Source organism: Ensifer sp. (assembly GCF_035999135.1).
Taxonomy (GTDB): Bacteria; Pseudomonadota; Alphaproteobacteria; order Rhizobiales; family Rhizobiaceae; genus Ensifer.
This window is the reverse complement of the sequence record NZ_DASYGZ010000049.1, coordinates 1-57,671: the sequence shown is the minus strand read 5'-3', so window position 1 is coordinate 57,671 and position 57,671 is coordinate 1. Positions and strand designations below refer to the sequence as shown.

Annotated in this window: 40 protein-coding genes and 1 pseudogene (1 of these 41 running past the window's edge); 20 read left to right on the top strand and 21 right to left on the bottom strand. The window is 62.9% G+C overall.

What is annotated here, in order from left to right:
• Positions 1-1,292 carry the 3' end of a hypothetical protein gene (locus tag VGO12_RS05275; RefSeq protein ID WP_327511668.1) on the top strand. The gene continues 2,218 nt to the left of window position 1, outside the view, so the window shows 1,292 of its 3,510 coding nt (coding positions 2,219-3,510); its start codon lies beyond the left edge, outside the window; it ends in the stop codon at positions 1,290-1,292.
• Between the two features lie 101 nt (positions 1,293-1,393).
• The gene (locus tag VGO12_RS05270; protein ID WP_327511667.1) at positions 1,394-3,088 is read left to right on the top strand and encodes a pre-toxin TG domain-containing protein; all 1,695 of its coding nucleotides are present in this window, start codon (positions 1,394-1,396) and stop codon (positions 3,086-3,088) included.
• 281 nt (positions 3,089-3,369) lie between these two features.
• Here VGO12_RS05270 and VGO12_RS05265 read toward each other — a convergent pair whose 3' ends face one another.
• Positions 3,370-4,302 carry a LysR substrate-binding domain-containing protein gene (locus VGO12_RS05265; protein ID WP_327511666.1) on the bottom strand — a complete coding sequence of 311 codons (933 nt, stop codon included), beginning with the start codon at positions 4,300-4,302 and terminating at the stop codon, positions 3,370-3,372.
• An 87-nt stretch (positions 4,303-4,389) separates the two neighbouring features.
• Here VGO12_RS05265 and VGO12_RS05260 point away from each other — a divergent pair, with 87 nt between their 5' ends.
• The 4 genes and pseudogenes from VGO12_RS05260 to VGO12_RS05245 all read left to right on the top strand — a co-directional run.
• The gene (locus VGO12_RS05260) at positions 4,390-4,869 is read left to right on the top strand and encodes a RidA family protein (RefSeq protein ID WP_327511665.1); all 480 of its coding nucleotides are present in this window, start codon (positions 4,390-4,392) and stop codon (positions 4,867-4,869) included.
• Positions 4,863-6,059 (top strand): aminotransferase class V-fold PLP-dependent enzyme, encoded by a 1,197-nt coding sequence (locus VGO12_RS05255; RefSeq protein WP_327511664.1) that lies wholly within the window; start codon positions 4,863-4,865, stop codon positions 6,057-6,059. The genes VGO12_RS05260 and VGO12_RS05255 overlap by 7 nt, the downstream gene beginning before the upstream one ends.
• A 15-nt stretch (positions 6,060-6,074) precedes the next feature.
• The gene (locus tag VGO12_RS05250) at positions 6,075-6,857 is read left to right on the top strand and encodes an SDR family oxidoreductase (protein ID WP_327511663.1); all 783 of its coding nucleotides are present in this window, start codon (positions 6,075-6,077) and stop codon (positions 6,855-6,857) included.
• Positions 6,858-6,948: 91 nt separating this feature from the next.
• A pseudogene (locus VGO12_RS05245) lies at positions 6,949-7,068 on the top strand (LysR family transcriptional regulator); the annotation flags it as partial.
• A gap of 41 nt (positions 7,069-7,109) precedes the next feature.
• On the opposite strand, the gene VGO12_RS05240 reads toward VGO12_RS05245, so the two are convergent.
• Positions 7,110-7,313 carry a cold-shock protein gene (locus VGO12_RS05240; protein ID WP_327511687.1) on the bottom strand — a complete coding sequence of 68 codons (204 nt, stop codon included), beginning with the start codon at positions 7,311-7,313 and terminating at the stop codon, positions 7,110-7,112.
• 320 nt (positions 7,314-7,633) lie between these two features.
• On the opposite strand from VGO12_RS05240, the gene VGO12_RS05235 reads away from it, so the two are divergent.
• The 4 genes from VGO12_RS05235 (at position 7,634) to VGO12_RS05220 (ending at position 13,896) form a co-directional block, all read left to right on the top strand.
• Complete coding sequence (locus VGO12_RS05235) at positions 7,634-9,031, top strand: family 16 glycosylhydrolase (RefSeq protein WP_327511662.1); 1,398 nt, start codon at positions 7,634-7,636, stop codon at positions 9,029-9,031.
• A gap of 415 nt (positions 9,032-9,446) precedes the next feature.
• Entirely contained in the window at positions 9,447-9,764 is a 318-nt protein-coding gene (locus tag VGO12_RS05230; RefSeq protein ID WP_327511686.1) for a (2Fe-2S)-binding protein, read from the top strand.
• A complete protein-coding gene (locus VGO12_RS05225; protein WP_414650679.1) occupies positions 9,761-11,119 on the top strand; it encodes an alpha/beta fold hydrolase in 1,359 nt (452 codons plus the stop codon). Before VGO12_RS05230 ends, VGO12_RS05225 begins: the two co-directional genes overlap by 4 nt.
• A gap of 323 nt (positions 11,120-11,442) precedes the next feature.
• Entirely contained in the window at positions 11,443-13,896 is a 2,454-nt protein-coding gene (locus VGO12_RS05220; protein ID WP_327511661.1) for an MASE1 domain-containing protein, read from the top strand.
• Positions 13,897-13,972: 76 nt separating this feature from the next.
• Here the strand turns inward: VGO12_RS05220 and VGO12_RS05215 are convergent, their stop codons facing one another.
• A complete protein-coding gene (locus VGO12_RS05215) occupies positions 13,973-15,163 on the bottom strand; it encodes an MFS transporter (protein WP_327511660.1) in 1,191 nt (396 codons plus the stop codon).
• Between the two features lie 722 nt (positions 15,164-15,885).
• Between VGO12_RS05215 and VGO12_RS05210 the strand changes: the two genes are divergently transcribed.
• From VGO12_RS05210 to VGO12_RS05185, 6 genes are all read left to right on the top strand, one after another.
• Positions 15,886-16,935, top strand: coding sequence for an HlyD family secretion protein (locus VGO12_RS05210; RefSeq protein WP_327511683.1), 1,050 nt, complete (start codon positions 15,886-15,888; stop codon positions 16,933-16,935).
• Entirely contained in the window at positions 16,932-18,524 is a 1,593-nt protein-coding gene (locus VGO12_RS05205; RefSeq protein ID WP_327511659.1) for an MFS transporter, read from the top strand. The genes VGO12_RS05210 and VGO12_RS05205 overlap by 4 nt, the downstream gene beginning before the upstream one ends.
• Positions 18,525-18,748: 224 nt before the next feature.
• Positions 18,749-21,529 carry an MASE1 domain-containing protein gene (locus tag VGO12_RS05200; protein ID WP_327511658.1) on the top strand — a complete coding sequence of 927 codons (2,781 nt, stop codon included), beginning with the start codon at positions 18,749-18,751 and terminating at the stop codon, positions 21,527-21,529.
• The gene (locus tag VGO12_RS05195) at positions 21,526-22,170 is read left to right on the top strand and encodes a response regulator transcription factor (RefSeq protein ID WP_327511657.1); all 645 of its coding nucleotides are present in this window, start codon (positions 21,526-21,528) and stop codon (positions 22,168-22,170) included. Before VGO12_RS05200 ends, VGO12_RS05195 begins: the two co-directional genes overlap by 4 nt.
• A complete protein-coding gene (locus VGO12_RS05190) occupies positions 22,167-22,547 on the top strand; it encodes a response regulator (protein WP_327511656.1) in 381 nt (126 codons plus the stop codon). The genes VGO12_RS05195 and VGO12_RS05190 overlap by 4 nt, the downstream gene beginning before the upstream one ends.
• Positions 22,547-23,251: a response regulator transcription factor gene (locus VGO12_RS05185; protein WP_327511682.1), complete on the top strand. Its 705-nt coding sequence runs from the start codon at positions 22,547-22,549 to the stop codon at positions 23,249-23,251. Before VGO12_RS05190 ends, VGO12_RS05185 begins: the two co-directional genes overlap by 1 nt.
• Positions 23,252-23,440: 189 nt before the next feature.
• On the opposite strand, the gene VGO12_RS05180 is transcribed toward VGO12_RS05185, so the two are convergent.
• The 3 genes from VGO12_RS05180 to VGO12_RS05170 form a co-directional block, all read right to left on the bottom strand.
• Positions 23,441-24,277, bottom strand: a complete 837-nt coding sequence (locus VGO12_RS05180) for an alpha/beta hydrolase (protein ID WP_327511655.1) — start codon at positions 24,275-24,277, stop codon at positions 23,441-23,443.
• 291 nt (positions 24,278-24,568) lie between these two features.
• The gene (locus VGO12_RS05175; RefSeq protein WP_327511654.1) at positions 24,569-24,754 is read right to left on the bottom strand and encodes a hypothetical protein; all 186 of its coding nucleotides are present in this window, start codon (positions 24,752-24,754) and stop codon (positions 24,569-24,571) included.
• A gap of 345 nt (positions 24,755-25,099) precedes the next feature.
• Entirely contained in the window at positions 25,100-26,311 is a 1,212-nt protein-coding gene (locus VGO12_RS05170; protein WP_327511653.1) for an NAD(P)/FAD-dependent oxidoreductase, read from the bottom strand.
• Between the two features lie 545 nt (positions 26,312-26,856).
• Here VGO12_RS05170 and VGO12_RS05165 point away from each other — a divergent pair.
• Positions 26,857-27,786, top strand: coding sequence for an MBL fold metallo-hydrolase (locus tag VGO12_RS05165; RefSeq protein WP_327511652.1), 930 nt, complete (start codon positions 26,857-26,859; stop codon positions 27,784-27,786).
• 384 nt (positions 27,787-28,170) lie between these two features.
• On the opposite strand, the gene VGO12_RS05160 is transcribed toward VGO12_RS05165, so the two are convergent.
• From VGO12_RS05160 to VGO12_RS05135, 6 genes are all read right to left on the bottom strand, one after another.
• A complete protein-coding gene (locus VGO12_RS05160; protein WP_327511650.1) occupies positions 28,171-35,676 on the bottom strand; it encodes a putative Ig domain-containing protein in 7,506 nt (2,501 codons plus the stop codon).
• 435 nt (positions 35,677-36,111) lie between these two features.
• Positions 36,112-38,154 (bottom strand): hypothetical protein, encoded by a 2,043-nt coding sequence (locus tag VGO12_RS05155; RefSeq protein ID WP_327511649.1) that lies wholly within the window; start codon positions 38,152-38,154, stop codon positions 36,112-36,114.
• Positions 38,155-38,274: 120 nt separating this feature from the next.
• A complete protein-coding gene (locus VGO12_RS05150; protein ID WP_327511648.1) occupies positions 38,275-39,177 on the bottom strand; it encodes a hypothetical protein in 903 nt (300 codons plus the stop codon).
• A gap of 118 nt (positions 39,178-39,295) precedes the next feature.
• Positions 39,296-40,519 carry an N-acetylmuramidase domain-containing protein gene (locus tag VGO12_RS05145; RefSeq protein WP_327511647.1) on the bottom strand — a complete coding sequence of 408 codons (1,224 nt, stop codon included), beginning with the start codon at positions 40,517-40,519 and terminating at the stop codon, positions 39,296-39,298.
• Positions 40,520-40,523: 4 nt separating this feature from the next.
• A complete protein-coding gene (locus VGO12_RS05140; RefSeq protein ID WP_327511646.1) occupies positions 40,524-41,936 on the bottom strand; it encodes a peptidoglycan-binding protein in 1,413 nt (470 codons plus the stop codon).
• 267 nt (positions 41,937-42,203) lie between these two features.
• Positions 42,204-43,214 carry a substrate-binding domain-containing protein gene (locus VGO12_RS05135; RefSeq protein ID WP_327511645.1) on the bottom strand — a complete coding sequence of 337 codons (1,011 nt, stop codon included), beginning with the start codon at positions 43,212-43,214 and terminating at the stop codon, positions 42,204-42,206.
• Between the two features lie 135 nt (positions 43,215-43,349).
• Here VGO12_RS05135 and VGO12_RS05130 point away from each other — a divergent pair, with 135 nt between their 5' ends.
• The 3 genes from VGO12_RS05130 to VGO12_RS05120 are packed head-to-tail and all read left to right on the top strand — an operon-like array spanning position 43,350 to position 46,818.
• On the top strand, positions 43,350-44,717 hold the full coding sequence (locus VGO12_RS05130) for a uracil-xanthine permease family protein (RefSeq protein WP_327511644.1): 1,368 nt from the start codon (positions 43,350-43,352) through the stop codon (positions 44,715-44,717).
• Complete coding sequence (locus VGO12_RS05125; protein WP_327511643.1) at positions 44,714-46,114, top strand: amidohydrolase family protein; 1,401 nt, start codon at positions 44,714-44,716, stop codon at positions 46,112-46,114. Before VGO12_RS05130 ends, VGO12_RS05125 begins: the two co-directional genes overlap by 4 nt.
• Positions 46,111-46,818, top strand: a complete 708-nt coding sequence (locus tag VGO12_RS05120; RefSeq protein ID WP_327511642.1) for a sulfite exporter TauE/SafE family protein — start codon at positions 46,111-46,113, stop codon at positions 46,816-46,818. Before VGO12_RS05125 ends, VGO12_RS05120 begins: the two co-directional genes overlap by 4 nt.
• Before the next feature lie 56 nt (positions 46,819-46,874).
• Here the strand turns inward: VGO12_RS05120 and VGO12_RS05115 are convergent, their stop codons facing one another.
• The 9 genes from VGO12_RS05115 to VGO12_RS05075 all read right to left on the bottom strand — a co-directional run bounded on the left by VGO12_RS05115 (position 46,875) and on the right by VGO12_RS05075 (position 57,525).
• Positions 46,875-48,011: a DUF2325 domain-containing protein gene (locus VGO12_RS05115; protein WP_327511641.1), complete on the bottom strand. Its 1,137-nt coding sequence runs from the start codon at positions 48,009-48,011 to the stop codon at positions 46,875-46,877.
• A 410-nt stretch (positions 48,012-48,421) separates the two neighbouring features.
• Positions 48,422-49,318, bottom strand: a complete 897-nt coding sequence (locus VGO12_RS05110) for a LysR family transcriptional regulator (protein WP_327511640.1) — start codon at positions 49,316-49,318, stop codon at positions 48,422-48,424.
• 56 nt (positions 49,319-49,374) lie between these two features.
• Positions 49,375-50,907 (bottom strand): ABC transporter ATP-binding protein, encoded by a 1,533-nt coding sequence (locus tag VGO12_RS05105; RefSeq protein ID WP_327511639.1) that lies wholly within the window; start codon positions 50,905-50,907, stop codon positions 49,375-49,377.
• Positions 50,908-50,912: 5 nt separating this feature from the next.
• The gene (locus VGO12_RS05100; protein WP_327511638.1) at positions 50,913-51,845 is read right to left on the bottom strand and encodes an ABC transporter permease; all 933 of its coding nucleotides are present in this window, start codon (positions 51,843-51,845) and stop codon (positions 50,913-50,915) included.
• 79 nt (positions 51,846-51,924) lie between these two features.
• Entirely contained in the window at positions 51,925-53,019 is a 1,095-nt protein-coding gene (locus VGO12_RS05095) for an ABC transporter permease (RefSeq protein WP_327511637.1), read from the bottom strand.
• 70 nt (positions 53,020-53,089) lie between these two features.
• On the bottom strand, positions 53,090-54,073 hold the full coding sequence (locus tag VGO12_RS05090) for a BMP family protein (protein WP_327511681.1): 984 nt from the start codon (positions 54,071-54,073) through the stop codon (positions 53,090-53,092).
• Positions 54,074-54,134: 61 nt separating this feature from the next.
• Positions 54,135-55,430: an amidohydrolase family protein gene (locus VGO12_RS05085; RefSeq protein WP_327511636.1), complete on the bottom strand. Its 1,296-nt coding sequence runs from the start codon at positions 55,428-55,430 to the stop codon at positions 54,135-54,137.
• A gap of 221 nt (positions 55,431-55,651) precedes the next feature.
• The gene (locus VGO12_RS05080; RefSeq protein WP_327511635.1) at positions 55,652-56,440 is read right to left on the bottom strand and encodes an aldolase; all 789 of its coding nucleotides are present in this window, start codon (positions 56,438-56,440) and stop codon (positions 55,652-55,654) included.
• A gap of 188 nt (positions 56,441-56,628) precedes the next feature.
• Positions 56,629-57,525, bottom strand: coding sequence for a LysR substrate-binding domain-containing protein (locus tag VGO12_RS05075; RefSeq protein ID WP_327511634.1), 897 nt, complete (start codon positions 57,523-57,525; stop codon positions 56,629-56,631).
• Between the last annotated feature and the right edge of the window lie 146 nt (positions 57,526-57,671).

Genomic DNA, 57,671 nt, shown 5'->3' with positions numbered 1-57,671 from the left:
TGCCAAGGCCAGACGAGATCGATAACGATTGGCTGATGACCTACGACTGGATCCTGCGGCGCGTGCTTCTGGACGATTCGTTTCTCCCGGCTCTGGAATATCTGACCGAGAACATCGCGGGCGACGATGTGGCGCTCGCGCAAATGAAGCTCAGCCTGAAGGCACAGAACGAGAAGACGCAGTCGCTCCGAGCCATCCAGGAACGCCTCCAAATCAGAATGATGGCCCTGAAGGAGTATCTTCGGCTGCTGAAGACGTCGTCATTCCTGGATGAACTCGGCCATCCGTTGTTTTCGGAGTTTCGCAAGGACAAGGCTGCGGTCGAAGATGCCCTCCAGGGCGTCACGGACGATATCAATGACGTTGCCGGGCAGATCGGGAAGGAAACCGAAGCGCTGAATACGCTGGTCAGTGCCTATTCCGAGGCGTTCAGGGAGCATGTCAATCACCTGACCCAAATCGCCAGGCTGCGCATACATGTCAAACAGAACATCCTTTTCTATATGCAAGCTATATGGGGTCATGAGCCCCCGGATCAGCGCTTCTTCCGTCTGCACAACACGAAAACGCCGGTCTTGCGCAAAAGGCGCAAGTCTATCCGTGTCGACTTCAGCGCGCCGCGCGCGGACATGATGGCGGCGATGGCGCACAGGACGCTTCCAAGCTTCGGCCCATCTCCGGTGCGCACATACGAAGTCGAGACGAAGTATGAGCTGCACCCCGATTTCGATCAGCAACTGCACTATGTGGCGCTGTCTCAGGTCGCCGACCTGGAGGGACTTCTCGGGTTCAAGGGCAACTACGCCGTATTCCCATTGAAAGAATCCAATGCTTTGACCGATTTCATGATGGCGCCGTACATCGACCATGCCTTCAATGCCCTGGTGGATCCGGACGATCTCGGCAACTGGTCGCTCGAAGACTTTTCCGATTATGTTTGTTGCCTGCGCGATCAACTGGACGACGCCGAATTCAATCAGATCAAGGACCAGCTCCAGGCGCAGTTCAAGAGGCTGCTGACAGCCAGTCGACGCGCCGACGATATGGTCACGGTCCCGTCGGGGTCGCTGTTTATCGAAGCCCTCCCCGCGACACATTCGCTCATAGAGGAATTCAAGGCCCGTCACCGGGCGGTCGATGTGAAGCGGGCTCAGGCCGAGGTCCGGAAAATCGAGCTGGAGAATGTCCGGTACGCCGCCCGCGTGCTCGGCGGCGAGCTCGAGGATCCGGAGGTCGAGAAGAAAGTCGTCGTGGAAGGTCCGAGCGTCATACTTCCCACGGATGACAATTAGCGCATTTCGGCTGTGCCAAGGGATGGCACTTTGAACACTTGCGCAATTGTGCGTCGGATCGAAGCGACACGTGAAGGGACGGCAATCGGAGGAGCCCGGCGATGGGCGACGAGCTCAACGACAGAATGTGCTCAACTCCGCTCACGGAGGACCGCATGTGCCGTGCTCCGGGAGTGAGCAGGCCGTCGTCGGAACTGGAGAGGTTCAGGCAAGCGCTTCCCGAAGCGGGCAGACTTCATCGAGACGAGCAGCTTCGCGCCTTGCTTCCTTCCCAGCAATTGATTGAGGCAGAGCGGCGTAACCAGGAAGCGGCGTTCAAGAAACTGCTGCTGGATGCCGGCCTTACCAAAAAGGACTTCGAGATCGTCGTTGCCTATGCGCGTGAGCAGTTGGACAGCGGGGTCAACCTGTCCGAACAAGTCCTGGAGGATCGGCTAAGAGCGCTGAACCCGCCTCCGTCTCGTTTCCCCGGAACGATCGACACCCGCGGCTACAATGTGGGCATGATGCCCCGCACGCAGATCACGTTCGACTTCTTCCTCTCGGCTGCACAGGAATGCCTGAAACCTGAAAACTTCATCAACTGCTTTGGTACAGCGCTCAGCCTCGCCCTCGACTTCATGCCGGTGATTGGGAACATCAAGGGTCTCATAGAGGCCTATACGGGACGAGACCTCATAACCGGCGACAAAATTCCGGATTGGGCGCGGTGCCTCAACGTGGCACTGGCCGTGTTGCCTGGAGCCGGTGCCGCGTGGAAAGCAATCCGCGCGGGCCTCAGGGTCGCCCAACGCGGCAGCAAGGCTGCTGTCAAAGCATTACTTCCGATCGCCATGGTGGTTGCCGTCTCGAAGGCGGCCCCCGCTGAAGCGATCCAGATCATCAAGAATGTCGCAAGCCTCAATGAGACTGCCCTGCGAACCGCCGCAAAAGAGGCAGAAAAGGTGGGTAGCGGCGTTCTTTCTGCGAGCAAGGCGCAAGACAAGGCAGTTCAGGAACTGAGCCGTGTTCTTTCAGGCGACCAGATTGCAGACATCCAGAAGGCAATTTCGCAGAAAGCGGCAAAGGTGCAGGACGCCCCGACGATGGCGTCAAGGGCTGCAGGCAGCCCGGCGCCGGCAACGCCGAAGTCCCAGATCCCCAGTATGCCGGGAGCCGTCCCGGGCGCCGGAAGCGGCGGGGAGAGAGCGGGGCGGCGTCCAAAACCCAAGTCGAAGGGAGGTCCAGGTCCGAAAGGCCTGTCGGCAGCCGAGAAAACAAAAGCCTACAAGGAGGTTGGATTCACACGGAGGGAAATGGGACAGGGCGACCAGTACAAGCCCTGGGGCAAATACCAAGTCAAGAAAACCGGAAAGAATTACGAGCAGTCTGCCAAGCTAAAAGACGGCCGCGAGGTCAGGATCGATGATCTGGAGGTAAGCAAAGGCTCACCCGAGACCCTCAACCTCGTCGATTACAAACACTCGAAAGAGGTCACCGAGATCGCCGATATCTTGAAGAAATCGAAGAACCAATATGACGATGTCTTTTTCAAAGAGCTTGAGAAGTCCGGACACTGGCGCGGCTTCGCCGACAAGATCGATCAGTTCTTGCGTCAGGCTCAACTCGTTCTCGAGAATTCAACGAGTTTGGGTCACATCATCATCCGATGCAGCGATAGTCGTACCGCGCACATCTACGAACATATCGTCGGCAACCTCTATGGGAACATCTTCACGAAGATTGGTCGCAAATGGGTCAAGTCGGAAGGCTTGGAGAAGATCGTTGATGCGATCAAGATCGAAATCGTTCCTTGACTGTTCATGCCGCGAGGCAGCTCCCAGGTCAGCTGGGAAGAACGAATATGGTTATTCGGACAACCAGATCAGTGATTGGCTGGCGTCGGGCATTGCCTACTCCGACCAGGCAGTGTGAAAATCAACCGGCGTTCACCCTGGCGGCGTGGCAACTCCATTCCATGCCGCCGGGGTGAGGCGGCAGCTGCCCAGTCGCTGGCGGTGCGTCCATTCGTCTGCATCCGCCCGCCGATCTTGCAGGTGGGACGGCGATCGCATCGATCAAACCGACCGCACGTACTCTAGGCCGATAGGGCCATCTCGCTTTTCAACCAGCCGACAAACGCCTCTATCGCGGGACGTTTCTTCGAGAGCGGATCGAAGGCTGCCCAATACGCTGCTCTCTGTGACCTCACTGACGCTGACAAGGGCCTGACCAGCCGCCCGGCACGAATATGCTCCCGAACAAGAAGGCCGCGCCCCATGGCGACACCCTGACCATCGAGGGCCGCTTGCAACACGATGTTATAGTCAGTCAGTCGGGTCTGTTTGGCTTTCTCCAGCGGAAATCCGGCTGCCTGCGACCACAGCTGCCACTCGAGGCCGCTCTTGGCCTGCAGTATCTCATGGTCGAGAAGATCCAGGTGGGATTGAAACCGGGAGCCGTCTCCGTAAAGCGCGGGGCTCAACACCGGAGACAGATCTTCGTCCGCGAGGTGCAGGCAGGACTGTTTGCTCGCGCCAAAATCGCCAAAACGGATCGCGACATCCGCTTCTCCGCGCCCGACATCGACAATGCGCAGGGTCGGATCCAACTCGAGTTCGATCGCCGGGTGGCTCTTGAGAAACCCGCCAAGTCTGTTGATCAGCCAGTTCGCAGCGAAGGAAGGGAGCAGGCTCACACGCAGGCTGGTCTGCCCGGATCGCGAGCGCACCCTCGCGGTGCCCTCCGACAGCACAGCGAAGGCCTCGTCGACGGTGGCAAGAAACATCGTGCCGGCCTCGGTCAGCTCGATGCTCTTGCTCTTGCGTCGAAAGAGCGGAGTACCGAGAGCACTCTCGAGCTGCTTGATGTGGTGGCTCACCGCGCTTTGCGTAATGAGCAGCTCTTCGCCGGCCAATCGGAAGCTCCCTCGATTTGCCACCACCTGAAAGACCCTGGCCGCGGAGAGGGGTGGGAGGAATGGGGAGCTGCGCAACGTGCCGATGCCTCGCGGATGAATAACGGCTGACATTAACGAATTCGATCACAGGGCGCAAAGCTTTGAATTGGCGGGCTCCTCGGATTTCTTCCATGAAGCAAGAAAGAAAAGGAGAAAGCGATGACGATATCCATCCGCGACAAGCTGGCTGCTCTTGACCTGGAACTCCCCGCACCGACGTCTCCGGCGGCGAACTACATTTCGGTTGTCCGCACGGGCAACCTCCTGTTCATCTCCGGCCAGATCAGCAGGGCGCCGGATGGTGAGATCATTGCAGGCACCCTGGGTGCGGACATCTCTCCCGAGAAGGGGGTGCAAGCGGCGCGTATCGCCGCCCTCAACCTTCTCGGACAGATCGCCGCCCAAACGGACGGTTCGCTGTCGTCGGTCCGTCGCATCGTCAAGCTCGGCGTCTTCGTCGCGGCGACGAGCGCATTCAAGGATCAGTCGAAGATTGCAAACGGTGCCTCCGACCTGATGGTTGCGGTGTTCGGCGAAGCCGGGCAGCACACGAGGGCCGCCATCGGTGTCAGTTCGCTTCCCGCGGGGGCAGCCGTCGAGATCGATGCGGTTGTCGAACTGGAGGAAACCCGGTGCTGAGCGACGCAAAAATCGACAGCCTGCGCAACGACACGCCCGGCTGCGCCGAGCGGAGGCACTTCAATCACGCCGGAGCTTCGCTCCCGCCAAGGCGCGTCACCGAAGCCATTATCGACCACTTGATGCTGGAATCGAGGAGAGGTCCGATGGAAGCTGCCGCATTGGTTGCGGACGAGGTCGCGATGCTTCGTAGCAACGCTGCCAGATTGATCGGTGCCGAGGACGGCGAGGTTGCGTTCGGTGGATCGGGGTCTGCCCTATGGGGGAGCGTGTTCGCCGCCTTACCACCGCTGAGATCGGGCGACCGCATTCTCATTGGCCGACAGGAGTGGGGCGGCAATGTCGCCTCTATGCAGCGTGCGGCAGCCCATGCCGGGGCAAGCATCGAGACCATTCCCTGCAGCGAGGACGGCAGTGTCGATGCGAACGCCCTTTCCGCAATGATCGACGACAAGGTGCGCCTGATCTCGCTGACGTGGCTTCCTGCCAATGGGGGACTGATAAACGACGCCGAAGCCATCGGGCGGGTCGCCAACGCAGCTTGCATCCCGTACTTCGTGGACGCCGGGCAGGCACTTGGTCAGATCCCTGTCGATGTGTCGAGGATCGGTTGCGATGTCCTCAAGGCGGCGGGCAGGAAATACCTGAGAGGGCCGCGCGGAACGGCTCTCGCATATGTTCGCTCCAAGTTCCTTGAGACGCTCAATCCCGCTTTCGTGGATGTGAGCTCCGGCCCTCTCGTGAACGGTAAAGTCGAGCTGAGAAAAGACGCTCGCCTGTTCGAAACCTCCGAAGCGCCCATATCACTGCTCCTGGGGCTCGGCGAGGCGATCGCGCTGGCTTCAGAGTTGGGCGTCGAGGCAATCCAGGCCCGCATCGCCCTCCTCGCAACCCAGCTTCGGAAGGGGTTGAAACGCATTCCGGGGGTCGAGGTCCGCGACCTCGGCGCGAAACAGTCGGGCCTTGTTTCTTTCACCGTGGCGGGAATTCCGGCATCGGTTGTCAGAAGCAGGCTGGCCGAAAAGAGCTTCTCGATCGGTGCAAACGGCGTACCCTACACGCCCTTCGACATGACCGCGCGCGGACTACAGGAAATAGCACGAGCCTCGGTCAGCTACTTCAATACTGCGGGGGAGGTCGATGACCTCGTCGATGCGGTTGAACACATCGCAAAAGAAGCGATCCGATAGAGGGAGGGAACTGCCATGGATCTGGGAATAGGGGGCAAGCGCGCGATCGTCTGCGCGAGCTCGAAAGGGCTGGGCAAAGGCGTGGCGCAGAAGCTTGCGGAGGCTGGCGTGATCGTTACCCTGAACGGTCGTAGCCTTGAAACGCTGGAGTCCAGCGCAAGCGAGATTCGCAAGCTGACAGGTGCCGAGGTCCATGCCGTGGCAGCCGATGTGACGACCGTGGACGGACGGCAGAAGCTTCTGGAAGCGGAACCGAGAGCCGACATCCTCGTCACCAATGCAGGGGGACCGCCGCCTGGGCTATGGTCGGATTGGGAGACGGATGAATGGCTGAGCGCATTGAACGCCAACATGCTGACCCCGATCTTGCTGATGAAGGCGGTTCTGCCCGGGATGATGGATAGGGGCTGGGGGCGCGTGGTCAACATCACCTCCGCGTCGGTAAAGTCACCGATCCCGGAGCTGGGGCTGTCCAATGCGTCGCGCAGCGGGCTGACCGGCTTCGTCGCGGGGACGGCAAGGCAGGTCGCGAAACATGGCGTAACGATCAACAATCTCCTGCCGGGGTCGCATGAGACCGATCGTGTCGCCGTGCTTCTCCAGCGAAGGGTAGAGTTGCAGGGCATCTCCATCGATCAGGCGCGGCAGCAGGCTCATGCGGAAAATCCGACCGGGCGCTTCGGCACGATCGAGGAGTTCGGCGCTGCCGCAGCATTCCTTTGCAGCCAGTACGCGGGCTACATCGTCGGCCAGAACATCCTGCTCGACGGTGGCGCTTTCAGGTCAACGCTTGCATGAATTCCAACGTCTCGCGGCATGCAACGCTTCCGCGACGCCAACCGCAAACGATCCTTACAGAGGTCGTCCCCATGCGGTGTCCAGATGGCAGCCCGTGCGTGGTGTCGACCTGACGATCGGGCTTGGGGTTGCCTGGAACAAGGCGGATCCGACGGCGTCGCGCGACGGCATCATCGGAATTGCCCGGTCGCTGGCGCGACCGGGCAGGTGAGGAATGCACGAAGCGAATTCCCGAAAAGTAGGAGGCGACGCTCAGGCTGACCTGACGTTTTCGGCCTTCGATTTTCCGGTCTTGCGGTCCTGGCCAAGCTCGTAGCTGACCTTCTGGCCGTCGCGCAGTGAGGTTGCGCCGTCGAGGGCCGACACATGGACAAAGACGTCCGGTCCACCGCTATCGGGCGTGATGAAACCAAAACCCTTGTCCTGGTTGAAGAATTTAACAGTGCCGGTTGCCATGGTCGTCCTCGTCAGATGAGTGTTTTTGCGTTTACCGCGGAACCATATCCATCGCGGGCCTTGGCGGCAATCACGCATGTACCAGCCCGGTGATTTTCGACCGCCGAGGCGCGGCGCGCGGAACTGGCTCGGGCGCAGTGCCGTTGCATGCGCCGGCATTTGAGGAACCGTGACTTGCCGGCCTGCGTCGTTCAGCATCGTCATAGAGGAGGCCTGCGGGTGGCCAGAGCCCCCAATATCGTGTGGGCGACAGGCCACAGCCGGAAATGCTAAAGGGAGGTCATTGGGCAGGGGCGCTGACTCAAGAAGGAGACTTCTCGATGAGCAGAATGGCCATGAACGCCCTGGGACAACCCGTTTATTACAGCGGAAGCTCGACGGCATGGTTTTCCGCGACCGGATCCGGCCCGACCCTTCACGGTACGCCCGGCAACGATTCCCTCTGGGGTGACAGTTCCGTCGATGTGACGATGATCGGCGGCACGGGTGATGACATCTATTACCTCTATTCATCGACAAACCGGGTGGACGAGGCTCCCGGCGAAGGAATCGACACGATCAATACGTGGATGAGCTACACCCTTCCGGAAAACGTCGAGAACCTGTCCGTTACCGGAAGCGACCGGCACGCATTCGGCAACGGTGCCGACAATATCATGACCGGTGGTTCGGGCAGCCAGACAATCGATGGTCGTTCAGGCGATGACGTGCTGATCGGCGGCGGCGGTGCCGATACCTTTGCGTTCGAGCGTGGAAATGGCAGCGATCTCATCGCCGATTTCAGTTCGAATGACACCGTTCGCCTTCAAGGCTACGGGCTCTCCTCGTTCCAGCAGGTTCTCGCCAGCGCGGTTCAGGAGGGCGATGATCTCCGCCTCGATCTCGGCAACAGCGAAAGTCTCATGCTTGCCGATACCACGGCCGACGAGCTGCATCAGGACCAGTTCAAGTTGGGTCTCGACCGGTCCGGCTTGACGCGGACGTTCTCCGACGATTTCGACACGCTTCGGTTAACAGGCGGCGCTGGTGGCGCCTGGGACGCGAAATACTGGTGGGCTCCGGAAAAGGGGGCAACGCTGACCGGCAACGGCGAACTGCAGTGGTACATCAACCCGAGCTACCAACCGACGGCGTCCGCCAACCCGTTTTCAGTGGAAGACGGTGTGCTGACGATCACTGCAGAGCAGGCCTCGGGATCGGTCCAGGCGGAGATCAATGGCTATGATTACACATCCGGCATGCTGACGACCTATTCGTCGTTCGCCCAGACCTACGGATATTTCGAGATGCGGGCCGACATGCCGGACGATCAAGGTGCCTGGCCTGCCTTCTGGCTGCTGCCTGCGGACGGCTCCTGGCCACCGGAACTCGACGTCGTGGAAATGCGCGGTCAGGACGAAAACACCGTCATCACCACGGCCCACTCCAATGAAAACGGATCGCACACAATGAGCCGCGACGCGGTTGAGGTCGCAGATACCGAAGGGTTCCACGAATACGGCGTGCTTTGGACGCAAGACGAGATCGTCTGGTATTTCGACGATGCCGAGATCGCGCGCACAGACACGCCCGCTGACATGCATGAGCCGATGTACATGCTTGTCAATCTCGCCGTCGGTGGGATGGCCGGCACGCCGGATAGCGACTTCGTCGATGGGGCTGAGATGAAGATCGACTATATCGAGGCATACTCGCTGGACGCCGATTGGTACCTCTAGGCAGACGAAGCGTGCACGGGGATCGGCAGGGTTGCCGATCCTCTCGGATACGGAGCGCGGGGCGCGCCTCCGCTGACCGATCCTGGTTCTCGCCTCCCTGATCGCGCTTGCCGTCTCCCACAGCATGCGCTTGCCAGAACGCGGGGTGCCGCGCGACCTTGATGGCTTGAAGGTCACCATCGTATCGGCGCCATCAGACCTTGGCGGGAGATTGTCCATGCTCCTGACAGGGGGCTTCCTAAACCTTGGCATCGCTCGACCGACGCTTCCGTTCAGTACTCGGCTCGGTCGATCGGGCGCAATCTCCTCGGCGACCGCGACCGCTTCCTCTGGGTTCCAGGGCCCTGGGAGTACCGACCTTCGTTATCAGACTGAATTTGCCCCGGATGAGATCGCCTTCGAGAAGGAAGACGCCATGATCGTCTGTTCGTGCAATGTGTTGAGCGATCGGGACGTCCGCTCCGCCGTCGAGGCGGGGCAGCCGAGTTCGATCAGCCAAGTCTATGGTTGTCTCGGTTGTACCGCCAGGTGCGGCCGCTGCGCGAGAATGATCCGCCGCCTTGTCGACGAGACGCTGGCAATGGCCCGTGGCGGCGACTGCGCTCGATCTTACAACCTCGCCCACGATCCTTGCGGTCCCGCGGATACCGCGACGCAATCATCAAGCAACGATTGTCACCTGGGCAAAGCGGCGACAACGCCATCCGTTGCGTGCCGACTGGCCGCGTCGTGAGTGCAGCCTCTGCTCGCCGTGGGTACAAGGCCGAGTGGCAGACAAGCCGATTTTATCGCACAATCGGTGGGCTGCTCCTGCTTGGCATCCTCACCGGCTGTATCGCACAGCACGAGGTCGCGACCGATCGCGCTCTAGCGCCGTCGCTAATGGAGCACACTCGGGAGGTTCGGCCGCGCAAGAGTTCCGGAGCCTTCGATCTGCTCTACGTGACCGACCGGGCACCTGTCACAGGTTCGGACGGTACGCTGTCCTATGGCGCCGAAAGGGCCATATTCCTCGGCTTCGGCACTGTATCGATCGTGCCGACCGGCAGTTCCCCCAACGGCAAAAAGGAGTTCAGTGTCGGTCGAAAATTCGAATTGGGGCGGTTTCCGGCGACGCCATACGGCGTCGTGGGGTCAACCGCCGGGCTGCGCCGCACGCCGGCGGCGGTTGCAGCGCATGGGCAGGCGGCCACCTTGCTACGGGCCGAAGTCGCGCGTCATATGGCGACAGCCAAACGCAAGGAGGTCGTGGTCTTTATCCACGGATACAACAACAGCTTCGACGATGCGGCGCGCACCACGGCCGAGATTTGCAGATCGCTGCAGAACCAGTTTGCCTGCATCGTCATGACATGGCCTGCCGGCGGCAAGGGCGGCTCGTTCTTTGGCTACAACATTGACCGCGAGTCGAGCGAGTTTGCAGTTGCCGACTTCAAGAAGGCTATTCGCATCATCGCCGAGGCCAAAGGCGTCGAGCGGGTTCACCTCTTGGCCCATAGCCGCGGAACCGATGTGCTCGCGAGCGTCGTTCAGCAACTCGCCATCGAAGCCTATGTTAGCCGATCCTCGCTTTGGCAGCGCTACAAGATCGCCAACGCGGTATTTTTCGCGCCTGACATTGATCTGGATGTTGCGTCATCCAAGTTGTTCGCATGGGTATCGGACCCGGACCTCGCCTTTGGCGGTGAAGCAAGGCCAAGCCGGTTACCGCCCCAGGGCGCCATGCACCTGACCGTTTACTCTTCGCCCGGGGACAAGGCCCTGAGTGCATCGACGCTTCTATCCGGCAGCGTCCTGCGGCTGGGCCAGCTCGATGTCGAAAAACTACCGAAGGACAGGCGCGAGGCGGCATCCAGATGGGGAGCGTCCCAGATGGGCAGACTGGTCGACTTCATCGAGTTCGACGGGGGCACCAGCTTCATCGGCCACAGCTACTTTTCCGACCCGGCCGTCAGGGCGGACCTCGTGGCGCTCATTCGCGACCGGGCGAAAGCCGGCGATCCCCGACGTCAACTCGTCGAAGTCAAGCGACCTTTCTGGAGGATATCGCATGCCCGCGAGGCTCCGCGGTCTTTGTCCCAAGATTGACCGCCGATGACGCGCCTTGCCCCAAAAGCGGCTCCTTGCGCATGATGTCGTCGGGAGCCACGCTCGGGGGGGGGCGGCGGTCGAAGGACAAAGCACGCAGGAATTCGAAGGTCGACGGCGACCTCCGCGCAACCCCACTGGCTCTATCCCGGAAGATCGAGGCGGAGTGCGCGCGGCACAGGTGCCGGCAAGGGTCGAGCTGGACCAATTTGTGGTAAGCTGCGCTGACGTGCACCCCAACGGTAAGCCCAGATGATGATGGTAGATGCCATACCCAGCGCTGCCTGTTCGAGACTGTCGTTGTCCGGCAGGAGGAGAAGGCAATGACGCGCGTCCTGTCGCATCCTCCGCAATTCTGGCACTTCGCGGCGTTCTTTGCCGCCTATGTCCTCGGGTGTGGCTTCGCGCAGGCGCTTGCAATCGTGCCGGGAACCGGTATCTCGATCTGGCCCCCGAGCGGGCTCTTCATGGCGACGCTTGTCTTTACCGCAAGGCGCAGTTGGCCGTGGTGGGTCGTGGGTGGCCTTCTGTCGGAACTGTTCGCCAATGTCTTATGGTTCCACAACCCGCTGCCTGTCGCCATCATGATCAATGCCGGCAACGCCCTTGAAGCCGTGGTTGGCGCATGGCTCATAACAAGGGCCTGCGGGCAGACGGTTCGGCTGGAATCCTTGCAGGAGGTGCTGGCCCTCGTAGCCCTTGGCGCCGGAATTGCACCAGTCGCAAGTGCCACAGTCGGAAGTGCGACACTTGCCTGGTTTGGCACGCAGTCGTTCACCGCAGCCTGGCCGCTGTTCTGGCTCGGAGACGCTACCGGGGTGCTGATCGTCATGCCGCTTGCGCTCGTTGTGTTCCAGAACTGGCGGGTCCACACACGCCTCCAGGATGCGCGCTGGATCGAAGCATGCGTCCTCGGAATGATCTTTCTCGGTGTCTCCGCCCTGTCCTTGAGCGGTCACCTGGCCTCTGCCTACGTCGTCATGCCGCCGCTGCTCTGGGCCGCAGTACGCTTTGAGTTCAGAGGTGCGGCGATTTCGTTGGCGCTTCTCGCCCTGATCACCGTGGTCTTCACCATTTCCGGCGCCAGCCAGTTTGTCGGTGATCCGGAGACGCAGCGGCAAGAGCAGGTGATGCTGCAATTGTTTCTGGTCATCTCGGCATTTTCCGTGCTCATCGTGGCCGCCATCTCGAGGCAGCACCACCAGGCGCTGCTCGCGTTGGGCCAGCGGGAACGGCAGCTGCATCGGATGATCGATACGCTTCCTGTCCGGATCTGGAGCGCGACGGCCACAGGTGACACGTTGTATTTCAACAAGCGGTACCAGGACCATTTCCGAGCGATACCGAATTTCGAACCTGCCCAGGCCAAACGTATCGAGCGACTGGTTCAGGAACTTGCCCATCCCGACGACGCTCCCGGTATGCTGGAGGCCTTGCGGCACAGCTTCGAAACCGGAAATCCCTCAGTTATGCGGTTTCGCTGGCGCGAGAAGGGCGGAGACTATCGTTGGGCGGAATGCCGGGTGGAACCTCGACGCGACGACGACGGAACCATCGCCGAATGGTACGGCGTTTCCATCGATATCGATGATGAAATGCGTGGGCAGCAGGCCCTGCACGATCGGGAGCGCGAATTGTCGACGCTCGTGGATATGATCCCCAGCCACCTCTGGCGCGTGACGCCGGAAGGCGAGACGACGCTGGCCAACAGGCACATGGCGGAGTTTTTCGGCTTGAACATGGAAGACAGGCAACAGCTGGATGACGTGTTCAGCAAGATGTTTCATCCGGATGACGCGGATGAGGTCTGGGACGTCTTCGAACGCTGCCTGCGGACGGGCGAACCATTTTCCATGAATTACCGAATGCGCCGGCACGACGGCGTATATCGCTGGATGTCTGGCCGTGCGGTGCCGATGCGAGATGAGGACGGAGGTATCGTGCAGTGGTTTGGCCTTTGTCACGATATCGATGACCAGGTGCACGCGGAAGAGGGGTTGCGTCGGGCTTCCGACAAGCTTGCGCGTGCGACACAGGCCGCGAGCCTGGCGGAGCTTTCGGCATCCATCGCGCATGAGGTGAACCAGCCGCTGGCGGCTATCGTCGCCAACTCACAGGCCTGCCACCGCTGGCTGTCGGCCGAGCCTCCAAACGTCGACCGAGCAAAGGTCACGACCGAGCGGATCACCCGCGACGCCAATTCGGCTTCCGACGTCGTACGGCATATTCGCGCCCTCTTCAGCCAGGCGGAGAACGTGAGGCTGCCGGACGACATCAATCGCCTGATCAATGAGGTCTGCCGTCTGATGGCCGGCGAGTCCACGGCAAAAGGCACGCGCATCAAGCTCAATCTCGAGTCCGGCCTGCCGCCCGTCGTGCTCGACAGAATCCAGGTCCAGCAGGTGCTCGTGAACCTGATACGGAACGGGATCGAGTCGATGGACACTGTCGCCGATGTGACAAGGGTGCTTCAGATACGCTCTCGCCAAGACGAGCCTGGCGCCGTTCGCATAGAGGTACGCGATGCCGGGATGGGTTTCGCCGACACCGAGCGTGCGTTCGAGCCGTTCTTCACGACGAAACGGAACGGGATGGGGATGGGGCTTGCGATCTGCCGTTCGATTGTCGAGACACACGGCGGACGCCTCTGGACCGCGAACAACCGGACAGGGGGAGCGACCGTGGCATTCACGCTTCCATGTGCGGTTATCGAGGCGCAGGCGGGCGATGTCGGTGGGCTTGAGAGGGCTCACTCCGCGGGCGTTTCCCAAGCGTGATGGTGGAATGGCGGCACGCATGCGCGGCCTCGGTCGCGAAAGGGGGCCGACCAGGCCGAAACCGTGGAGCTTAGGGTCATGCCAGGACGTTATCGGCGGGCGAGCCCTGTGGTCGTTCTTCAAGTCCGCGGTTGACGAGAAGGGTAAGTCCCCAGGCCGCGATGGTCAGAACGATGCAGAGCGCGGCGAGCGCACCATATCCTGCGGCCTCGATCACGGCGCCGCCAACCACCGGACCGGCGGCGAAACCGATTAGATAGGCCGATCCCGCCGCGGCCGCCCAGCGGCCGTTTCGGTCGAGTGCCGCGGCCATGCCGAACAGATACGGAATCGAGAAGTAGTAGACGACGCCCGATCCGACGAGGGCGACGACATAGGCGGTCGGATTGCGCGAGAGACATAGCGTCAGCGAGATCAGTATGAAGGCGACGCAGAAGCCCGTTATGGGAATTGTCCGTCCCCAGCGAATGTTGAGCGTCGTGGCGACGCCCGCGCCCACAAGGCCCACCAGCGTCATGATCGTCAGGGCGTAGCCGACGGCGCGCGCGTCGAGCCCCGCCCGTTCACCAAGCGGTGCGCTAAACGCGTAGATTGCGGCGGATGCGGTGAGGTACAGGGCGATCGCCGCAAATGTCATGATGCCGCGTAGCGGAGAGGTGTCAGCCTTTTCCGCGGCAGCGCGGGCGCCCGGCTCTGTGCGGATATGCCGAAGCAGCAGCAGCAGAGGCGCAATTGCGAGCGTCAGACCTGCAGCAAGCGCGAGGATACCGCGATGCGCGAAGGCGACAGTGAGCTCACCGGCAACCGGGAACAGGGCAACGCTGCCCAGCGCCCAGACGATCTGGAAGTATCCATAAACCCGGTCCGGGTTGCGGAACTGGGAGGCGACAATGGAAAGGGACACCGCGTAAAGCAGGCCTTCGCCGATGCCGGCCAGGCCACGCAGAACAATGAGCGACGCCCACGAGGTACTGAAGATCGACGCCCCCTGGGCAAGGAGTACCAACCCCACGGCAAGGAATCCGACGCGTCGATAGACGAGCCGGGGCAGGATGGGCGCCACGATGATCGCGGTGACCGCGAGCAAGACAAACTCGACGGAAACGATTAGGCCGGCGTCGCGCTCGGATAGGGACAGCCCGTCGATGATGCCGCCGATCATGAAAGGCGACAGCTGCAGAACGAGCCCGCCGATGACCTGGGCCGCAATCGCACCGATCGCCAGAGACATGTGGATTTGGGACGTCTCAGGATGGGAGGCAGCCACGATCTTCTCTCTCCATGACGACCACCCTCGCATCCCGCAACGGAAGATTCAGCCGTTGGCATCGACGAATTGAGACCTGCCAGCCTTGTGGCTCCGATGGGGTCTACGGGCACCTGTGCGCCGGCGTCGGCTGGAGCGCAGTTCCGCACCCCGCGATCTTATCATCGGGGCGGTCAGCGAGTCGATCATGACAAGTTGCGCGACCTTGAACGACCGGAATCGTTGTCTTGTCGGAAGTCTACGGCCGCTCCCTTCACGCGCATGCCTCGCGCAGGCGCTGGTTCGGTAATCAGATCCAGACTCGTTGCGAGCATAGGTGTGCCGCTCGACCATCGAACGTGACGTGTTTGGCAGGAACAAGCCGGCGGGTGCGGCCGTTCGAGCACGCCGTTGAAACACCGATGGTTTCCCGGACAGCTCGCATCATGCGGTCGGTGTAGACACCCTATGCGACGGTGTAATGGCGGATCGGCGAGGGCCAGCCTAGACTCCGCCGCAGATCGCGAGCAAGCGGCTGATGGCGACCTTGCAGCCGCTAGGTGCCGGCCGGGCATGTGGCCGATGGCGACCTGGCTCTGCCAATGATTGATAATATTCGAGGCCCCATGGCAACCGACCGGAAATCAAAGCCGAACGTTTCTTCCAGCGGCGGATCCGTGCTGCTTGGCCCGCAAGATGGCGGGAACCGCGACGTGGACCCTCTTCAGGGCGAGGTCGTCACCATCATCAACCCTGTTGCGAAGCCGAAGACGGGCAAGAAGATCGCCGGCTTGCTTGTGTGCCTTGCAGCGGTGGTGACCGCGGCCGGCGGATGGGTTTGGGCCCGTTCGGGCGATACCGCGTCAACCGACAACGCCTATGTGCGGGGTGACGTCACCGCACTTGCGCCGAAGATCTCCGGCTATGTCACGCACGTGGAGGTTCTTGACAACCAGGCGGTCGAGGCGGGCGACATCCTGTTTCGGATCGACGATCGGGATTATCGCGCCCGCCTTGCCCAGGCCGTGGCAAATGTCGAGGCGGCCAATGCCCGGCTTGCCAATGTCGATGCCGAGGTGCTGCTTCAGGACAGCCTCATCCGGCAGGCCGAAGCCCAGCGTCTTGCGGCGACGGCCGAACTGGATCTCGCAAACAAGGCGTCCGAGCGGCGGCGACATCTCATTCGCAGCAATGCCGTAAGCCAGTCCGATGTCGACGAAAGCGATTCCGCGCGGGCGCGGGCCGAGGCGAACCTCTCTGCGGCCTCGGCAACGGTCAAGGCGCAGCAGCAACGCACCGCCGTGCTCGCCGCCCAGCGTCAGGCCGCGGTCGCTGCCGTGGCGCAGGCCAGGGCGGCTGGTGATCTTGCCCAGATCGATCTCGACAGCACCGTCGTTCGTGCGCCGGTCGGCGGCGTGGTGGGCAACCGCCAGGTTCGCGTCGGCCGGTTCGTCGCACCGGGCGTGTCGCAGCTTGATGTCGTTCCGATCCATGATGTCTGGCTGGTGGCGAACTTCAAGGAAACGCAGCTTGAGCACATCCGGCCGGGCCAGAGCGTTCGCATCACGGTCGACGGCTACCCGCACGAGACGCTGGAGGGCGTCGTCGACAGTTTTGCGCCCGGAAGCGGCTCGGCCTTCAGCCTTATTCCCGCCGACAATGCGACCGGCAACTTTGTTCGCGTCGTCCAGCGTGTTCCCGTCAAGATTCGCTTTACCGGCAATCCGCTGCCCGGCCGCCTCGTGCCCGGCCTTTCCGCCCGTGTCGAAGTCGACCTCGGACGCAGGTCATGACCACTGTGTTTGCGGCAGTGCCTGATCGCGGCCGTTCGATGGCAGGGCCGTTCTTCGTCACCGGCATCGTTCTGGCCGCCCTGACCGAGGCGATCGCCAGCACCGTGCTCGCCCTCGGTCGCGCCGACATGATCGGCGACACCTATGCCACGCCCGACGAGTTCGCTTGGCTGGACATCGGCTATACCGCGCTCAAGCTGATTGGGTTCATGGCGGCAGCCGGGTTGATGGAACGGATCAGCCCACGCAGCCTGATCCTTGGCTCGGTTCTCGTGATGGCGGCCGCCTGCGCCATCGCCACGGTGACCACACGTCTGGACCTGCTGGTCGCGCTTCGGCTCGTGCAGGGTTTTTCGGGCGGCATCCTGCTTGTCACGGGCCAGGCGGCGATCTTTCTCGCCTATCCGGCGTCCCGCCAGCCGTCCCTGCAATGCCTGTTCGCCATCGGCTCCGTCGTCGCTCCCGCGACGGTTGCGCCCGCAATCGAGGGCTGGCTGCTCGACAACCATTCCTGGGCCTGGATCTTCTTCTGCGTCGTTCCCGTCGCGCTGGCGGCAGCGGGGCTCCTGATCGCCGCGGACGACCCGATCCCGGCGAGAGCCTCGCGCCGTCCTTTCGACTGGATCGGCTTCGCCCTTCTCGCCGTCACCCTCTTCTGCCTCACCTATGTCTTCAGCCAGGGCAGCCGTTGGGACTGGTTCGAGCAACCGCACCTCCTGTGGCTGGCGGTGATCGCTGCCGTCGCGTTGCTGGCGTTTCTCGGTCGCGAGGTCGTGGCCGCAGGCCGCGGTCTGATCGATGTCTCTCTGTTTGCGTCGGCGGATTTTTCCTTCGCCTTCATCGTGAGCTTCGTTGCCGGAGCCGCGCTGTTCGGCAGCGCCTTCCTGATCCCGTCTTTTGCCGTTTCCGTGCTCGCCTTCACGGCCACCGACGCCGGTCAACTTCTGCTGCCGAGCAGCGCGATGTTCGTCACGGCCCTGCTTGTTACGGCCATTCTCGTGCAGGTCTTCGGCGTCCCGCCCTTTGCCACCGTGCCTTTCGGCATCCTGATGATCATGACGGCGATGTGGATGCTGTCCGGCTCGAGCAGCGAGAGCGGCGCGCAGGACATGATGGCGGCGATCCTGTTGCGCGGGGCAGGCCTCGGCTTCCTGTTTCTTTCGATCACGCTGATCGCCTTCGGCAGGCTCGACGAGCGCAACCTTGCTGCAGGGATCGGCCTTTTCAACAGCGGCCGTCAGCTCGGAGGCCTCATGGGAGTGGCAGGGCTGCAGACACTGATCGACCACGCCGTGGCCGCAAACACGGCCGTTCTTGGCGCCAGCATAACGGCGGGAGCGCCGGCCGTCGTCGATCGGCTGGCCGTCACGACGGCCATGTTCGGTGCGAAGGGCCTCGACGCTGTTGCGGCCGGCCGGGCAGCAACGAGCATGCTCGGCCGGACCGTGACTGGCCAGTCGACCGTCATCGCCTTCGACACGGCCTTCGCCGCCGTCGCGCTTCTCTTTCTCTTTGCCGCACCCGTGCTGGTGGCGATCAAGGTCGGGCTCGCTAAGCGCGCCAACGCTGCGTCGGTTGCCACCGGATGATATCGACACCAGGGCCTCGCCGTGTGGCGTTGATCGCGTCCGGCTATTCCATTCGTCTCTGGAGAATTCCCCTGCGCCCGCTTTCTTGTAACGAGCAATCTTCTTGAGACCGCATCTCATGGTTTTCCATAGGATGCGGCGAAGAGACACCGTTGCTAAGGTAGGAAAAAGATCACCAGCCCGCAGATCGATGACGATGACGCGAGACTAGGCAGGAGACACCCATGCGCGTTTGGTCGGATCGCCCCGCACTCTCCCACCTGGCGATCTTCTTTGCCGCCTACGTCCTGGGCTGTGGTTTCGCCCAGGCCTTGGCGATCATACCTGAGACGGGGATCTCGATCTGGCTTCCAAGCGGGCTTTTCATTGCTACGCTCTGCTTGGCTCCACGACGCAGCTGGCCACAATGGGTGCTGGCCGGCCTTCTGGCGGAACTGCTTGGCAACTTGTTGTGGTTCCACAATCCGCTGCTTGTCGCCATCCTGATCTTTGCCGGCAACGCGCTCGAAGCCCTGGTCGGTGCATGGCTCGTCACCCGCTTCGTGCGGGTGACGAGGCTGGATTCCTTGCAGGAGATGCTCGGGCTCATCGCGCTGGGTGCCGCAATCGCACCGGTCGTCGGTGCGACGGTTGCCGGCGCGACACTTGCCTGGTTCGGCATGCAATCTTTTTCAACGGCTTTCCCGCTATTTTGGCTCGGAAACGCCTCCGGGGTCCTGATCGCCGCGCCTCTTCAATTGGCGCTGTTCCAGGATTGGCGAAGCGGAACCCGTCTTTCGCAACCCCGCTGGATGGAAGCGTCGGCCGTAGGGCTCGCGTTGCTGAGCATCGCGGTTTTCTCCCTCGGCGATTACCTTCCCTTTGCCTATCTGATCATGCCTCCGCTCCTGTGGGCCGCCGTGCGGTTCGAGTTCAGGGGGGCCGCCGCCAGCCTTGCTCTCATCGCGATGATTGCGGCCGTGTTTGCAATCTCCGGCAAAACCCAGCTTGCCGGCGACCCCGGATCCCAGACACTCAGGCAGATCATGCTGTATCTCTTCCTGGCGGTATCGGCAGTTTCTGCGGTCATTGTCGCTGCGATATCCCGGCAATACCAGGCAGCTTTGTTTGCATTGAGCGAACGCGAACGGGAGCTGTCGCAGCTTGTCGACATGGTTCCCGCCTATATCAGGCGCCTGACCCCCGAAGGAAAACCCGTCTTCTTCAACAAGCGGTTGACGGACTTCCTCGGGGTGAGCCTGGAGGAGATAAACGCCATCGACGGGGACCGCCTGGAGCCGGCCGTCAAGAACTATGTCCACCCGGATGAGGCGACGGAAGTTGAGGCCGCGATCCGCCGCGGGGTCGCCACCGGCCAGGCCTATAGCCTGAAGTATCGCATGCGTGGCATCGACGGGGTGTATCATTGGATTGAGACCCGCGCCGAGCCGCTGCACAATCCGGATGGAACGATCGCGCAGTGGTATTCGGTCTCGATCGACATCGACGAGCAGGTGCGCCTTTACCGCGAGCTGGAGGAGCGAGAAGGCAAGATCCGGCGATTGATCGATTCCGATATTATCGGGATCGTGTTCTGGGACCTCGACGGACGCATTCTCGAGGCCAACGACGCGTTTCTCCGGATGATCCAATACGAGCGCAAGGACCTGCAGGCGGGACTTCGTTGGTTTGATATGACCCCTTCCGAATGGCAGAAAGTGCATGCCCGCGACGAGGCTGAAGAACTGATGGCGACGGGCAAGATGCAGGCCCGCGAGAAGGAGTACTTCAGGAAAGACGGCAGCCGGGTGCCTGTCCTGATCGGGGCCGCCTGCTTCGAGGGGCAGTCCACGCAAGGGGTGGCCTATATTCTCGACCTGACCGAGCGCAAACGGGCGGAAGCAGCACTCAGCGAGAGGGAGCGTTTCCTCTGGCAGGTCGTCGAGACGTTGCCGGCGATGGTCGACTGCGCTGCACCGGACGGTGAGCCGATTTATCGCAATCAGCGACTCCGAGAATTTCTGGGGTACAACCTCGATGCATTGGACGGAACCGGAAAATCCCGGTTGGCCGGGACGCTCGACGCCGGCGTTCATCCCGACGATCTGGAGGGCGTCAAGACGAACTATGCCCACTCGCTGTCGACCGGCGAGCCCTATGCCCGCAGGCATCGCCTGCGACGCTTCGACGGGGAGTATCGCTGGGTGGAGACGCGCGCCGCCCCCATGTACGACGCGGAAGGGGCTACGGTGCAGTGGAATGTCGTCTGTCTCGACATCGATGGCGAGGTTCAGGCGCAGGAAAAGCTGCGACAGGCGCAGGAGCGGCTGTCGCGTGCGAGCCAGGCGGCGAGCCTTGCGGAACTCTCGGCTTCGATCGCCCATGAGGTCAATCAGCCGCTTGCGGCGATCGTCGCCAATTCGCATGCCTGTCACCGCTGGCTGATGGATACACCCCCGAACCTGACGCGTGCGAAGATCACGGCGGAACGCATCATTCGCGATGCAAACTCGGCTGCCGATGTCGTGAGCCGCATTCGGGCGCTGTTCAAGCGCTCGACGGGGACGAGAAGCGGGGCGGAACTGGGCAGTGTCGTGGCCGAGGGGCTGGGTCTTGCGGCCGACGAAATCGTGCGGCGCGGCGTTCGCGTCAGCACGGACATCGAGAGCGGTCTTCCCCTTGTCTCGATCGATCGGGTCCAGATCCTGCAGGTTCTCGTCAACTTGATGCGCAACGGCATCGAAGCCATGGATGCGACGAGCGACGCACGCCTGCTTGGCCTGCGCGTGCATCGCGCGGGAGATACGATCCGGGCGGAGATCAGCGATAGCGGACCGGGGATCGCGTTTCCCGAGAAGATTTTCGAGCCGTTCTTCACAACCAAGGAGCATGGCATGGGCATGGGGCTGGCGGTCTGCCGTTCCATCGTCGAAGCCCACGATGGACGGCTCTGGGCGGAGAGCAACGAACCGCATGGCGCGACGTTCATCTTCACCCTGCCTGCAGAAGCGAAGGTTGCGGCATGACAGAAGATCATATCGTCTTCATCGTCGACGACGATCACCGAATTCGCGAGGCGCTGGGCGAGCTGCTTGCCTCGCACGGCATTCGCGCCAAGGCGTTTGCATCGGCCGGGGACTACATCCGTTTCAAGCAGCCAGACCTGCCCGCTTGCCTGATCCTCGATGTCGAGTTGCCGGATATCAATGGCTTCGATCTGCAGCGCCAGATCGGCGAAGGAGACCATCCGCCGATCGTGTTCATCACGGGACACGGCGATATCCCGTCATCCGTGCGGGCAATCAAGCGCGGTGCCGTGGATTTCCTCACCAAGCCTTTCAGCGATGCGGATGTTATGGCCGCGATCGCAACGGCGCTTGATCAGGACCGGAAGGCGAGGGCGGACCGTGCCGATCTCAACGCCGTCAGGCGTCGCTATCTCGAACTCACGCAACGCGAACGTGAAGTGCTGCCGCTGGTCGTGAGTGGCCTGCTCAACAAGCAGGCCGCCGCCGAACTCGGGATCAGCGAGGTCACCCTCGAAGTTCACAGAAGGAACGTGATGCAGAAAATGGCGGCCGCTTCGTTCGCTGATCTCGTGCGCTTGGCAGAGCGCCTGGAGATCCCGATCACGCATTCGCGCAGGACAGGAGGGAACGGATCGTGAGCAAGAAAAGCCCTGTCGTGGCGGTCGTCGACGACGATCCGAGATTGCTTGAATCCCTGGAAGATCTTCTGGAGTCGGCCGGACATGTCGTGTGCAGTTTTCCCTCGGCGGAAGCGCTGCTCGTCCATGGGCTGTCGGATCTGGACGTCCTCATCACCGACATCGGAATGCCCGGGCTGAACGGCCTTGAACTTCGCGATCTGGTTGTGAAGGATCGCCCGGAGCTTCCGGTCTTCCTGATTACCGGCCGTCATGAGATCGCGGATCGACTGCGCGCCGGCGGCGTTGGCCGGCTTTTCTGCAAACCTTTTGATGGACCAGCGCTTCTCGCCGCCGTCGGCAGCGCCTTGTCGGATGGAGAAAAAGGAGAAAGATGATGAAAGCTGAACAGCCACTCATGCGAACGTCGATGTCCATGTCATCGCAACGGGCACATGAACGGGAACTTCCTCTCGTCATCATCGTCGATGACGACGCATCCGTTCGGGAGGCGCTCGAAGAGCTGATCCTGTCGGCGGGGTTGCGACCGGTCTCATTTGCGTCGATCCGTGAATTGCTCGATGCGGACGTCCTGGACCGTCCAGGCTGCCTCGTTCTCGATGTGCGCATGCCGGGAGCAAGCGGTCTGGATCTGCAGCATCACCTGGCCCGGGCGGGAAACCCCAAACCGATCATCTTTCTCACCGGGCATGGCGACATTCCCATGTCCGTTCAGGCCATGAAGGCCGGCGCCGTCGATTTTCTCACCAAGCCTGCGCGTGATCAAACGCTGCTTGACGCCGTGGCCGCGGGCATTGCCATCGACGCAGAGCAGCGCGCGAAGGCTGCAGTGGTCAAGCGGAATGTCGAGCTGTTTTTGACGCTGACGCAGCGCGAGCGCCAGGTTCTGCGCGAAGTCGCGCGTGGACGGTTCAACAAGCAGGTCGCTTACGACCTTGGCATCAGCGAAGTCACGGTCAAGCTGCATCGCGGCAATGCCATGCGCAAAATGGAAGTAGCCTCGATCGGCGAGCTGATCCGTTCCTGGGAAACGCTTCCCGTCTCTATCCGCGAGGGCGCTGTGACGCAGTCGGTGGCGTAGGGCCGGGCAGAAGGCCGACGCTTCAAAGCTCAGTTGTAGTCCTTTGCCGTGGACCGGCCGTCTTTGGCATCGCTTGGCCGCATCTGCCGCCCACTTGGTCGCTTCGTCCCGAACGTCTGGCTTGGTGGTTGATCGCCGGCCGAAGGGGCGCGGCCGGCGATCGGGCTCTCGCCAGGGGACGACGGGAGCCTAGGAACGGACGAAGGCGAGCAGGTCAGGATTGATCGTTCCGGCATGTGTCGTGCACATGCCGTGCGGGAGTTTCTCGTAGATCTTCAAGGTTCCGTTCTTGAGGATCTTTGCGGTGAGGAGGGCAGAGTCGGCGATCGGAACGATCTGGTCGTCGTCGCCGTGCATCACCAGAGTCGGCACGTTGATCGCCTTCAGATCCTCGGTAAAGTCCGTCTCCGAGAAGGCTTTGATGCCCTCGAATTGTGCCTTGGCCCCACCCATCATGGCTTGCCGCCACCAGTTATCGACGACAGCTGAAACGGGTTTGGCCTCCGGCCGGTTGTAGCCGTAGAAAGGACCGCTCGCGAAATCGCGGTAGAAGTGTGCTCGATTGCCGGCAAGCGCCGCGCGCAATCCGTCGAACACGTCGATCGGCAGCCCGCCGGGATTGGCCGGGGTCTTCACCATGATGGGCGGAACGGCGCCGATCAGAACGAGTTTCGCGACGCGGCCTTGCGGCTGACCGTACCGCGCGACATAGCGGGCGGCCTCGCCACCGCCGGTGGAGTGGCCGATATGGACGGCATTGCGCAGGTCGAGATGCTCCACGACAGCGGCGGCGTCCGCGGCATAGTGGTCCATATCGTGGCCGTCGCTCACCTGCGCCGAGCGGCCATGGCCGCGTCGGTCGTGGGCGATCACGCGGTAGCCCTTGTCGAGAAAATAGAGCATCTGCGTATCCCAATCGTCGCCGCTCAGGGGCCATCCGTGGTGGAAGACGATCGGTTGGGCGCTCTTGGCTCCCCAGTCCTTGTAGTAGATTTCCGTACCGTCCTTGGTGGTTACAATGGTCATCGTCTCTGTTCCTTTGAGAGGGATTGTCATGTCCGCGGGCCGCCGGCGGGGACGCCGTCTCCGGAAATCCGCCGCGGCCGAGGCGTCAAACTCGCGGCGCGCCCGTAAAGCCCGGCCGAACACGCCATTGAGAATGCGGCGGATTCGCCTGCCAGGCTATCGAACCGAAGTCTGCGTCGGGTGATGCGATGGTTTAGAAGAACGCGCCGATCGATAGGCGAGGCTGGGGACGCCGGCTATGATCGCGAGCCATCGGGCATCAGGTGCACCATTCAAATTGCTCTCGCTGCGCTAGCGGGCGCGCAAAGGCCAGCGCAGGTTCATCTGTAGCTCGTGGCGGGAGGCGTAACGCCCGAGCAACGTAATCAACCGCCTCTCTTCTGCCTCGCCAATGCCGGCTCGCCTGCAGTATTCCGAAACGTCCAACGCCGGTCGGGCATTGGGCTGAGGAGAAGGTCTGACTTCGTGTGATGACATCGCAAGTACCCCGTCTGCGTCGCCGTGTGCAGAACATCGGCGCTACGATGTTGGGTTCGGATCGCGCGCGAAACTGTATGGAGGACGGGCAAACGGCGCAGCCCCGGCGGCACGTCCGGGGAGCACCGGAGCAGATTTGCTTCAAGTCGTGGCCGCTGGATTGTCGCCGACCGGCTATGACGGGTCGTGGCGGTGTGACCGACAGATCGTTCGTTACGTGACGTCGGACGCGGATCGCCAAGTCACCCGTTGCGCATTCGCGGCTGGTGTCTTGTTCAGCCAAACAGCAAGGCAGCAGGAGCTGCTGCCCCTGCTGCCTCGTTCCGTCTCCATGTAGCGTCGCTGCTAAAAATCGATCGTGCGAGCGGCGAGCACGTTCTCGTAAGCGGTCGTGCGTTCCGCGGCCGGAGGGTAGATCCACACCTCGTTGATTTCCTTCTTGACCGCCTTGGCGTTCGCACCGGTGATCTCGACCTTGGAGTCCCAGCCGCGCGTAAAGATCGCATGGTCAGGGCCAAGGTCGAGGCAGGTGACGTAGACGGGCTGATCGTAGGGAAGGGTCTGCTCACCAAGGAGATCGGCGGCGGCATTGTGTCCGGCAAAAGACCCCAGGCGGCGTGCGTGCTGGCACGACATCGCAGCATAGTTGCCCGCGGTGTCGGTTCGCGCCTTGGCCGTATCGCCCGTCGCAAAGACACGGGCGTGTCCCGGCACGCGCAGATCCGGTTCGACGATGACCCGGCCCAGATTGTCGCGTTCGGCGGACAGCTGCGTGGTCAGCGGTGACGCGCGCATGCCGGCGGACCAGATCACGGTGGAGGTCTCGATCCGCTCGCCGTTTGCGAGCGTCACGCCGTTTGCGTCGAGGGCAGCAATGCCGACATTCATCCGGGTCTCCACGCCAAGTGCCAGCAGACGCTCCTCGATGAAGGGCCGGGGCTCGCTGCCCATGGCCGGCGCGACATGTTCCGACCGGTCGACGATGATGACGCGAATGTCCGCATCCGCGCCGAGTATTTCGCGCAAGCGGCCCGGTATTTCGGTGGCGAATTCGAGCCCGGTGAAACCGGCGCCACCGACCACCACTGTATTGCGGGCCGGCGTCGACGGCCTCTCGGCCAGGGCATGCAGGTGGCGATCGAGCGCCACCGCTTCGGCCAGTTGCGTGGCGGCGAAGCCGAACTCGGCAAGACCCGGGATCGGTGGAGTGAAGCCATCGCTCCCGGCCGCGAGAACCAGCCGGTCAAAGGGCAGGGTGGTCGAGGTACCGTCCGCCGCCGCCACCGTGATCGTCGATGCTGCATTGTCGATCGTCTCGACACTGCCCTCGTGGTGCTTGATGTCGGTCGCGGCGAACAACTCGGTAAGCGGCGCGACCATCTGTTCGGGATTGCGCTCATAAAGTCGCGGGCGAATGACCAGTTCCGGCGTCGGCGACACCACAGTGATCGCCAGTTCACCCGGCGGGACGCCCTTTTCATGGCGCAGCCGGGAAGCGCCAAGCGCCGCCATCGTTCCTGCGAAGCCGGAGCCAATGATCACGATGTTCCTAGACAAGACACTTCTCCTCGTCCCTGTTGAAGACAGCTGTAAAAAAAGCAGAGCCGGCTGTTGCCGCCGGCATGCGTGTTCCACGCGGATGCGTATTCGTGCGGCGCACCGTGGAGCCTGATTGGCCATGACGCCTTGAAGGCTTTCCCTTCGCGTCGCATCAATCAGCGGGCACTCCCTCTTGGCGCTTCATTTACAGTGAAAGCGGTCCGGAGGCATCTATGCCAAGGTTCAGGATAGGCTGTCCGCAGAGTAGCTCCCGGTGGCGGCTCGCAGGGCGTTGCCGTGAACGGCGCGATCATCACCGCACCTTGAGCAACTGCTCGCTGATCGTGGCGTCGTCCCAGGATTCTGGTCGAACCTAACCTATCCCAAAAACAGATCTGACCTGGACGTTTGACGTATCGGACCGGCGCTTCCGTTCGGTGGCGGTGCCGGTCGGGACGGCGCAATCTTCTCCACGGACGTCGTTTGCCGATTGGCGCACGTACCGCTTCACCCCGTACCGCTTCACAAGGCACCCGCCAGGACGGCGATCACAGGAGAGAAAAATGTATCAAGAGCAAAGCAGTGGCAACGCCCCTCGCCAAGGGGGCAGGCGCCCGGAAGAACTGGTTCCGTCGCGCTATGCCGTGCAGGTCGGTGATATTGAGGTGCTGGTGATCAGCGACGGCGTGCTGCCGCTGCCAACCAAGATGTTGGGGCACAATGCCGACCCGGCCGTGCGGGCGGAATGGCTGACCGACATGTTCCTGCCGCAGGACGCCTTCGACTGGGCGCTGAACGTTGTCGTGGTGCGCAGCGGCGACCAGACGATACTCATCGACGCGGGACTTGGGCTGGACCCCGACCTGAACTTGCCGCGGGCCGGACAGCTGATCAAGCGACTGGCCGCGGCCGGCATTGATCTCGGGTCGGTAACCGACGTGGTGCTCACCCACATGCACATGGACCACATCGGCGGGCTCCTTGTCGACGGCGTGAAGGATCAACTGAGGTCGGATCTGCGGATCCACGTCGCGGCCGCCGAAGTCGAATTCTGGCAGGCGCCCGACTTCTCGCACGTTTCCATGCCACCGGGATTTCCGGATGCGCTTCGCTCTGCCGCCAAGCGGTTTGCGACCGAGTATGGCAACCACCTGCGGCTGTTCGAAGACGAGTACGAGGTGGCGCCGGGGGTCAAGCTCCACCGCACCGGCGGGCACACGCCCGGACACTGCGTGGTTCGCGTGGCATCAGGCGGAGACCGGCTGATGTTCGCCGGCGACGCGGTGTTCGCTGTCGGATTCGAGCATCCTGATTGGCACAACGGTTTCGAGCATGACCCGGAGGAAGCAGCGCGTGTCCGGGTCCTCCTCTTGAAGGAGCTGGCAGAGACCGGAGCGTCGCTCGTTGCCACCCATCTGCCGTTCCCCTCCGTTGGTCACGTCGCGGTCGACGGGGACCATTTTCGTTGGGTGCCGGTCTTCTGGGACTACTGATGGTGCAGCCTGATGCCCGGACAGCACAGGAAACGGTGCCCCTCGAAGCAGCGGACGCGATCGACGCTTGCTGTTGATCTCGCCGAAGCGAAGCGACGTGCGCTCGTTGCTTGCCGGGCATGGGGGCGGGTATCTTTGACACCGGTGGTCCCGGCGGCCACCGGTGTCATTCGCGCGGCGGAATTTGCGACTTGCGGTCTGCGGACGCGAAGCGTCTGCGAAGCATCGCCTTCCGGCTGTCTCTGCCGCCTTGGCAAGGGCATGTTCGGTCGATCTCCGTCGACCGAGTGCAAGTGATTATCGCCGATCCCGAAGGCATGCCGCTTTCCAATAGGGAGCGGCATGCCCGGACTCGACAGTCCTTCGACCGGCGATCCGATTGGGTCAGAACTGCTTTCCGGCCCGCACCTTTCCGCCGATGGCTTTTTCGCCGTCGCCTTCGATGTCGAAGAGGAGGTCGGCCGAAAGCATCCAGAAGTCGGCCGTTTCAAGCGAGAGGCCGGCCGTGATCGATGCGAAGAGCCCCGAGCCGTCCTGGCCCGAATAACCCGCGGTCACGCCCACCTTGGGTGTGAGTGCCGATCCGTTTTCCAGGGTGAAGGAACGGGCGATTTCGGCGCCGAGGCTGACGCGGAACTGCTCGACGTCGAACCCGTCGATCGTCACCTCGTCGCCTGCGTCGTTGCGCACCGAATAGTCATCGACCTTTTCGTTGAAATAGACCGCACGGAGCTTCGGGGTCAGGACCGTCGCGTCGTCGATCTGCCACTCTCCCTTGATTGCGCTATCGATCATCCAGCGTGTCGTGTCGAAATCGCCGTCCCAGAACGCGGTGTCGATATCGTTCGCCGAACCGCCGTAAAGCAGGCTCGTATCCCAGTAGACGCCTTTGCCGATTTCGAACGAGGCATAGGGACCGGCGAGCCAGCCATTGCCCGTCAGTTCCGCATCCGCGTCGCTCGGATCGGTCATCCGGTCGTAGTGGAGCGACAGGCCGACGAGCGCGCGCTCAGACAGCAGATAATCGGCGCCGAGATTGAGCATCGCGAAGTTGCCCCACTTGCCGTCGTTCTGGTCCCGCTTGTGCGCAAGGAACGTGCCGTCGATCCAGATGTTGAAGGGCGGCAACGCAGCGCCCGAGATTCCATCCGCATTGTCCCGCGCGGCATCGAGCTGTGCGAGGCTGGTCGAAATCGTCGCCGTCATGCCGTCCTCGGACGGCGTCATGCGCGCGGTGACCGCATCTGTCGCGTGTTGCATCTGCCGGCGCTCGAGGAGCCCTGGAACATAGATGCCGTTGGCGATCAGGCCCTGTCGTGTTTCAACAAAACCGCTGACAAGTGCGTTGATGTCCTCGGCCACGTCGGCCGCGACATAGGCGAGATTGTAGGTCACGGTGCCGACGTTCGACGATCCAAGCGAACTCGTCAGGCGGAAGCCGACCTTGGCTGCGCCGGAAAACGCCGGATTGGGCGTGAACTGCAGGTACCAGCCGACCGGACCTGCGACCGGACCTGCCTGGGCAAGCCGTCCCTGGATGATCGTTGCGGTTCCGGCGTTCGGAGGCTCGACGAAGGCCACTTCGGCGGCCGTAAACGGCCCGCCGGTCGCACCGCGGTTCAGATAGACGTCGGGCGGGCTCGTGCCGGCCGGCACGTTCACCACCTGGTCGGTGACGGTCGTTCCGCGCGACTTGACCGTCATGCTGTAGGTCGCAGAACCGGTCGCGCCGTTGTTGTCCTCGACCACCACGGCGAAGGTGTAGTTGCCTTGGCTTGCGGCATCGAGCGGACCGGTCAGCTCGCCGGTCGAGACGTTGAGCACCATGCCGCCGGGCAGGGTGCCGGATCCGATGCGATAGAGGAGCGGTGCCGTGCCGCCGGTCGCCGCGATCTGCTGGCGATAGTCTTCGCCAGCCATCGCATCGCCGAGGTTGCCGGGCGCGGGCGTGAAGGTGAAGGCGGCCATCGCCCGGATGGCGAGCGAATAGGTCGCCGAGCCCGTAGCGCCATAGGCGTCGGTTGCCGTGACGGTGAAGCCGAAGCTGCCCGTTGCCGTGGGCGTGCCGCTAACACGGCCGGTTGCGCCGTCGAGCGCAAGTCCAGCCGGAAGTGCACCCGTCGTCACGGTATAGGCATAGGGCGCGGTGCCGCCGGATGCGGAGAGCGCTTGCGAATAGCTCGCGCCCTTCGTTCCATCCGCAAGTCCTCCTGCCGCAGGCGAGAAGCTGAGGGTCGGCGCCGTCACCGTCACGGTGACGGTTGCTGGCGACGAGGTCCCGGCCGCATTCGTGGCGGTGTAGGTGAAGCTGTCCGTTCCGGAGTAACCGGCCGTTGGCGTGTAGGTGATGGTTGTGCCCGAAGCGGTCGCTATGCCGTTGGCGGCAGAACTTGCAACGGCAACGCTGTCGGCTGCGCCCCCGGTGATCGCTAGCGTGATCCCGTTGGCCGTGGAGTTGGCCGCGACCGTGGCGGTGACAGCGTTAGCAATTGGCAGGACCTGGTCGACGACAAGGGCGTAGCTTTGCGCGCCCGAGAAGGGACCGGTGCCGGTCGCCGCATCGGTGGCGCTGATCGTGATGTTGGAGGTTCCGACCTCCGTCGGCACGCCGGAGAGAACGCCGGCAGGGCTGAGGCTGAGACCGGCCGGAAGCGTGCCGGACGTGACGGAATAGCTATAGGGTCCAATACCGCCGGATGCCGTGATGGCTTGGCTGTAGGCTGCACCGATGGCAGCGTTCGGCAGGGTCGACGGTGCGACCGCGATCGTCGGAGCCGCGATCGTCAAGGTATAGGCTTGCGCGCCGGTATAGGGCCCGACTCCGGTCGAGCTGTCCGTCGCGCTGGCGGTGAAGTTGAACGTCCCTCCAGCCGTCGGGGTGCCTGTCAGCACGCCCGCGGTGCTCAAGGTCAGTCCAGCCGGAAGCGTGCCTGATGTGACGGAATAGCTGTAGGGGCCAATACCGCCGGACGCAGTCACGGTTTCGCTATAGGCGACGCCGATGGCGGCGTTCGGCAGGGACGACGGTGCGACCGCAATCGTCGGAGCCGTGACCGTCAAGGTATAGGCTTGCGCGCCGGTGTAGGGCCCGGCTCCGGTCGAGCTGTCCGTCGCGGTGATGGTAATGTTGAACGTCCCCCCAGCCGTCGGGGTGCCAGTCAGCACGCCCGCAGTGCTCAAGGTGAGGCCGGCCGGAAGCGCGCCGGCTGTGACGGAATAGCTGTAGGGGCCGATGCCACCGGATGCCGTCACAGTTTGGTTGTAGGCCACGCCGGTGGCGGTGTCCGGCAGGGTGGACGGTGCGACCGCGATTGTCGGAGCCGCGACTGTGAAAGTGTAGGCCTGCGCGCCTGTGAAGGGTCCGGTTCCGGCCGAGCTGTCCGTTGCGCTGACCGTGAAGGTGAATGTGCCTCCGGCCGTCGGAGTGCCCGACAGCACGCCCGCAGTGTTCAAGGTCAGACCAGTCGGAAGCGTTCCGGATGTGATGGCGTAGCTGTAGGGGCCAATGCCGCCGGACGCCGTGACGATCTCGCTATAGGCGATGCCGGTGGTGGCATCTGGCAGGGTGGACGGTGCAACCGCGATCGTCGGAGCTCCGATCGTCAGACTATAGGTTTGCGAGCGCAGATAAGGTCCCGCTCCGGTCGAGCTGTCCGTTGCCTCGATTGCAAACGTGAACGATCCCCCCTCCGTCGGAGTGCCTGACAGCACGCCAGTGCTGTTCAAGGTCAGACCAGCCGGAAGCGCCCCCGTGACGACCGCATAGCTATAGGGGCCGGTTCCGCCGGTAGCGCTGAAGGACTGGCTGTACGCAGCCCCCGTCGTCCCGCCGGGCAAGGCGCCTGCCGCGGGCGACAGGGTGATCGTTGCGGCGTCGACGGTCAAGGCGTAGGCGCGCGCGCCCGAGTAGGGTCCCGTCGCCGTTGCGCTGTCGGTCGCGGTGACGGTGAAGTTGTAGGTGCCGCCGCCGGTCGGCGTGCCCGAAACCGTGCCATCGGTCGCCAGCGTCAGACCGGGCGGCAACGAGCCGGCGGTGACTGCGAAGGTGACCGGGGCGAGACCGCCCGTGTTGCTGAGCGTCGCGCCGTAAGGCACGCCGATTGCAGCGTTCGACAGCGTCGTGGGATTGATGACGATGGTCGGCACGGCAATGTTGATGTTCGCCGAGGCCGTGCTGGTAAAGCTGCCATTCCCGCCCGAACTGTCGGTGGCGGTGATCACGACCGTGGCGTTGCCCGCCGCAGTCGGCGTGCCGGAGATGACGCCCGCACTGTCCATCGACAGGCCGTCCGGCAGTCCGCTTGCCGAGAAATTGTTATAGGGAGGGTTACCGCCGCTGATGCTGACGGCGAACCCGCCGCTGTTGTAGACATCGCCCACCGTGCCGGTGGCGGCCGGCAGCGTGACCGAGAAGACGGGATCGTTCACCGACACGAAGACCTGGCCGACATTGGAGGTGCCGCCCGCGTTGGTCGCGACGTAGTTGAAGGTGTCCGTGCCGCGGAAGCCGACCGGCGGCGTGTAGCTCATGAGCCCGGCGCTATCGACGCTGACCGTTGCGCCATAGGACGAAGCGCCGACCTGATAGCCGGTCGGGCTTTCGGTGGCATGCGTGGCAGCACTGAAGGTCGTAGCCGATGCCGAGCCGGTGTTGTAGGCCAAACCGGAGATGGAGAAGGATGAGGCCACAGGCGCCGGCGGCAGGGCGACTGTCAGCGTTGCCGTCGCAATGGCGGTGTGGGAACCGTTCCCGCCAGAACTGTCGGTGATGTTGACCGACACCGTGAAGACGCCGTTGACCGCCGGCGTGCCGCTGATGACACCGCCGCCGCTGTCGACCAGGCCCGCGGGCAGGCCACTGATGCTGTTGACCGTGTAGGGTGCGTTGCCGCCGGAGACCGTCACCGTGGCGTTGCCGGGGTTGTAGGCCCTTTCGACGGTGGCCGTGGCCGATGGCAGCGTGACCGAGAAAACGGGATCGTCTACCGTCACGAAGACCTGACTGACATTGGAGGTGCCGCCCGCGTTAGTCGCGACGTAGTTGAAGGTGTCGGTGCCGCGGAAACCGACCGGCGGCGTGTAGCTCATGAGCCCGGCGCTATCGACGCTGACCGTTGCGCCATAGGATGAAGCGCCGACCTGATAGCCGGTCGGGCTTTCGGTGGCATGCGGGGCGGCGCTGAAGGTCGTGACCGAGGCCGAACCCGCGTTATAGGTCAAGCCGGAGATGGCGAAGGACGAGGCCACCGGCGCCGGCGGCAGCGAAACCGTCAGCGTCGCCGTCGTATTGGCGTTGTAGGGACCAGCTCCCAATGAACTGTCGGTGACGTTGACGGTCACCGTGAAGACGCCGTTGACCGCTGGCGTGCCGCTGATGACACCGCCGCCGCTGTCGGTGAGGCCCGCGGGCAGGCCGCTGATGCTGTTGACCGTATAGGGTGCGTTGGCGCCCGAGAACGTTACCGCGGCGCCGCCGGTGTTGTAGGCCCTTTCGACGATGGCCGTTGCCGAAGGCAGCGACATCGCAATCGTCGGATTGCCGACCGTCACGGTGACGGTTGCGGGGCTCGACGTGCCGCCGAGGTTGGTCGCCGTGAAGGTGAAGCTGTCATTGGCATTGCGGTAGCCGACAGGCGGGGTGTAGGTGGCTTGTCCGCTGCTGTCGACGCTGACCGACCCGCCTTGCGCCGTGGTCGCGGAGCCGACCGCGTAGCTCGTCGGACTGTTGCTCGCGTTTGTGGACAGGTCGATCGACACGCTGGAACTATTGTAGGCAACGATTGTGCCGTAGGTGAAGCTGCTCGCTACCGGCGGCGCGACGTAGAGATACTGATCGGACGCGCTGGTGGCGCTGGTGCCGCCGATTGTCGTAACGGTGATGTCGACGGTGCCCGCAGCACCCGCCGGTGCGGTCGCGGTGATCTGCGTGTTGCTGTTGACGGTGAATCCGGTTGCCGGCGAACCGCCGAACGACACCGCCGTTGCGGTGGCAAAGCCGGTGCCCGTAATGACCACCGTCGCTCCGCCTGCCGTCGGACCCGAGGTCGGCGATATCGCAGTCACCGTCGGCGCCGCGACATAGGTGTACTGGTCGGATGCGTTGGTGGCGCTCGTGCCGCCGGGCGTGGTCACGGTGATGTCATAGGTGCCCGCTGAATTGGCCGGCGCGGTCGCGGTGATCTGCGTGTTGCTGTTGATCGTATAGGTCGCGTTCGTCGCCCCGAACTTCACAGCACCCGTCCCGTTGGCCGCCGAGAAGCCGGTGCCGATGATGACCACCGTTGTCCCGCCCGCCGTCGGACCTGCGTTCGGCGACACCGCGGTCACGGTCGGCGCCGCCACATAGGTGAACTGGTCGGCCATGCTGGTGGCGCTTGTGCCGCCCGGCGTGGTGACGGTAACGTCATAGGTGCCGGCCGAATTGGCCGGCGATGTCGCCGTGATCTGCGTGTTGCTGTTGATCGTATAGGTCGCGTTCGCCGCGCCGAATTTCACCGCGCCCGTCCCGTTGGCTGCCGCGAAGCCGGAGCCTGATATGACCACCGTCATCCCGCCGCCCGTCGGGCCTGCGATTGGCGACACTGCGGTCACGGCCGGCGCCGCCACATAGGTGAACTGGTCGGATGCGCTGATTGCGCTTGTCCCGCCGACAGTGGTGACGCGGATGTCGACCGTGCCCGCCGAGCCTGACGGTGCGGTGGCTGTGATCTGGGTGCCGCTGTTGACGGTATAGCCGATCGCCGGCGAGCCGCCGAATGTCACCGCCGTTGCGCCGCTGAGGCCGGTGCCGGTGATGGTCACCGTCGTGCCGCCGCCCGTCGTGCCCGTGTTCGGCGACACCGAGGTCACGGTCGGTGCTGCGACATAGGTGTACTGGTCTGCCGCGCTGGTGGCGCTCGTGCCGCCGGGCGTGGTGACGGTGATGTCATAGGTGCCGGCCGCATTGGCCGGAGCCGTCGCGGTGATCTGCGTGTTGTTGTTGATCGTATAGGTAGCGTTCGCCCCGCCGAATTTCACCGCACCCGTCGGACTGGCCGCCAAGAACCCGGTGCCGGTGATGACGACCGACGTCCCGCCCGCTGTCGGGCCTGCCGTCGGCGACACTGCGGTCACGGTCGGTGCCGCGACGTAGGTGTATCGATCAGACGCGCTGATGGCGCTTGTCCCGTTGGCAGTGGTGACGGTGATGTCCACCGTGCCCGCCGAGCCTGACGGTGCAGTCGCGTTGATCTGGCTGCTGCTGACGATGGTGTATCCGGTCGCCGGCGTGGCGCCGAATGCGACCGCCGTTGCGCCGGTAAAGCCGGTGCCGGTGATGGTCACCGACGTTCCGCCGCCCGTCGGGCCCGAACTCGGCGTAACCGCCGTAACGGTCGGCATGCCGGTATAGGTGATGTTCAGCGATGCGGGCGTATTGGCTATCGGATTCGGGTCGTTGTTGGTGCCAGTGTACATGTAGCCGTTATAGGTGTCCGTGCTCTGGGAGGGCGCGGTCACAAGAGTTATTGTCAGGCTCGAGGAGGCGTTAGTGAACAAAAACCGATACCGCCCGCCGTTTACGCCGTTTTCCTCTTCTGCGAGGGGATCCCCGTTGTCGGCTGCGCCGAGGCCCCAATTGAAGCCCCCGCCTGGCTTGTTGAGTGGCGTCGGCGTGTTGTAGAAACTGCTGTAGGCACCTAACGACGTCGTCTCGCAGGCGTTGGTATTGAACGTTACGCTGTCGCCAACCGCGTTAAAGGCAACGTTGAAATTGCAGTTGCCGGCGGCCTGCGCCGCCAGAGCGCTCGCCAGCCAGAGCGTTATCGCTATAGCACCGGCACGAACGAACCCGAAAACGCCCGGCAGCACGGCGCCCGTTATCGCCTCGCATGCTGCAGACCATGCTTTCAAGCATGTTTCTCGGCCGAGCCGCGGCTGAGAGCCAAGGCCATTCCACGTTCCAACACCCCATGCCCGCACTTTTGTAGTCCCCCAACCACATCGTCGAAATCAGCTTAGAGAATGCATGTATAGAAAGCTGAAATTTCCAGTTTAAATTGCGTCGTGCGGCAATGCGTGCCGAACGAAATTCAAAGCTCATTTCTTGATGGCCACGACAAGACACGCCGACAACGCGCTTCATATTCGCTTTGTTGAGGGGAAATCGGGCATCAACCTGTAACTGCAGACTGGACCCATAAGTTGTTTCGGGTCTGGACGCCATGGGCACGCGTCGCATTTTGGCCCTATTTTTACAACTTATCGTTTCCGGCGCGGTTCTTTTTTGGGGCAATCCGTTATCCGCTGAACAGGTCGCAGCGCTGAACACGGGTATATGCGTCCGACTCAGTCGTGCGACCGGGTCGCCGCCATGCGGTCGTTCGCCACGTCGAGGGCAACGACGGCGCCGAATTCGGCAGGTGTCGCAATCACCAGGCTGGTGCTGCCATCGGCCTTGATCGCCGCCGGCATGATCGCGGTCCTGTTTGCCAGGCGGGCGAGCGTTTTTGCAACGTCGGCATCCGCACGAATCCGGCCAAATCGCGATCCTCCGCTTCCGCAATCCGAAAGCGCGAGATAGTCCGTTGCGTCGCCTCTCTCGGACTTGCAGATGCGGGCGCGGAAGGCCTCGCGCGGTGGCGTCGGCCCCGATACCGCAAGACCGTCAAGATCGACGGTCAGCGACGTGACTGTGAACGGCCTTTCCGTGGCAGCAGCGTCACCCTGGAACGCCCCCTGTACAAACACGATCTTTCGCTGATCGACCACAAAATAGGGGCGGGTGACCCACTGGTCGGTGAGCTCTGCGATGCACTTGTCGATGCGGCGGACGGGGCGGCCTTCTGCTTCGAGCGGGAACAGCGCGACAGCGTGACCCTCACCGCAGGCCGAACTCTTGCTGAGCGAGACCAACGCGGCGACCTCGCCCGCAGACGAAAGCGCGACCGGCTCCTCGCGCTCTGCAAGGTTGACGTCCCAATCGACGTAGTTCGGTTTTTCGTTCACGGCATTGCGCGCAGGCGCCCATCGCAACGTGGCGCCGTCGCTATACGGGAAAGTCGTCGAGAACCCGCGGCGCAGCCATGCCAGTCCGGCAACGCCCTCGCGTGTCAGGACGAGGGGATGCGCGGCGAAATTGCGGTATTGGTCGCATCCCTTATGGCCATTCGTGCAGTTGGCGTCGAGCGTCCGGAACGGCTCGAAGGACGCAATTCCCAACGACGTATCGAGCGAAAGTCGGCCAACGCATGTCGACTTGTTTGCGGCGTTCGGGCCGCTGCATGTATGGGACGTGAGGCCGAGAAGTACCAGTTCTCCGGCCCTGGCGGACGACTGCTCCGATTGCGCTGGATGAAACTCGGGCACAAGGCCATCGCCGCGTAGACCGAAGCGATTGTCGTAGTGGAGGCTGGCGACAACCGCCTTCTGTGTTGCGATTGCGGTGTCCGTCTCGGGGATGCTCAGGCTGCATGAAGGGTTGCCGAATTCAGGCGATGCGCCGAGCGCCCGCCAATCGCCGAGTGTTGCTCTGGCCGGCGCGATGCCATCAAGGATTCCGCCGGTGTTGTCTTCCCGGTCGCGTCGCCACCACAGCAACCAGTCCGGCCCGCCGCCCCCAGCACGATTGACGACCGGGACGGAGGTAATGGAACCGAAGCGGCCGGAAAACGCGAACTCGGCGCAGGCGGTGCCGCCTGTCTTGCGAAACGCGACGACCCGAAGTAGAGCGCCGCCTTGTCGCACCTGAAACCGGTAGAGCGCCTTTGGCTCGAAGTCAGACGCTGCGTCCATCAGCGGCGCGTCAGCGACCCGCACGATCATGAACTCTTCCGCCGTCGTGGGGTTCGGATCGTACTCGAAATAGGTGGAGGCGCGATCCAGGGCATCGGCGCGTCGGAAGCTTCCGGCTCCGCCGACCCGGACGCCGAGCGTCACCTTGCGCGCTTCCGTTTCGCATTCTGGTATGCCTTTCGCTACATTGATCTGCGAACACAGACGAAAAGCCTGCTCCTGGAGCGCGAAATCGCATTCAGCCTGGGACAGTCCGTAGGTGGCGTTGCCGTGGCGATAGCAGTAGTCGTGATTGACGCATGCCTGTCGCATTTGAAGAGAGATGTTTGCTTCCCCCGACCCACGTGGAAAGGCAACCGGTCCGACCCCGGGGGGCAGGCTGCAGTCCAGGCCCGCCGCCATCCCGCCGACCACCTGAACGTCCTCGCCGGTATAGCCGACCGGAAAATAGGTCGGCGGAAGCTCAAAATCCTCCGGCCCCACCGCATTGGCAAGGATCCCGTCTGAAATCGGACCTGTCGCAAACCTCAGGAGCAGATAGAGGGCCGCCGCAAGTGTTACGGCAACGATCGCGATGACAGCCAGCAACTTGCGCATGGACGTCTGTCCTTCCCTCCGCTCACGGGTCGTCCACGTCGACGGTGAACTCCGCGATCTCAACGTGTTCGTGTCTGCGTTGGCACCGCAAACGAGGCATCTCTTGCCGCACGGCCCTGCTCATTGAAGTTCGGAAAGACAACCGGTCAGCCGATCCTTGCCACCCCATGCTTTGAACCGGCTTTCAGTGAAAGCCTTGACGGTTTCGGCATTGATCGGACGAGGCACGCGGTTGTCGTCACCGGGAAACACCAGGAACACGGTCCGTCCGGCCTGGAACCTCGCCTTGGCGTCGGCGCGACTATTCGGGATCGTTCCCGGCGGCAAGCCGTTGAGGATGCGGTTCATTTCAACGCTGGCTTCACCGATCTCATCTCCGGGCCCGGTATCGCCCACCATGCCCAGTGCAACCTGCTGCCCTTCGCCAACCGTCATCGCGACGACGGCGCTCCGCTTGCCGGCGCCATCTTTCTGGAAGGGCGAACCGCCGGGCAGGACCAGGGCAGGTACGGTCAGGGCATCGATCCACTTTTTCTGATCGCAATCTCCCACCCTGTTGAAGCCGCCGTTGACGGCGGTATCGGCGGTCATCGACACCAGGTAGCCGTTTTCATCCATGCAGGGCATGCCGACCTTTCCCGGTCTGTTGTCCTTCTCGATGATGTTCGGGCTCAGCACCTGCCAGACTTTGTCGATAGGCTTCCAGCCGGCGTCGCGGATGGCTTCAAAGTCGGAGATCGGCCGCTTGTGGTTTCGAAAGGCGTTCCTGATGTCGTTGATGGCACCGTTCTGCCCGCGCGGATCGTCCGATTTGTAGGAGATGCGGGTGCCGTCGGTGTTCACCTTCACATGGGGGACAACAAAGGCGAAGGGCCGCTGGCTGCCGGCTTTGTCAGCCGTGGCCTCGTAGACTTTCACGGACTTGGCCCCACCTTCGTCGCTTTGCGTGAATGCGAGCGCGAAACCGCACGACGCGGCATCGGCACCGTTTGGCGCAATGCCGGCAGCGAGGCTGAGCGCCATAGCACCCAGGATGGACAGCGGTTTTGTTAGACACATCACGGAATTCCTTTCCCAGTGACGAACCGTTGGCTTGGGAACTGTCCGACCGGCAAGCCTCCCGATCGAAGCGCCGGACACGCTAGAGACGGATGTTCCACCCCCGCTGATGCTCCTCGACGCGGCGCTGCGCTATCTGACCGCTGTTGCGATAAAACATGAATGCCAGTGCACCGAGAACGACCCAGAGACCGCCGCCCGACGCGCCGAAAGTTGTTCCGAGCAGCTTCAGCAGCAAAGGCAGGAAAGATGCGCTCGCCTCGCCGTTCGGATCGACCGCGAGCTTGTTGACCGCCGCGCCCAGCCCGTCCAGCCCGCCCTGCGTTCCGGTAAAGCCGAGCGCACCGGAAATCATCCCGAGGATGCCATAGAGCCGGCCACGTTTGGAGAGCTTGATCGTCTGCGACCCTTTCTTGGCCAGATCATCCTCGGTCTCCACCGCCCGTTGCGGGTCGATCAAGGGTCGTCCGCCCGTCTTCAACAGGCGGAGGGTCACGTCGCTGCGCTCGCCCGTCGGCGGCAAGCCGTTGCGTTCCTGGAAGGCACGAAGGGCCGTGGACGTATCGGTCCCCCAATCGCCGTCGATGTCGCCGGGGTCGTAGCCGAGGTTCTTCAGCGTCACCTGCATTTCCCGCACGCCCATAACAGGCGCGACGTCTTCCAGCAGTCCAAGAGCCTCTCCCGCGCCACCCGTGGCGGAGGTTCCCACACCCTGACTGCGGAAGGCCGCATAGGCGTCGCGCATCTTGGTGTGGTAGCCGTTCGCCGCATAGTTTGCGCCGTTGTAGCGTCTGGCAAACGCGTGCCAGTCCTGTCCGTTCAGCGCCCGCGTCAATCCGTTCTTGCGGATGAAGCGGATCATGAGCTCGATCTGGCCGGACACGCCGGAACGCGCCGTTGTTTCCAGCGAAGCGGCGCTCGGAAAGCCGAGATCCGCGAAGTTCTGACCCATGACCTGTCCGAGCCCCCAGGACACGCTTTGGATCGCGGCATCCTCGTCAATCGCCTTGGCTCGGGCGAGCATCTGATAACGGTCTTCCTGGCTTTTCGGATTTTTGACGGCGCCGGCTTTGGAGTTGGCCAATCCCTGGCTTCTCGCGACCGCAAGCTTGGCGCTGCTGCGGGCACGCAGGATTCGATCGAAATAGTGCCCTTCGAACCGGATCAGCGGTTCCTTGCGGCCACGGATCATGCAGAAGGGCGTGCCGGCGCTCTCGACCAGCGCGACGGCCAGGAGCGCGGCGGGATTGAGACCATTGCGCTGCGCGGCGGCGATAATCTCTTGGCGTGAGGTGGTGTCGAACATCGCGTCACCTGCTCACGTTTGCGCCGGTTCGGTGGTCCGCCAGGCGCGCGCTCGCCGAGGTCTTTGCATTGCGCCATATGAACACGCCGGCGCCGATCAGCATTGCCCAGGGACCGGCGCCGCCGGAGCCAAGCAGGCCCTGCGCAAGGGAGATGACCGGCTCGAGAAACGCGCCGCCGCTGTTTTGCGGCAAGGCACTGGCCTGCGCACCGGCGACGAGCGCCGTGATTGCATCCTGTATGCCCTTGGCGGCATCGGCCGGATTGGATCCGGATTGAGCCAGTACTTTTTGCACCGTCGCCGTGATCGCCTCGGAAGTGACCGCACCATTCGTCGCGCCGGCAGATTCCTTCAAGGCATCGCCGATCCGGGTGACGAAATGCATCTGGCTGTCGGACAACCCGAGCGCTCCGAGGATGCCCGTGCCGATGCCGAGCCAACGGTTCCAGCCGGTCGCACGAATGATCTTCGAGCCGCGTTCTTCAAGATCGTGCTCGGTTGCGGTCATGCGCTTCATCGTCAGAACGCGCGGCCGGCCCTTGCCCAGCGTGGCGATCGTTTCGGCGTCAGCCACGCCCGTCGTCGGCAGCCCGTTGTTCGCCTGAAACGAGAGGAGCGCATCCCGGGTCAAGGTTCCGAAGTCGCCGTCGATATCTCCGAGCTGGTAGTTGAGCGCGGCCAGCCCCGCCTGCAGTGCCTTGACCATCGGTCCACTGTCGCCCTCCTGTAGCGCGAGCGTTTCTTGCGAGGCGGCGGCAAAGTCGTTCATGAGCGGTTCCTGCCAGGGAAACCCCGTCCACCGCTCTTCCGGCAAGGGTCCGCCACCGAACCGGTCTTCGACGTCCTCGTCATGAAGATCCGGTCGCCCACCTTTGACGGTGTTCCAGTCTATGCCGTGAGAAAGGTCGTCGGGCGTGACCTGGATCTGGAAATGCATGGAGTCCTTGATCGTGTTCCAGTCGCCGCCCCACGCGAACACCTGCCGAGGATTTGGGCCGGCCGTGCGGATCGCCAGCGTGGCGTCGACCATCTCGCGCGTCATGTCCGTATCGGCCTTGCCCAACCGCACATCGGCTGCGCGCGCGCTTTGCGAGGCTTTGTTGGAGAAACGCGGCGGGCGCTCGCCTTTATGATCGAGGAACGGATTTGTGTGCCAGTTTATGTCAAGTGCAATCCCGTAGGAGTGCAAGCTTTTCCCGCCTCCGCCCTTTATTTCGCGACAATTGTAACTGTCGGTGTCCTCAATTCTGATGTCATAATCGAACGCTTGAAGAACTCGCTCCAGCGCTTTCCAGGCTTCCACAGTTGGAGGCGCAACCAATATCAAGTCCGGGCCGAAGGAAATCTCGGTCATTTCCCTCCTTTTGCATTCGTATTTCGCCCAAGCTTGCCGCATTGACTCCGTATTGCTGGCCATGGGTCCACCCTCCCCATAAAAAGCAAGTAAAGTGATCCTTTTTTAGTTAATGCGCAAGTATCCAGTTGAAAGAGCGGTCGGGTTTGCTGAAAATCTATTCAGACCAATAAATTTTATAGGGTCTACACGACGCTCAGTTTGGCCGGCGCTATCGCCCGCATTGTCGATCGCGCATATCCTGCGGAGCCGGGCCCGCCGTTGGCATCCTCGCGCTTCAGCCGAAGCCTGCCAGGCTGGCGCTTCCCAGCGTCTCGGCGGACCGTTTCTTCAGTCATTTCTACGTGAAATCAGTGAAGAGGGTCGCAGGATCAGGCTTGGTGGCGGGAGGTTGCCGGGCTCAACGTTCACCTGCTCCAGTCGTGAAAGGAGCAGGTCGACTGCAGCCGCCGCCACCTCGCCAAGGTGCAGATCAACTGCGGTCAGGGGAGGGGTGGCAAGCTTGGCGCGCATGCCGTCATAGCGGGTCGCGATCCGCAGATCGTGCGGGATCCGACGCCCGGCGGCGTGGGCCGCGCTGAGAACGCCGGTCGCAAAGGCGTCGACCGGCACGCAAAGAGCCGAGATGGAGGGATTGTCGCGCAGCAGACCTTCCGCTGCCACTGCCGCCGCTTGTTCGCCCCCCTGTTCATCGACGCGAATGGCGAGCGGCGCAACGCCACGTTCGGCCATGCGCTGCGCGTAGTCGGCCTCCATCTCGATATAGGAATTGCGCCTCTGCACACCCGTTATCAAGCCGAGGCGACCATCGCCCGCAAGCAGGTGATCGAGCAGCAGATGCGCCGTTGCCGCGCTCTGCAAGTCCACGAACGGAAGATCGTCCCGGCCGGGCGCGCGCCCGATGCACACGACGTCGGTCCCGCGGGACGAAAAGAAATCGAGCACGGGGTCGTCCCGTTCCGGCTCGACGACGATGGCGCCGTCCACTTCGAGCGCGTCAAGGCGGTCGCGGGGACCGAGCGGAGGGACGAGGCAAAGGGAAATGCCTCTGGCAAAAGCCGTGACCGCGGCGGCAGCAGCAATTTCCATGAGGAAGCCCAGCCTCGACGGTCCGGCCGCCACCGCAAAGGGCATCGATGAGACCAGCGCGATCGACCCGGCTCTGCCGGTGCGCAAACGCTGCGCACGGTGATTGGGACGATAGCCCATGTCCTGCGCCAGCATCTCGATGCGCTTGCGCGTTTCCGGCTCGACGTAACGCCGGCCGCTGAAGGCGTGCGAAACAGTTGTGACCGACACTCCAGCCGCTTTGGCAAGGTCGGCGATAGTAGGTTTTCCCATCAGCCCTCCGATGAACCTCTCCTATCACGCCGATCGCATGGACGCAAAACGATTTGCAAAGGTGCAATTCCGTGTTAATGGATGCGCATGCAAAACGATTTGCATGACGGCTTGAGGAGGCCGGGAGGAGGAAAAGTGCAGAGTGAAGTGAATGGAGTGGTCGAACCGGTCGATGAAAGACTGCCGCTGCGCAGCCTGTTCCTGTTCGGTCTTCAACATGTGCTGGTGATGGCCGCGTCTCCCATCACCGCCGTCTTTCTTGTCAGCAAGGCGCTCGGGTTTTCGGACGCGGTGACAGTCTCGCTCATCAGCGCGACCTTTTTTGTCTGTGGGCTCGGCTCAATGCTTCAAAGCTTCGGGCCTAAGGGGTTTGGCGCACGCCTGCCTTTCGTCATGGTGCCGGGCGGTGCGCCGATTGCCATTTTTCTCGCGATCGCCCAGCAGACGGACGTCCAGACTGCCGTCGGCGCCGTCATCGTAACGGCTCTCTTTTACCTTCTGGCACTGCCGGTCTTTCGCAGGCTGCTGCGCTACTTTCCGCCGATCGTGGTTGGGACGATGTTGTTGCTGGTCTCCGTCAATCTGGTGCGCATCTATGGCGTGACCATCACCGGAAAGCCCGGAAGCGAAGGTTTCGCGGCACCCGTCGAGGTTGGGCTGGCGCTGATCACCATTATCCTTACGGTCGCTGCCGCGCGGGTCTTCTCCGGAACGCTCCAGCGGCTTGCCGTCATGCTCGGTTTAATCGGCGGTGCGCTCGTCGCGCTTGCCATCGGCCACATGGATCTGTCCGGCGTGTTTACGGGGCCGGTTATCGCCGTGCCGCAACTGTTCCCCTTCGGCATGCCGAAGTTCGACCTCGTCGCTGCCATCCCGCTGATCGTGTTCTCGATCATTTCCATGGCGGAGGCGACCGGCCAGACGATCGCGACGGCTGAAATCGTCGGTCGCCGGGGAGATGCCCACGCAATCGTGCCGTCGACCATCCGCGGCGATGCGCTGATGTCGCTTGTCGGTGGCCTGTTCGGCACGTCGCTGATCATCACCAGCGGCGAGAACGTCGGCATCGTGCGCGCGACCGGGGTCAAGTCTCGTTATGTGACCGCGATGGCAGGCGCCATTCTCGTTCTGATCGCGCTCTTCGCCCCGATTGGCCGGATGGCCACGGCATTGCCTGAAGCCGTCGTCGGCGGCACGGCCGTTATCGTCTTTTCGATTATCGGCGTCATCGGCATCGACCTCCTGCGTCGCGTCGACCTGCGTGAACATGGCTCCATGTTCACGCTCGCCGCCGCCCTGTCGATGGGCTTGCTGCCGATCCTCGTGCCCGGTGTCTACAGCCAGTTCCCACAATGGACGCAGATGATCCTCGGCAACGGGCTGGCCGCAGGCACGATCACTGCCGTCGTCGTCAACGCGATCTTTTCGCATCTGGGTGCCGGCAAGCGGCCCGCAATGGCGCCGCCATCCCTGCAATCCACCCCTCAAGGAGCAAACGAGTGAGTGCAATCCGCCAACAACTGTCGGCAACCGGCGACGTCGTGCTGCGCCCGGGGCAGGTTCTCCTGCCGGAAGGCCCGCGCACCGGAAAGGCCATCGTCGTGCGCGATGGCGCCTTTCACCGGATCGATACCGTGGAAGCGATCGCCCGGGATTTTCCTCAGATCGCGGCGATCGACCTGCCCAGCCATCTTCTGATGCCCGGTTTCGTCGATACCCATACCCACCTGACCCAGTCGCTCGGCAAGGCGCTCGTCTTTGGCGAACCGTCGGAAATCTTCCGGCGGATCTGGGTGCCGCTGGAGGGCAGTCTTGACGAGCGTATGGTCTATCTCTCGGCAAAGCTTGCCGCACTCGAAGCGTTGCGCGGCGGATTTACCACCGCCGTCGATGCCGGTACGCGCTCAAAGGGTCATGTCGGCGCCCTGGTGCAGGCTGCAGGGGAGGTGGGGCTTCGCGGCGTTGTCGGTTTTATCTGCAACGATCTTTCGGGAACTGCGCAGATCGCCGAACCCGACGCCATCCTGCGTCAGGCCGAAGAGCACGTCTGCGCCCACAAACGCGACCCGCTGATCCACCCCTCACTGGCGATTTCGATCCCGGAGGCGGCCACAGATGGAATGCTCAAAGCCGTTTCCGAAATGGCAGCCGCGTCCGGGGTCGTGTTCCAGACCCATGTCAACGAACATCTCGTTGCCGTCGAGCGCTCGTTGGCAGCACGCGGACTGCGACCGATCGAGCACCTGGCGCATCTGGGCGTCCTTGGCCCCCAGGTCCTTCTGGCGCACTCGACGCTCGTCACGCCGCATGAACTCAATCTCTTGCGGGAAACCGGCACGGCCGCCGCCTATAACCCCGTTGCCACGCTCTGGAAGGGAAACGCGGTTGCACCAGCCTTGCAGATGGCAGCACTTGGCATGCGGTTCGGGCTCGGAACGGACGGAACCCGCGCCGATGGGTTCCGCCTGATGGACGCGGCCGAAGGTCTCCAGCGTGCGGGCTTTGGTCTTGCAACGGGGGATTCCTCCTGCGGCGGCGGCTGGCTCTGGCTCGACCGGGCAACGTCTGGCGCCGCGGACGCCGCGGGCCTGTCCGGTGTGACCGGCTCGATCACCGAGGGTCTTGCCGCCGATTTTCTTCTGGTCGATCTCGACCGGCCCGAATTCACGCCCTCGCACGATCTGATGTGGGAGCTCGTCCGCTATGGCAATCGCGATCAGATCGACGCGGTGTTTACCAACGGCGAGCTTCGGCTGTGGCAAGGCTGGCCGATCGATTGGGACGCCCGGGCGCTACTTGAAGAGGTGCGCGTCGAAACGGCTGCCGCCATTGCCGAAGCGCCGATCCAGCGCATACATCCGCTCTCCGAAGCACATCGCAGCCTTGGACAATACCGATGAGCCTTGGTCTTCTTGCTGTTCTGGCCGCGGTGACATTCGTTTCGGCCTTCATTCAAGGGGCGCTCGGCATCGGCTTTGCCCTGATCGTTGCGCCGATCGTCGGGATGCTGAAGCCCGATCTTTTGCCGGTGACGCTGCTTCTGCTGATGCTGCCGCTCAATCTGCACGTGGCGGCGCGCGAGCGTGCCCATGTCGACTGGTCGGGCGCGACCTGGATCACCATCGGACGCTTCGCGGGCACCTTCGCGGGCCTCTGGCTGCTGGCAGCGCTTTCGATCGATCAACTGGATCTTGCCGTCGGTGTGTTCACCGTCGTCGCTGCCGTCGCCGCTCTCGTTGCACCGCCCTTCACGCCAAACAGGCCGAGTGCGCTCGGGGTGGGATTGTTCACGGGTGTCACCGAAACCGCGACGGGCATCGGCGGTCCGCCGCTGGCGCTGCTCTACCAGCACGCCAAGGCTCCGGTGTTGAGGGCAACGGTCGCCCTCTGCTTCTTCGTCGGCGAGGTCATGTCCCTCGTCGTACTGGCGATATCCGGACGCGTCGGGTCCGAGCAACTGCTCGTCGCCCTTTACCTGACGCCGGCGGTTCTGCTTGGAAGTGCGGTTTCAAGACACGCCCACACCCGCATCGGCGGTCGCGGTCTGCGGATCGCCGTTCTGGGCTTTGCCATTGTCAGCGGGTTGTTCCTCATCGTCCGCTGAACGAGGCGCTGTTGAACGAGGCGCTGGCGCCCGCCGTCCGCTTGCAGATCACCGGGCTAGAGGCGTCCATAGGCGCCGCCGGCGCCGGTGATGGCGGTGAGGAAGCTGGCGAGCCCGGCGGAGCGGAGCGGCAGGTATTGTTTTTGCTGCTCGCGGCAAAGACGTTTGACCAGGCCCACTGCCGCGTGACTGATGTGATCGACCGGAAAGAGGATCGTCGCTGCCTGTCCGACGAGGGCCGGCAAAAGCGTCGTGCTGTCTTCCATGCCGCCGTCGTGGAGGAGGAGGTCGATGTTGCGCAGTCTTGCGTAGGCGCGAAGATGATCAAACAGATTGCGTCGGCCGCCGACATAGAGCACGGGGCCACTGAGCTGTGCGGGCGGCGTGTTGCTATCGTCCCGGAGCTGAGCCGTTATTGCAGCCTCGAGCGCTTCGTTTTCGCGCAGGACCGCATAACGCAGATCCTGCATTTGCTCCAGCTCCCGCTGCAGGCCTTCGGATTTCTCCTCCGACGCGGCAAGGCGCTGGGCGAAGGCTTCGTTTCGCATCATGTCGGCTTCGTTGCCTGCGGATAGACCCCGCGTGCTTCTTGCGATGCGTGGCAAGGGTGCGACGGACGCGACGATTGCTTCGGCGTGGATCGCTCTTTCCTCCAACTGCCGGAGGCGTTGTTGCAAGGCAATGCGCTCATCGGCGGCCGCCTTCAGACGCGTCTCCTGCCGGGCGGTTCTTTCGCGTTCCTGTTCAAGTTCCTTTTCAAGCCGGGTCAGTCGTGCGATGTCGAGACGACTTGCGCTGCCGACAAGGTGCGACAGCATATGCACTTCCCCGAAGATCTCGCGCATCAGGGCGGGCGATGTTCCCGGATGGCTCATCAGCGCCCAGTAGGGGCCGGCGATGTCGCCGCGCTCGAAGGAACTGCGCCAGATGGTGCGAAGTTCGTCTTCATCGGCGTGCCGGGGAATGCGCTTGATGCTGCTCTCGTGGCGCTTGTCGAGCGCCTTGTTGAGCAGCTTTGCCGCCTGATCCCGTTGACCGGCAAGCCACACGCCTCGGCCGTGCAGGCTATGGTCCGTGGCAACGCGCACGTCATCCTGCCCGGCTCTGATCAGGACCTGGCGTAGTTCTCCTGCGGTCAGGCAGGTGCCGATGATCGAGCAATGAAATGTCGAGGCAATGTCCCAGGTCCGCAAGCGATGGGCACTGATCCTGGGCGCGGGGCCATCCAGCGGTGCGGTGAAGGGCAAGGCTGTGACGGGCAGCGGGACACCGTGTGATTTGAGACGCGGCAATGTGGGCATGGGCGTTCCGAGCTAGAGGCAGTGCTGGCACTTCGTGGCGGCAGCCATACGCTTTGTATCTCCGCCAGCGAACCGTCTGATCACAGGTAAGCCTACTTATCGTTATGTTTCAAGAAATATAACGATAAGGGAAATATGCGCTCTGACGGAGAACCCGGATTTTCCGTCCCGCTTGCGTCGGTGCTTTGGTCAGCGAACAGGCGCATGTGTCCGAAACGAACCCGGCAGCTGGTGTCAGCTGATGGTGCGACAGGTGAGGCGCACGGGCGGCGCCAAGAGGGGTGACGGTGTCTCCGGGAGTCTCAGACTTTCTTCGCGACACTGGCGATGAAGGCCGCTTTCAGATGCTCGGCGGCAGGCGAAAGGCTGTGGTGGCGCCGTTGAAGCAAGGAGACATCGCGCATGACGATGGGGTCGATGAGGTCGACCGTTGTCACCCCGACGGCCGAGGCGAGCTGTCCGGAATTCTCCGGCAGCACCGAAACGCCCATTCCGGCAGCAATCATGCTGATCGCCGTCGTCGAAAAGCGGACTTCGTATTTCGGCCTGTAGTTCGGCACGACGCGAATGAGGTTGTGCTCGACGATATTGCGCAGCGGGTTGGAGGCGGCAAGCGTGATCAGCGTCTCGTCCTTGAGTTCGGCCCAGCGCACGGATTTGCGCTTTGCAAACCGGTGATCCTCACGGCAGACGAGCATCAGCTTGTCGCGTAAGAGCGGGGTGGCGGCAATCTCGGGATCTTCCTCCGAAAGGGTGCCGACGGCGATGTCGACCTCGTGGCGCTTGAGCGCAGGCGTTATCTGCTCCTCGGGCATGTCGCGAATGTTGACGGAGATCTCCGGATACTTGCTCAGGAATCTGGCGATGATCGGCGGCACCACCGTTGCCGCAAGCACGATCGCAGCGGCGATCGTCACCTGGCCGCGCTTCAGGGATGCATTGTCGCGCACGTCGCCAACGGCAAGCTCGAGGTCCTTGAGGATCTTACGTGCTTGGGGCAGGAATTCCTGGCCGACGAGCGTCAGGGAGACCATGCGCGTGTGCCGGTCAAAGAGGCGCGCACCGATCTCCTGTTCCAGATCCCGGATGAGGATGCTGACGGCAGACTGGGTGAGATGAAGGTTGCGAGCGGCGATGTTGAACTGCCCGAGTTCCGCCACCGCGATGAAGGCCCTGAGTTGCCGCAGGGTTATGTTCATGTACGCGCGGCCTCCCGTTATCCCGCTGCCATCAAAGCCGCCAGACCTCGGCTTGTCTACCCCGCAAGTGCCGGTTGATCCGTGTTGCCGGCCATCAGCAGGCCGAGTTCATCGAGACGGGCGCGGTCCGGCGGCAATTCGCCAAGGATTTCGCCGTGGAACATCACGAGGATGCGATCGCAGATCGCAAACAGCTCCTCGAGTTCCGTGGAGATCAGCAGAATGGCGCGGCCGCTGTCGCGCTGGCGCAGCATCTCCTCCATCACGAACTCCATTGCGCCGATATCGATGCCGCGCGCCAGCTGATTGACGAGGATGAAATCCGGATCGCGTGCCAGCTCCCGCGCAACAACGAGCTTTTGCTGGTTCCCGCCTGAAAGTGCTGCGATCGGCTGGTTCTCGTCCCGGCTCTTGACGCGGAACCGTTTGATCAGGTCGCGGGTGTGCTCGCCAATGACCCTGCGGTTGAGCATGCGGCCCGTCGCGAACGGCTTTTGGTCGTAGCGTTGGAGAATGGTGTTTTCGCTCAGCGACAGCGGCAGCACGATGCCGTGCTTGTGGCGGTCTTCCGGAATATGGGAGAATCGCCTGGCATTGATCTCGGCCGGGTCCAGCCCGGTTATGTCGTTTCCGTTGAGAACGACGCGCCCGGAATCAACAGGCAGCAGACCGGACAGCGCGAGCGCGAGTTCCGTCTGGCCGTTTCCGGATACGCCGGCGATGCCGACGATTTCGCCGGCGCGTACGTGGAGGCTTACGTCGCGCACGGCCGGAAGTCCGGTCTCGGCGCGGCAGGTCAGGTTTTCCACCGAAAGTACGGTCCGACCGGGAGGCTTGGGGCTGCGCGGCAGCTCCATGCGAACGTCGCGGCCGACCATCATGCGCGCGAGCTCACGCGCATTCGTCTCTCCGACCTTGACCGTATTGACGACGCGCCCGTCACGCATGACGCTGATGCGATTGCTGACCCGCATCACCTCGTCCAGCTTGTGCGAGATGAAGACGACGGTCTTTCCATCCTTCACGAGATCGCCCATCAGCGAAAGGAGACGGTCGGTCTCTTGCGGGGTGAGAACGGCGGTCGGTTCGTCGAGAATGAGCAGGTCGATGCCGTGGAACAGTACCTTCAGGATTTCCACCCGCTGCTGCTCGCCGACCGAGAGGTCTTCGACGATTGCGTCCGGACGCACGTCGAGGGCGTAGCGCTCGGACAGTGCACGGATCTTCCGGTGGACCGTGGCCATGTCGGAGATGACGCCGAACGCCGAACCCTGGCCGAGGATGTAGTTTTCCGCAACGGTGAGATTCGGCACCAGCATGAAGTGCTGGTGCACCATGCCGATGCGCTGGCGGATCGCGTCGCGCGGGCTTGCGAAGCGCACCGATTGCCCCTTGTAGACGATCTCGCCCTCGTCCGGCCGGACCATGCCGCAGATCATGCTCATCAGCACGCTCTTGCCGGCGCCGTTTTCGCCGAGCAGCGAATGGATCTCGCCTTCCTCGATCTCGAGCGTAACGCCGTCGCTGGCGACGATCGGGCCGAAACGTTTGCGGATATTGTCGATGCGCAGGAACGGTTGTGTCGACATGTCGATCACCTCATCTCGTAGGGCTGGCCAAGCTTGCTGGGTGCGGCACCCTTGCCGCGGAAGGCGACCAGAGTGACGATCGTCATGATGTAGGGAAGCGCCTGCAGCACCTGGTAGGGCACGACGATGGATGCCTGCGCCTGGAGCATGAGCTGCAGGGCGTAGAAGAGGCCGAACAGCAGCGAGACGAAGAAGGCGCCGATTGGCGACCAGCGGGCAAAGACCACGACGGCAAGGGCGATGAAGCCGCGGCCGGAGGTGATGCCTTCGACGAACTGGTTGGAATGGCCGAGCGTCAGGAACGCGCCACCGAGCCCGGCAAGACCGGTGCCGACGAGCACGGCGGCATAGCGGTAGCCAACGACGCTGCGACCGGCGACGTCGACGGCCTTCGGGTGCTCGCCGACGGCGCGAAGCGTCAGGCCGAAGGAGGTGCGATAGAGCACCAGGGTGGCGACAATGGCGACGAGTATCGTCGAGTAAACGATCAGGTTCTGGCGGAAGAAGGCCTCGCCGAGGAAGGGCAGGTCGCTCAGCCACGGGATGTGGACCGGCTGGGCTATCTCGATGCCCTTGCCGGTCGAAACGTAATAGGTGCGGAAGAGGAAGGCCGTCAGGCCCATGCCGAGCAGGTTGAGGGCCGCGCCGACCACGATCTGGTCCGCCTTGATGGTGATCGTGAAGAAGGCGAAGACGAGCCCGAACAGCATGCCGCCGGCAACGCCGGCCGAAAGCCCGAGCGGAATGTTGCCGGTGGCCGAGGCCGCCGCGAAACCGCAGAAGGCGCCGACGAGCATCGTGCCTTCGAGCCCGATGTTGAGCACGCCCGCGCGCTCGGAAAAGACCTCGCCGATCGAGGCGAATATCAGGGGCGTGGCAAGCCTCCAGGCGGCGCCGACGAGCGCTGCAAGAAAGGTGAGAGAAGTCATGTCGTCCATGGGGTCGACCCTCCAGGAATATCGCCAAAGGTTTTGTTTTCCCGCGGGCGGCCTGCGCCTCGCGGGAGTTTCCATGCTTTCAAGCCACAGTCCTGAGGATGTCGCGCAGTTTTGCGAAGGCGACGACCGAGAGGATGACGATGCCCTGAATGACCAGCACCAGGACCTGCGGGACCTGCGATGTGATCTGGAGGACTTCCGAGCCCGAGCGAAGCGTCGCGAAAAGCCCGCCCGACAGGATCGCCGCCAACGGATTGTTGCCCGCCAGGAGCGCCACCGCGATGCCCTCGAAGCCATAACCCGGAGAAATGTTCTGGTAGAGCCGGCGCGTGACGCCCGCCACCTCGAAGGCGCCGGCAAGGCCCGCCATCGCGCCGCTGATGCACATTGCGATCATTATGTTTCGGGCGACGTTCATGCCGGCATAGCGGGCGGCATGCGGGTTGAGACCGACGACGCGCAACGCAAAGCCGCGGCTGCTTCTTCGCAAGAAAATGTAGAGCGCAACGGCCAAGACCACCGCGACGAGGATGCCGATGTGCAGCCTGAGGTCGGTGACCAGGCGTGGCGTCCAGGCTTCGCGCACCAGCCTTGCCGATTGCGGATAGGCAGCACTCGCGTCGCGCATCGGACCGGTGACGAGATAGCTCGTCAGAATGAGGGCGATGTAGTTGAGCATGATCGTGGTGACGATCTCGCTCGCCTGGAAGCGCACCTTCAGATAGCCGGCAATGCCGGCCCAGGCGGCACCTGCCAGTGCTCCCGCCAGCATCACGAGCGGCGCGTGCACCCAGACGGAAAGACCGTCGATGCTGGTGCCGACAAGGGTTGCGGCGATCGCGCCGACATAGAGCTGGCCTTCGGCGCCGATGTTCCAGATCGAACAGCGGAAGGCGACACAGAGCCCCGCGCCGATCAGGATCAGCGGTGTCGCCTTCAGGAGAATTTCTCCGACCGAGCGGATGTCCTGGAACGAGCCGAAGACCATGACGGTGACGACGTCGCTGCCGTTGAAGCCGTTGAGCCAGAGCAGGAGAGCGCCGAAGGCGAGGGCGACGAGAACCGCCGCGATGGGTGTCAGGGCGCTGATCGCAGCCTGCGAGAGTGTCCTGTAGAAAGCTTGGGCTGCTTGAGAATTCACGGTCTCACGCACTCCCTGGTTTATCTCAGCCATGGGTGTGTCCGGATATTGGTGTGACGCGGGAAGGGCTGCGGCCGGATGTCCTGCCGCAGCGTGGAGGCAGCTATTCTGCGCCGGTCTTGATCTCGCCGGCGGCGATCTTGGCGCTGATCGCCTTGACCTCAGCGCGGATATCCTCCGGCACGGAGACCGGGCCGTCATCGCGGAAGGTAAACGAGATGACCTTCGGATCCTTCAGGCCGAAAACCACGTTCTCCGTCGGCGGGTGGCCTTCCTTGATCGCGCGAACCACCTCGACCACGCCTTGAGCATAGTCGGCGACGTAGAGCCCCAGGATGTTGTTGGGCGCAACCTCGGTAAAGTCGCTGAAGATCGAGAAGGAGCGCACATCCGGGCCGGATTCGGCAATCGCCTGGTAGCCGCCGACGGTTGCGCCCGAAGCGTTCGGCACGACGAAGTCAGCCCCTTGCGAGATCATGCTGAGCGCCGCTTCCTTGGCGGCCGTCGTATCGGTGAAGTTGCCGATATAGGCTTCGCTGATCGGGAAATTCGGATTGATGCTCTTGGCGCCGTTCTTGAAGCCGGCGAAAGCCTGCTGGATCGGCGGGATTTCCATGCCGCCGACCAGGCCCGCCTTGCCGCCCATTTTCGCGGCGATCACGCCCATCAGGTAGAAGGGCTGGCTGGTATCGGTGTTGAGACCGATGACGTTGCCTTCGTGGATGGCGCTCGACGAGATCAGGAAATAGGTGTCCGGGTAGTCGATTGCGACGTCCCGTGCGGCGTCCTGGAATTCAAAGCCGTGCCCGAGAATGACCTTGTAGCCCTGGCTCGCGTAGTCGCGAAACGCCTTCTCGAACGAGGCCGGGTTCTGCTGCAGCTCGACATAGCTGATCTTGGCGCCAAGCTGCTCTTCCACGCCCTTGAGCGCATTGTAGCCGATCCGATTCCATCCCTCTTCGGAAACGCTACCGGGCACCAGCAGGCCCATCTTGAAGTCTTCGGCCCGCGCGTGGTCCAGCCAGAGGGTTCCGGCAAGGGCCAGTCCGAGTGTGGACGCAAGCAGTGAACGACGCGAAATTTCAATAATCATTTCATTCCTCCCATTAGATTGCAGTTCCAATCCCCCCGGAGCAGCCGTTCCCCTTTTATGCGTCCTCCTTCAGGCGGATATTTTCAGTCGTGCTCTGCGAGACGAGGCGCCCGTTCGCAAAGACGAAAGCCCGATCCGGACCGCCGGCAACCAGCGTGTCGGTATCGATGCAGTCGGTAATCACGAAGTCGGCGCGCGCGCCGGGCTTGAAGCCGTAGTCCTTGGCAAGCCCCATCAGTCGGGCAGGGGCGGCCGTGATCATCGTGTGCGCGGCCGCGAGTTCATCGCCGCGCAGGTGGCCGGCAAGCAAAGTCCAGCGGGCGATTTCCAGCATGTCGCCCGAGCCGGTCGGAACGAACGGATCCTGGATGTTGTCCGATGCCGTGGCGATGGTGATGCCGGCGCGATGGAGTTCGGCGACACGCGTCAGTCCGCGCGGCGGCAGAACATCGTAGTCGCGGCCCTGCAGATAGAGGTTTGCGGCCGGCAGCGTCACGACGCCGACGTCCAGTTTGCTCAGACGCTCGGCGATCCGTTGGAAATCGCGGCGCGGCAGGGCGCTCAGCACGGAAACGTGGCTGAAGACGGTGCGCCCCTGCATGCCGAAACGCTCGACGCGATCGAGTGCGGCGTCGATGAGATGCACGCCCGCATTGAGGTGTTCGTCGAGATGCAGGTCGACAGGCTTGCCGGATTTCACCGCGGCGGAAAACAGCATGTCGAGGTAGCGCGGCGGATCCTCGGAAACGGCGGGCGTTCCGCCGACAGCGTCCGCAAGTGCAACGGCCCCGTCGATGTTGTTGCCGAGCCACTCGAAGTCCTGGCCGGGATGCGGCGTCATGAAGGCGACGAGCTGAAGCGTGATGCGGTGCTTTTCGGCATCGCGAATGGCGGCCAGCGTCTCGATGCCATGGAAGCCGGCATCCTTGTCGACGTTGATGTGGCTGCGGATCGCGGTCGTGCCGCGGGAAAGACATCGCCCGATCGTACGCGTCGCGCGCTTGTGAATGTCGTCGGGGCCGGCGGTGCGGGCGTATTTGGCGAATGCTTCGCGGGCGCCCTGGAGCGTGCCGGAGGGATTGGGCGTAAACCGCAGCACCCCTGTCTTGTCGAGATGCTGGTGCACGTCGACGAAGCCCGGCGAAACGAGCATGCCTGAGATGTCGATGCAGGCGCCGCAGGAACCGGTGTCGAGAAAGGGCTCGACGACCGTGATACGCCCGTCGGCGCCGACGATGATGTCGCTTGCCGACTGCGAGCCGTCATCGTTGATGACGGTTCCGCCCGTAAGGGCAAAGGACTGACCGGGGATCAGCCTTGCGAGCAACGCAGCTGGATTTTCACGTACCATGTCGTTCCCACCTTGTTGTTATGGTGGAAAACTAAGCACGCGCTTTTAATTCAAACAAATTCATTATTTCAATTGTTTGATAAATAGATCGCAATAATCGCCGATGGCAGGGCAGCGCTCGGGCATAGTCAACCTGACGGAAAGAGACGTCTGATCAACCGGTTGGCTGGTCATCTGACACGGGCCGATACGATCGGCTTTTGGCATCGGCCCGCTTCCATTCAGTGCCGGTATTGCGGCTCCTCGGCGTCGAGTTGCCGGCGGATGGCGGCAAGATGTGCCCGTGCCGACTGAGGATCACCCTCGCGCATCTGCCGGTAGGCGGCCTCGGCGATCTCCGGGGCGACCGGCAGCACTTCCCGGCCGGTGGACATCGCAAGCACCTGCACTTCGGCTGCCCGTTCCAGATAGTATAGGTCGTCCCAGGCTTCGGAGACTGTCGGCGCCAGGACCAGCACGCCGTGGTGTTTCAGGAAGACGATGTCGGCATCGCCTGCGGCGGCCGCAATGCGGGCGCCTTCCCGATGGTCAAGGGCAAGGCCGTTGTAGTTTTCGTCGACAGCAGTGCGACCGTAAAATTTCAGCGCCGTCTGGCCGGCCCAGATCAAGGGCGCGCCCTCGGTCATGGACAAGGCGGTCGCATAGGGCATGTGCGTATGGAAGGCGACTCTTGCGCGCGGCAGCCGACGGTGGATTTCGGCATGGATGTAGAAAGCGGTCGCCTCCGGCTCGCCGTCCCCGTCGATGACGGTGCCGTTGAAATCGCAAACCAGCAGCTTTGATGCCGTCAGTTCGCGAAAGGCATAGCCGTAGGGGTTGACGATGAAGAGGTCTTCATGGCCGGGCACGACAGCCGAGAAATGGTTGCAGATGCCTTCTTCGAAGCCGTTGCGCGCCGCCATGCGGAAGCAGGCCGCCAGATCTTCCTTTGTGCTGCGGATGGCGTCGGTGGAAAGGTCGGGCCGGTTCGGCCGTGCCGCTTCGGTGCTGCTTTTCAGGGAATGGGCCATGACTGCTCCTGGTTTGGCTTGAGCGGGGAGCGGCGGCCGGGCGAAAGCCCGTCGCGCGCAGCGAACGCTGCGCCCTGCCTGCCCGCGGTTTCGCGGTCCAGCAGCGCGCCCAGATAACGCCGGAACTTGCGTGTGGTCAAACAGCGAGGCGGAAAGTCTGGAAGAAGCCTGTCCTTCTGCGCAACCTGCTAGTGCACGGATTTCAGCAGGAAGTCGCGAAACCGACGGGCAGCGGGAGACAGCGAGCGCGTGCGTTTCTGGATCAGGCTGACTTCGCGCTTGATGTGCGGCTCGGTCGGCGTGCGCACGACGAGGCCCATCGAGGTCGCAAGCCGCGTGACGGCCGACGTCATGATCGCCACGCCTAGCCCGCCCTCGACCATACCGATAATCGTCAGTGGCAAGGCCACCTCCTGCATCGCCTTGTCGAACGGCAGCACGATGCCATTGCGCGCCAGCTCGCCTTCGAGGCGGTCCCTGATCGGGTTGCCGCGGTGCGGACCGATCAGCTTGCGGTCGACCAGATCGGTCCAACGAACTTCACGCTGCCTGACGAGCGGGTCTTCCGGATGAAGGACGATGAGGAATTCGTCGGTCGTCAGCCGGGTACCCATCAATTCGGTGTCGTCCTCCGGCACGGTGCCGATGCCGAGGTCCACCGAACTGTTGGTCACCTGTTCCAGGACGGCGATCTCCGCGACATCATGGAGCGCGACGGTTATGTCGGGATAGAGCCGGGTGAAGGCGTTGACGAGCTGGGGCAGCATCAATGCCGCCTGCACGGTGCCGGCCGCAATCGAGACCTTGCCACGCCTCAGCGCATTCAGTTCGCGCGAGCTTTCCACCATGCCGTCGATGTCGGCGACGGCACGGGCGGCAACCGGCAGGATGTCCATGCCTGCCTGCGTCAGCCGCAGCAGACGCGTATGCCTGTCGAACAGGCGCAGCTTCAGATTCTGCTCCAGCTGTCGCACCAGCGTGCTCACCGCCGACTGCGAGGAGCCGAGCCTGTCGGCGGCCAGGGTGAACTGCCCGAGATTGGCGACGGTGACGAAGGCTCGAAGCTGCTTGAGTGTAATGTCCATGCCGACCATTCATTCAATTACTATATGAATAAATATGATTGTGCCGATTGTTTGCTGATTTGGCCAGCCGCATGATCCGCTTCGTACGGCGTGCGGTGACAAGATCATGAGGCCGAAGTTGCCCTCCCACCGCGCCGGAAGCTGTT

What these genes read in the sequence shown, in the direction of transcription:
- VGO12_RS05270 (WP_327511667.1), top strand. Translation starts at nt 1,394, where the DNA reads ATGGGCGACGAGCTCAACGACAGAATGTGCTCAACTCCGCTCACGGAG.
- VGO12_RS05265 (WP_327511666.1), bottom strand. Translation starts at nt 4,302, where the DNA reads ATGTCAGCCGTTATTCATCCGCGAGGCATCGGCACGTTGCGCAGCTCC.
- VGO12_RS05260 (WP_327511665.1), top strand. Translation starts at nt 4,390, where the DNA reads ATGACGATATCCATCCGCGACAAGCTGGCTGCTCTTGACCTGGAACTC.
- VGO12_RS05250 (WP_327511663.1), top strand. Translation starts at nt 6,075, where the DNA reads ATGGATCTGGGAATAGGGGGCAAGCGCGCGATCGTCTGCGCGAGCTCG.
- VGO12_RS05240 (WP_327511687.1), bottom strand. Translation starts at nt 7,313, where the DNA reads ATGGCAACCGGCACTGTTAAATTCTTCAACCAGGACAAGGGTTTTGGT.
- VGO12_RS05235 (WP_327511662.1), top strand. Translation starts at nt 7,634, where the DNA reads ATGAGCAGAATGGCCATGAACGCCCTGGGACAACCCGTTTATTACAGC.
- VGO12_RS05230 (WP_327511686.1), top strand. Translation starts at nt 9,447, where the DNA reads ATGATCGTCTGTTCGTGCAATGTGTTGAGCGATCGGGACGTCCGCTCC.
- VGO12_RS05220 (WP_327511661.1), top strand. Translation starts at nt 11,443, where the DNA reads ATGACGCGCGTCCTGTCGCATCCTCCGCAATTCTGGCACTTCGCGGCG.
- VGO12_RS05205 (WP_327511659.1), top strand. Translation starts at nt 16,932, where the DNA reads ATGACCACTGTGTTTGCGGCAGTGCCTGATCGCGGCCGTTCGATGGCA.
- VGO12_RS05200 (WP_327511658.1), top strand. Translation starts at nt 18,749, where the DNA reads ATGCGCGTTTGGTCGGATCGCCCCGCACTCTCCCACCTGGCGATCTTC.
- VGO12_RS05195 (WP_327511657.1), top strand. Translation starts at nt 21,526, where the DNA reads ATGACAGAAGATCATATCGTCTTCATCGTCGACGACGATCACCGAATT.
- VGO12_RS05185 (WP_327511682.1), top strand. Translation starts at nt 22,547, where the DNA reads ATGAAAGCTGAACAGCCACTCATGCGAACGTCGATGTCCATGTCATCG.
- VGO12_RS05180 (WP_327511655.1), bottom strand. Translation starts at nt 24,277, where the DNA reads ATGACCATTGTAACCACCAAGGACGGTACGGAAATCTACTACAAGGAC.
- VGO12_RS05175 (WP_327511654.1), bottom strand. Translation starts at nt 24,754, where the DNA reads ATGTCATCACACGAAGTCAGACCTTCTCCTCAGCCCAATGCCCGACCG.
- VGO12_RS05165 (WP_327511652.1), top strand. Translation starts at nt 26,857, where the DNA reads ATGTATCAAGAGCAAAGCAGTGGCAACGCCCCTCGCCAAGGGGGCAGG.
- VGO12_RS05155 (WP_327511649.1), bottom strand. Translation starts at nt 38,154, where the DNA reads ATGCGCAAGTTGCTGGCTGTCATCGCGATCGTTGCCGTAACACTTGCG.
- VGO12_RS05150 (WP_327511648.1), bottom strand. Translation starts at nt 39,177, where the DNA reads ATGGCGCTCAGCCTCGCTGCCGGCATTGCGCCAAACGGTGCCGATGCC.
- VGO12_RS05145 (WP_327511647.1), bottom strand. Translation starts at nt 40,519, where the DNA reads ATGTTCGACACCACCTCACGCCAAGAGATTATCGCCGCCGCGCAGCGC.
- VGO12_RS05140 (WP_327511646.1), bottom strand. Translation starts at nt 41,936, where the DNA reads ATGGCCAGCAATACGGAGTCAATGCGGCAAGCTTGGGCGAAATACGAA.
- VGO12_RS05135 (WP_327511645.1), bottom strand. Translation starts at nt 43,214, where the DNA reads ATGGGAAAACCTACTATCGCCGACCTTGCCAAAGCGGCTGGAGTGTCG.
- VGO12_RS05120 (WP_327511642.1), top strand. Translation starts at nt 46,111, where the DNA reads ATGAGCCTTGGTCTTCTTGCTGTTCTGGCCGCGGTGACATTCGTTTCG.
- VGO12_RS05110 (WP_327511640.1), bottom strand. Translation starts at nt 49,318, where the DNA reads ATGAACATAACCCTGCGGCAACTCAGGGCCTTCATCGCGGTGGCGGAA.
- VGO12_RS05105 (WP_327511639.1), bottom strand. Translation starts at nt 50,907, where the DNA reads ATGTCGACACAACCGTTCCTGCGCATCGACAATATCCGCAAACGTTTC.
- VGO12_RS05100 (WP_327511638.1), bottom strand. Translation starts at nt 51,845, where the DNA reads ATGGACGACATGACTTCTCTCACCTTTCTTGCAGCGCTCGTCGGCGCC.
- VGO12_RS05095 (WP_327511637.1), bottom strand. Translation starts at nt 53,019, where the DNA reads ATGGCTGAGATAAACCAGGGAGTGCGTGAGACCGTGAATTCTCAAGCA.
- VGO12_RS05085 (WP_327511636.1), bottom strand. Translation starts at nt 55,430, where the DNA reads ATGGTACGTGAAAATCCAGCTGCGTTGCTCGCAAGGCTGATCCCCGGT.
- VGO12_RS05080 (WP_327511635.1), bottom strand. Translation starts at nt 56,440, where the DNA reads ATGGCCCATTCCCTGAAAAGCAGCACCGAAGCGGCACGGCCGAACCGG.
- VGO12_RS05075 (WP_327511634.1), bottom strand. Translation starts at nt 57,525, where the DNA reads ATGGACATTACACTCAAGCAGCTTCGAGCCTTCGTCACCGTCGCCAAT.